48 protein-coding genes, 1 tRNA gene, 3 rRNA genes and 1 other annotated feature (3 of these 53 running past the window's edge) are annotated in these 57,671 nt (G+C 56.1%); of the genes, 35 read left to right on the top strand and 17 right to left on the bottom strand.

Annotated elements, in window-relative coordinates; genetic code table 11:
* Positions 1 to 32, bottom strand: a sequence feature (Phe leader region) (it extends 94 nt beyond the left edge of the window).
* The 3 genes from ES815_RS23835 to bamD form a co-directional block, all read right to left on the bottom strand.
* Positions 1 to 31, bottom strand: the 5' portion of a protein-coding gene (locus ES815_RS23835) for a hypothetical protein (protein WP_193767862.1). 17 nt of this gene lie to the left of the window's left edge; only the first 31 of its 48 coding nucleotides appear in the window; it begins with the start codon at positions 29 to 31; the stop codon falls past the left edge of the window. Its footprint overlaps the feature before it by 48 nt.
* Before the next feature lie 110 nt (positions 33 to 142).
* Positions 143 to 490 (bottom strand): ribosome-associated translation inhibitor RaiA, encoded by a 348-nt coding sequence (gene raiA, locus ES815_RS04235; protein ID WP_142486756.1) that lies wholly within the window; start codon positions 488 to 490, stop codon positions 143 to 145.
* Between the two features lie 271 nt (positions 491 to 761).
* Positions 762 to 1,499, bottom strand: coding sequence for an outer membrane protein assembly factor BamD (gene bamD / locus ES815_RS04230; protein ID WP_142486755.1), 738 nt, complete (start codon positions 1,497 to 1,499; stop codon positions 762 to 764).
* A 130-nt stretch (positions 1,500 to 1,629) separates the two neighbouring features.
* Between bamD and rluD the strand changes: the two genes are divergently transcribed.
* From rluD to ES815_RS04180, 9 genes are all read left to right on the top strand, one after another.
* A complete protein-coding gene (rluD, locus tag ES815_RS04220; protein WP_142486754.1) occupies positions 1,630 to 2,610 on the top strand; it encodes a 23S rRNA pseudouridine(1911/1915/1917) synthase RluD in 981 nt (326 codons plus the stop codon).
* A complete protein-coding gene (gene yfiH, locus ES815_RS04215; protein WP_142486753.1) occupies positions 2,607 to 3,338 on the top strand; it encodes a purine nucleoside phosphorylase YfiH in 732 nt (243 codons plus the stop codon). The genes rluD and yfiH overlap by 4 nt, the downstream gene beginning before the upstream one ends.
* A 129-nt stretch (positions 3,339 to 3,467) precedes the next feature.
* Positions 3,468 to 6,041, top strand: coding sequence for an ATP-dependent chaperone ClpB (gene clpB / locus ES815_RS04210; RefSeq protein WP_142486752.1), 2,574 nt, complete (start codon positions 3,468 to 3,470; stop codon positions 6,039 to 6,041).
* Between the two features lie 431 nt (positions 6,042 to 6,472).
* Positions 6,473 to 8,014 (top strand): 16S ribosomal RNA (locus ES815_RS04205).
* An 87-nt stretch (positions 8,015 to 8,101) separates the two neighbouring features.
* Positions 8,102 to 8,176, top strand: a tRNA-Glu gene (locus ES815_RS04200).
* Positions 8,177 to 8,396: 220 nt separating this feature from the next.
* A 23S ribosomal RNA gene (locus tag ES815_RS04195) occupies positions 8,397 to 11,302 on the top strand.
* A gap of 91 nt (positions 11,303 to 11,393) precedes the next feature.
* Positions 11,394 to 11,509 (top strand): 5S ribosomal RNA (rrf, locus tag ES815_RS04190).
* Together the 16S, 23S and 5S rRNA genes with 1 tRNA gene alongside form the textbook arrangement of a ribosomal RNA operon.
* Positions 11,510 to 11,626: 117 nt before the next feature.
* Entirely contained in the window at positions 11,627 to 12,082 is a 456-nt protein-coding gene (locus tag ES815_RS04185; RefSeq protein ID WP_142486751.1) for a DUF4385 domain-containing protein, read from the top strand.
* Positions 12,083 to 12,234: 152 nt separating this feature from the next.
* Positions 12,235 to 13,542 carry an MFS transporter gene (locus ES815_RS04180; protein ID WP_142486750.1) on the top strand — a complete coding sequence of 436 codons (1,308 nt, stop codon included), beginning with the start codon at positions 12,235 to 12,237 and terminating at the stop codon, positions 13,540 to 13,542.
* Here ES815_RS04180 and ES815_RS04175 read toward each other — a convergent pair.
* The 5 genes from ES815_RS04175 to trxC all read right to left on the bottom strand — a co-directional run bounded on the left by ES815_RS04175 (position 13,539) and on the right by trxC (position 19,260).
* The gene (locus ES815_RS04175; protein WP_409518829.1) at positions 13,539 to 13,844 is read right to left on the bottom strand and encodes a YfiM family lipoprotein; all 306 of its coding nucleotides are present in this window, start codon (positions 13,842 to 13,844) and stop codon (positions 13,539 to 13,541) included. The two genes, ES815_RS04180 and ES815_RS04175, sit on opposite strands and share 4 nt — an antisense overlap.
* A 61-nt stretch (positions 13,845 to 13,905) precedes the next feature.
* Positions 13,906 to 15,261: a CDP-diacylglycerol--serine O-phosphatidyltransferase gene (gene pssA, locus ES815_RS04170; protein ID WP_142486749.1), complete on the bottom strand. Its 1,356-nt coding sequence runs from the start codon at positions 15,259 to 15,261 to the stop codon at positions 13,906 to 13,908.
* A 110-nt stretch (positions 15,262 to 15,371) separates the two neighbouring features.
* Complete coding sequence (locus ES815_RS04165) at positions 15,372 to 18,035, bottom strand: bifunctional acetate--CoA ligase family protein/GNAT family N-acetyltransferase (protein ID WP_142486748.1); 2,664 nt, start codon at positions 18,033 to 18,035, stop codon at positions 15,372 to 15,374.
* 35 nt (positions 18,036 to 18,070) lie between these two features.
* A complete protein-coding gene (gene tapT / locus ES815_RS04160; RefSeq protein ID WP_142486747.1) occupies positions 18,071 to 18,769 on the bottom strand; it encodes a tRNA-uridine aminocarboxypropyltransferase in 699 nt (232 codons plus the stop codon).
* 71 nt (positions 18,770 to 18,840) lie between these two features.
* Complete coding sequence (trxC, locus tag ES815_RS04155; RefSeq protein ID WP_142486746.1) at positions 18,841 to 19,260, bottom strand: thioredoxin TrxC; 420 nt, start codon at positions 19,258 to 19,260, stop codon at positions 18,841 to 18,843.
* Between the two features lie 207 nt (positions 19,261 to 19,467).
* Here trxC and ES815_RS04150 point away from each other — a divergent pair, with 207 nt between their 5' ends.
* On the top strand, positions 19,468 to 20,553 hold the full coding sequence (locus ES815_RS04150; RefSeq protein WP_142486745.1) for a tRNA/rRNA methyltransferase: 1,086 nt from the start codon (positions 19,468 to 19,470) through the stop codon (positions 20,551 to 20,553).
* A gap of 89 nt (positions 20,554 to 20,642) precedes the next feature.
* Here ES815_RS04150 and ung read toward each other — a convergent pair whose 3' ends face one another.
* Positions 20,643 to 21,332, bottom strand: a complete 690-nt coding sequence (ung, locus tag ES815_RS04145) for a uracil-DNA glycosylase (RefSeq protein WP_142486744.1) — start codon at positions 21,330 to 21,332, stop codon at positions 20,643 to 20,645.
* A 313-nt stretch (positions 21,333 to 21,645) separates the two neighbouring features.
* Between ung and grcA the strand changes: the two genes are divergently transcribed.
* Positions 21,646 to 22,029 (top strand): autonomous glycyl radical cofactor GrcA, encoded by a 384-nt coding sequence (grcA, locus tag ES815_RS04140; RefSeq protein ID WP_103180763.1) that lies wholly within the window; start codon positions 21,646 to 21,648, stop codon positions 22,027 to 22,029.
* A gap of 51 nt (positions 22,030 to 22,080) precedes the next feature.
* Here grcA and srmB read toward each other — a convergent pair whose 3' ends face one another.
* Positions 22,081 to 23,409: an ATP-dependent RNA helicase SrmB gene (gene srmB / locus ES815_RS04135; RefSeq protein ID WP_142486743.1), complete on the bottom strand. Its 1,329-nt coding sequence runs from the start codon at positions 23,407 to 23,409 to the stop codon at positions 22,081 to 22,083.
* A 132-nt stretch (positions 23,410 to 23,541) separates the two neighbouring features.
* Here srmB and trmN point away from each other — a divergent pair, with 132 nt between their 5' ends.
* Positions 23,542 to 24,279 (top strand): tRNA(1)(Val) (adenine(37)-N(6))-methyltransferase TrmN, encoded by a 738-nt coding sequence (gene trmN, locus ES815_RS04130; protein ID WP_142486742.1) that lies wholly within the window; start codon positions 23,542 to 23,544, stop codon positions 24,277 to 24,279.
* Here trmN and nadB read toward each other — a convergent pair.
* Positions 24,264 to 25,883: an L-aspartate oxidase gene (gene nadB / locus ES815_RS04125; RefSeq protein ID WP_142486741.1), complete on the bottom strand. Its 1,620-nt coding sequence runs from the start codon at positions 25,881 to 25,883 to the stop codon at positions 24,264 to 24,266. The two genes, trmN and nadB, sit on opposite strands and share 16 nt — an antisense overlap.
* A gap of 358 nt (positions 25,884 to 26,241) precedes the next feature.
* Between nadB and rseD the strand changes: the two genes are divergently transcribed.
* From rseD to acpS, 12 genes are all read left to right on the top strand, one after another.
* On the top strand, positions 26,242 to 26,310 hold the full coding sequence (gene rseD, locus ES815_RS24115; protein ID WP_231313890.1) for a rpoE leader peptide RseD: 69 nt from the start codon (positions 26,242 to 26,244) through the stop codon (positions 26,308 to 26,310).
* The gene (gene rpoE, locus ES815_RS04110; RefSeq protein ID WP_032613187.1) at positions 26,307 to 26,882 is read left to right on the top strand and encodes an RNA polymerase sigma factor RpoE; all 576 of its coding nucleotides are present in this window, start codon (positions 26,307 to 26,309) and stop codon (positions 26,880 to 26,882) included. Before rseD ends, rpoE begins: the two co-directional genes overlap by 4 nt.
* A 31-nt stretch (positions 26,883 to 26,913) precedes the next feature.
* The gene (rseA, locus tag ES815_RS04105; RefSeq protein WP_142486739.1) at positions 26,914 to 27,564 is read left to right on the top strand and encodes an anti-sigma-E factor RseA; all 651 of its coding nucleotides are present in this window, start codon (positions 26,914 to 26,916) and stop codon (positions 27,562 to 27,564) included.
* On the top strand, positions 27,564 to 28,517 hold the full coding sequence (gene rseB / locus ES815_RS04100; RefSeq protein ID WP_142486738.1) for a sigma-E factor regulatory protein RseB: 954 nt from the start codon (positions 27,564 to 27,566) through the stop codon (positions 28,515 to 28,517). The genes rseA and rseB overlap by 1 nt, the downstream gene beginning before the upstream one ends.
* Entirely contained in the window at positions 28,514 to 28,990 is a 477-nt protein-coding gene (rseC, locus tag ES815_RS04095) for a SoxR-reducing system protein RseC (protein ID WP_142486737.1), read from the top strand. Before rseB ends, rseC begins: the two co-directional genes overlap by 4 nt.
* 184 nt (positions 28,991 to 29,174) lie before the next feature.
* Positions 29,175 to 30,974, top strand: coding sequence for a translation elongation factor 4 (lepA, locus tag ES815_RS04090; RefSeq protein ID WP_032613179.1), 1,800 nt, complete (start codon positions 29,175 to 29,177; stop codon positions 30,972 to 30,974).
* 17 nt (positions 30,975 to 30,991) lie between these two features.
* Positions 30,992 to 31,966 carry a signal peptidase I gene (gene lepB / locus ES815_RS04085; protein ID WP_142486736.1) on the top strand — a complete coding sequence of 325 codons (975 nt, stop codon included), beginning with the start codon at positions 30,992 to 30,994 and terminating at the stop codon, positions 31,964 to 31,966.
* A 223-nt stretch (positions 31,967 to 32,189) separates the two neighbouring features.
* Positions 32,190 to 32,870 carry a ribonuclease III gene (rnc, locus tag ES815_RS04080; RefSeq protein ID WP_032613175.1) on the top strand — a complete coding sequence of 227 codons (681 nt, stop codon included), beginning with the start codon at positions 32,190 to 32,192 and terminating at the stop codon, positions 32,868 to 32,870.
* Positions 32,867 to 33,772: a GTPase Era gene (gene era, locus ES815_RS04075; protein ID WP_142486735.1), complete on the top strand. Its 906-nt coding sequence runs from the start codon at positions 32,867 to 32,869 to the stop codon at positions 33,770 to 33,772. Before rnc ends, era begins: the two co-directional genes overlap by 4 nt.
* A gap of 11 nt (positions 33,773 to 33,783) precedes the next feature.
* A complete protein-coding gene (gene recO, locus ES815_RS04070) occupies positions 33,784 to 34,491 on the top strand; it encodes a DNA repair protein RecO (protein WP_142486734.1) in 708 nt (235 codons plus the stop codon).
* Positions 34,492 to 34,522: 31 nt separating this feature from the next.
* Positions 34,523 to 35,254 carry a pyridoxine 5'-phosphate synthase gene (gene pdxJ, locus ES815_RS04065; RefSeq protein ID WP_142486733.1) on the top strand — a complete coding sequence of 244 codons (732 nt, stop codon included), beginning with the start codon at positions 34,523 to 34,525 and terminating at the stop codon, positions 35,252 to 35,254.
* The gene (gene acpS / locus ES815_RS04060; RefSeq protein ID WP_142486732.1) at positions 35,254 to 35,634 is read left to right on the top strand and encodes a holo-ACP synthase; all 381 of its coding nucleotides are present in this window, start codon (positions 35,254 to 35,256) and stop codon (positions 35,632 to 35,634) included. Before pdxJ ends, acpS begins: the two co-directional genes overlap by 1 nt.
* On the opposite strand, the gene ES815_RS04055 is transcribed toward acpS, so the two are convergent.
* Together ES815_RS04055 and ES815_RS04050 are read right to left on the bottom strand one after the other, a co-directional pair.
* Positions 35,631 to 35,891 (bottom strand): YfhL family 4Fe-4S dicluster ferredoxin, encoded by a 261-nt coding sequence (locus tag ES815_RS04055; RefSeq protein ID WP_106994567.1) that lies wholly within the window; start codon positions 35,889 to 35,891, stop codon positions 35,631 to 35,633. The two genes, acpS and ES815_RS04055, sit on opposite strands and share 4 nt — an antisense overlap.
* Before the next feature lie 60 nt (positions 35,892 to 35,951).
* A complete protein-coding gene (locus ES815_RS04050; protein ID WP_142486731.1) occupies positions 35,952 to 36,800 on the bottom strand; it encodes a MurR/RpiR family transcriptional regulator in 849 nt (282 codons plus the stop codon).
* Between the two features lie 118 nt (positions 36,801 to 36,918).
* Between ES815_RS04050 and murQ the strand changes: the two genes are divergently transcribed.
* From murQ to tadA, 4 genes are read left to right on the top strand one after another with little or no spacing between them, the layout of a single operon-like run.
* Positions 36,919 to 37,812, top strand: a complete 894-nt coding sequence (murQ, locus tag ES815_RS04045) for an N-acetylmuramic acid 6-phosphate etherase (protein WP_142486730.1) — start codon at positions 36,919 to 36,921, stop codon at positions 37,810 to 37,812.
* An 11-nt stretch (positions 37,813 to 37,823) separates the two neighbouring features.
* Positions 37,824 to 39,176, top strand: coding sequence for a PTS transporter subunit EIIC (locus tag ES815_RS04040; RefSeq protein WP_142486729.1), 1,353 nt, complete (start codon positions 37,824 to 37,826; stop codon positions 39,174 to 39,176).
* Between the two features lie 3 nt (positions 39,177 to 39,179).
* Positions 39,180 to 39,815, top strand: coding sequence for a phosphatidylglycerophosphatase C (gene yfhb / locus ES815_RS04035; RefSeq protein WP_142486728.1), 636 nt, complete (start codon positions 39,180 to 39,182; stop codon positions 39,813 to 39,815).
* Between the two features lie 30 nt (positions 39,816 to 39,845).
* Positions 39,846 to 40,385, top strand: coding sequence for a tRNA adenosine(34) deaminase TadA (tadA, locus tag ES815_RS04030; protein WP_142486727.1), 540 nt, complete (start codon positions 39,846 to 39,848; stop codon positions 40,383 to 40,385).
* Here the strand turns inward: tadA and mltF are convergent.
* Positions 40,267 to 41,823, bottom strand: coding sequence for a membrane-bound lytic murein transglycosylase MltF (mltF, locus tag ES815_RS04025; protein WP_142486726.1), 1,557 nt, complete (start codon positions 41,821 to 41,823; stop codon positions 40,267 to 40,269). The two genes, tadA and mltF, sit on opposite strands and share 119 nt — an antisense overlap.
* Positions 41,824 to 42,091: 268 nt before the next feature.
* Here mltF and purL point away from each other — a divergent pair, with 268 nt between their 5' ends.
* From purL to glnB, 5 genes are all read left to right on the top strand, one after another.
* A complete protein-coding gene (gene purL, locus ES815_RS04020; RefSeq protein WP_142486725.1) occupies positions 42,092 to 45,979 on the top strand; it encodes a phosphoribosylformylglycinamidine synthase in 3,888 nt (1,295 codons plus the stop codon).
* Between the two features lie 577 nt (positions 45,980 to 46,556).
* Positions 46,557 to 47,990 (top strand): two component system sensor histidine kinase QseE/GlrK, encoded by a 1,434-nt coding sequence (gene qseE, locus ES815_RS04015; protein ID WP_185902381.1) that lies wholly within the window; start codon positions 46,557 to 46,559, stop codon positions 47,988 to 47,990.
* Positions 47,987 to 48,745, top strand: a complete 759-nt coding sequence (qseG, locus tag ES815_RS04010; protein WP_142486723.1) for a two-component system QseEF-associated lipoprotein QseG — start codon at positions 47,987 to 47,989, stop codon at positions 48,743 to 48,745. The genes qseE and qseG overlap by 4 nt, the downstream gene beginning before the upstream one ends.
* Complete coding sequence (gene glrR / locus ES815_RS04005) at positions 48,742 to 50,079, top strand: two-component system response regulator GlrR (RefSeq protein ID WP_142486722.1); 1,338 nt, start codon at positions 48,742 to 48,744, stop codon at positions 50,077 to 50,079. Before qseG ends, glrR begins: the two co-directional genes overlap by 4 nt.
* 79 nt (positions 50,080 to 50,158) lie before the next feature.
* Positions 50,159 to 50,497, top strand: coding sequence for a nitrogen regulatory protein P-II (glnB, locus tag ES815_RS04000; protein ID WP_039029746.1), 339 nt, complete (start codon positions 50,159 to 50,161; stop codon positions 50,495 to 50,497).
* An 87-nt stretch (positions 50,498 to 50,584) separates the two neighbouring features.
* Here the strand turns inward: glnB and hmpA are convergent, their stop codons facing one another.
* Positions 50,585 to 51,775 (bottom strand): NO-inducible flavohemoprotein, encoded by a 1,191-nt coding sequence (gene hmpA / locus ES815_RS03995; RefSeq protein WP_142486721.1) that lies wholly within the window; start codon positions 51,773 to 51,775, stop codon positions 50,585 to 50,587.
* 305 nt (positions 51,776 to 52,080) lie between these two features.
* On the opposite strand from hmpA, the gene glyA reads away from it, so the two are divergent.
* On the top strand, positions 52,081 to 53,334 hold the full coding sequence (glyA, locus tag ES815_RS03990; protein WP_142486720.1) for a serine hydroxymethyltransferase: 1,254 nt from the start codon (positions 52,081 to 52,083) through the stop codon (positions 53,332 to 53,334).
* Between the two features lie 48 nt (positions 53,335 to 53,382).
* On the opposite strand, the gene ES815_RS03985 is transcribed toward glyA, so the two are convergent.
* Together ES815_RS03985 and ES815_RS03980 are read right to left on the bottom strand one after the other, a co-directional pair.
* Positions 53,383 to 53,805: a DoxX family protein gene (locus tag ES815_RS03985; RefSeq protein ID WP_142486719.1), complete on the bottom strand. Its 423-nt coding sequence runs from the start codon at positions 53,803 to 53,805 to the stop codon at positions 53,383 to 53,385.
* Positions 53,806 to 53,931: 126 nt separating this feature from the next.
* Positions 53,932 to 55,128, bottom strand: a complete 1,197-nt coding sequence (locus ES815_RS03980) for an ROK family transcriptional regulator (protein ID WP_142486718.1) — start codon at positions 55,126 to 55,128, stop codon at positions 53,932 to 53,934.
* Between the two features lie 115 nt (positions 55,129 to 55,243).
* On the opposite strand from ES815_RS03980, the gene ES815_RS03975 reads away from it, so the two are divergent.
* Positions 55,244 to 57,671: the 5' portion of a DUF5107 domain-containing protein gene (locus tag ES815_RS03975; protein ID WP_142486717.1), read on the top strand. The gene runs 848 nt beyond the window's last position; only the first 2,428 of its 3,276 coding nucleotides appear in the window; it begins with the start codon at positions 55,244 to 55,246; its stop codon lies beyond the right edge, outside the window.

Below are 57,671 nucleotides of genomic sequence, written 5' to 3'. Positions count from 1 at the left end.
AGAATGCGAAGAAAAACGGCTTAACGGTCATGAATGATTCCTTCAGAAGACAGACTTAAAGTACCCGTACTGTTTTCACCCTGTCAATAAAAAACAAAAAACGCGCCCGAAGGCGCGTTGGCGATAGACTCAATGTAAAGGATTATTCATCTTCAGCTTCAACTTCTTCTGCGAAGCTAGCGTCTTTCACCGATGTTGTGGCGCGACGGGCTTCACCTTTGTGTTGCACTTTATTGAGCTGCCGTTCCAGCTTGTTAATCAAATCGTTGATTGCGGTGTACATATCCTCATGTTTCGCGCTGGCGACCAGGTGGCCGTTTGGAGTATTGATAGTTGCGTCAGCGATGAAACCCTGTGGCTCCTTAGAGAGAATGATATGCGGGTTAATCAAGTGTGTTTGCCATTTATCCAGTTTGGCGAGACGGTCTGCGACGTGCTGGCGGATTGCCGGAGTAATTTCCATTTGTTTACTGGTAATGTTCATTGTCATAAATTTTACCTCTTGTCTTTCCCGTCTTGGTGATTCCAGCATACCGTTCTCAATGTCAATTTGTGTGATCTAAATCACATTTTAATGTCCATTTTTGTCAACGGATTCTTTTTGTGAGGCAGGACAGGAAGAAGTAACTTTTACCTTGTCCCCGGAAGAAATTACGGCCATAGTTGATAGGATTGGTGCGGGCTAAACCGCTTCAGCTTAGTCCGAGAACGGATAAAAAAACGGCAGCCCTGAGGCTGCCGTTTTGCATCTTACTGAAGGATCAGGAGCTGCTGCTGTTAGCGGCGATGATCTTCGCGACTTTGTCAGCCTGGGAGTTCATCTGCAGTTCACGATAAGCATTTTCCATCAGCTTCAGGCCATCACGCGTTGCCTGAGTATCAGGGTAATCACGCAGCATGCCTTCAACACGGTTCACTACGGCAACGTATGCGCCACGGCGGGTATAGTATTCCGCAACAGAGTATTCGTATTTCGCCAGACGGTCTTTCAGGAACACCAGACGTTTGCTGGCATCCGTCACGTACTGGCTGTTCGGATAGCCGCGTACCAGTTTGGAGAAGTCATTGAACGCATCGCGGGCGTGCTGAGGATCGCGGTCAGAACGGTCAACCCCAAAGAAGCCCTGCAGAGCACTGTCATCCAGCGCCATGTTGGTCAGGCCGCGCATATACATGACGTAATCAATATTGGGATGAGTCGGGTTCAGACGCATGAAGCGATCAATCGTCGCCTGGGCCAGTGGCAGATCGGCATTTTTATAGTAGGCGTAGATCAGATCCAACTGTACCTGCTGGGAATACGGGCCAAATGGATAACGATTATCCAGCGCTTCCAGTTGCGTTATCGCCTGTTTCCAGTTACCGTCCTGCAGCTTTTGCTGAGCAGTCGCATAGATTTCATTCGGCGGATTGTCAGGGACCTGTTCATTCGAACCGGAGCAGCCCACCAAAGCCAGGCTCAACGTGGCCGCTGCCACCAGATATTTCATGCGCGTCATGACGTTTTGACTTTCCTCAAATGTTTGTCCGGGAGAATCTCTTTCCTGCTCCCGATTAAGACCAGCTACAATAGCACACTATATTAAACGGCAAAGCCGTAAAACCCAACGTTAAACGAAGAAGCAGTCTATGGCACAACGAGTAGAACTCACCGCAACAGTCTCCGAAAAACAGCTCGGACAACGCTTAGATCAGGCTTTGGCCGAAATGTTCCCTGATTATTCGCGTTCACGTATAAAAGAATGGATTCTTGACCAGCGCGTGCTGGTAAACGGCAAGATCTGGGACAAGCCAAAAGAGAAAGTGTTGGGTGGGGAAGCGGTCGCCATCAATGCTGACATCGAAGAAGAAGTCCGTTTCGAACCTCAGGATATCCCCCTGAATATCGTCTACGAAGATGACGACATTCTGGTGATCAACAAGCCACGTGACTTTGTTGTACACCCTGGCGCAGGCAACCCTGATGGCACAGTGCTGAATGCGCTGCTGCACTATTATCCGCCAATCGCTGACGTCCCGCGTGCCGGGATTGTTCACCGTCTGGATAAAGACACCACCGGCCTGATGGTCGTTGCAAAGACCATTCCGGCGCAAACGCGTCTGGTTGAGTCACTGCAGCTGCGTGAAATTACCCGTGAGTACGAAGCAGTCGCGATTGGTCATATGACCTCTGGCGGCACGGTAGAACAGCCTATCAGCCGCCATCCAACCAAGCGTACCCATATGTCCGTTCATCCGATGGGCAAACCGGCGGTCACGCACTATCGCATCATGGAACATTTCCGCATTCATACGCGCCTGCGTCTGCGTCTGGAAACCGGCCGTACTCACCAGATCCGTGTGCATATGTCGCACATCACCCATCCGCTGGTGGGCGATCAGCTGTACGGTGGTCGTCCGCGCCCACCGAAAGGGGCCTCCGAGGAGTTTATCGCGATGCTGCGTAAATTCGACCGCCAGGCTCTGCATGCGACCATGCTGCGTCTCTATCATCCGATCACCGGCATTGAGATGGAGTGGCATGCGCCAATCCCACAGGACATGGTGGATCTTATCGACGCCATGCGCGCCGATTTTGAAGAGCATAAGGACGACGTGGACTGGTTATGACCAAACTGATTGTCCCGGAGTGGCCAGCGCCAGAAGGCGTAGCGGCCTGCAGTTCCACCCGCATAGGTGGCGTGAGTGAGGGAGCCTGGGAGTCATTAAACCTGGGCGCGCACTGTGGCGATAATCTCAATCATGTGGAAGAGAATCGTAAGCGGTTGTTTGCAGCAGGCCAGTTGCCGTCGAAACCGGTCTGGCTTGAGCAGGTTCATGGTACGGCTGTTCTCGGTCTTACCGGCGAACCCTATGCCTCGAAACGCGCCGATGCCTCTTACAGCAATACTCCGGGTACAGTCTGCGCCGTTATGACCGCCGACTGCCTGCCGGTGCTTTTCTGCAACCGTGCAGGCACCGAAGTGGCTGCCGCCCATGCGGGCTGGCGTGGATTGTGTGCCGGCGTGCTGGAAGAGACCGTTGCCTGTTTTGCTGACAGCGCGGATAACATTCTCGCCTGGCTCGGCCCGGCGATTGGCCCGCAGGCCTTTGAAGTGGGTCCGGAAGTTCGTGAGGCCTTTATGGCGCATGACCCGCAGGCGGAGAGTGCTTTTTGTCCGGCGGGGGAGAAGTACATGGCGGATATTTATCAGCTTGCCCGTCAACGCCTGACCCATCTCGGTATCAGCCAGATCTATGGCGGCGATCGCTGCACTTTCACCGAAAAGGGTGATTTCTTTTCCTATCGCCGCGACAAGACGACCGGGCGTATGGCAAGTTTCATTTGGCTGATATAACCTATAGAATCAAGACGATCCGGTACGCGCCGTTTTCTTTTCGCATAATTCAGGTCATTCACCTTGAATAATTGAGGGATGACCTCATTTAATCTCCAGTAGCAATTTTGACCTGTTATGGGAGGAGTTATGCGTCTGGATCGTCTTACTAATAAATTCCAGCTTGCTCTCGCTGATGCCCAGTCACTCGCACTGGGGCACGACAACCAATTTATCGAACCTCTTCATCTCATGAGCGCCTTACTGAATCAGGAAGGGGGATCGGTTCGTCCTTTACTCACGTCTGCCGGCGTTAATGCGGGCCAGTTACGTACCGCCATCGATCAGGCATTAAGCCGTTTACCCCAGGTAGAGGGCACGGGCGGGGATGTACAACCGTCCCAGGATCTGGTTCGCGTATTAAACCTTTGTGACAAACTGGCGCAGAAACGCGGCGACAACTTTATTTCGTCAGAGCTCTTTGTTCTGGCGGCGCTTGAATCACGCGGCACCTTGACTGACCTGCTGAAAACGGCCGGCGCAACTACCGCCAACGTGACGCAGGCGATTGCACAGATGCGCGGAGGGGAAAACGTGAACGACCAGGGTGCTGAAGACCAGCGTCAGGCATTGAAGAAATATACGGTCGACCTGACCGAGCGCGCCGAGCAGGGCAAGCTTGACCCGGTCATTGGCCGTGACGAAGAGATCCGCCGTACGATTCAGGTCCTGCAGCGCCGGACCAAAAATAACCCTGTACTGATCGGTGAGCCGGGTGTCGGTAAAACCGCCATTGTTGAAGGGCTGGCGCAGCGCATCGTTAATGGTGAAGTCCCGGAAGGTTTGAAAGGCCGTCGCGTGCTCGCGCTGGATATGGGCGCGCTGGTGGCGGGGGCAAAATACAGGGGCGAATTCGAAGAGCGCTTAAAAGGCGTACTCAACGACCTGGCGAAACAGGAAGGCAACGTCATTCTGTTTATTGACGAGCTGCACACCATGGTCGGTGCCGGTAAAGCGGACGGCGCCATGGATGCCGGGAACATGCTGAAACCAGCGCTGGCACGCGGTGAGCTGCACTGTGTCGGGGCCACCACGCTCGATGAGTATCGTCAGTACATTGAAAAAGATGCCGCACTGGAACGCCGCTTCCAGAAAGTGTTTGTGGCTGAACCGACAGTGGAAGACACCATCGCCATTCTGCGTGGTCTGAAAGAACGCTATGAGCTGCATCACCACGTGCAGATCACCGATCCGGCCATCGTGGCGGCAGCGACCTTGTCACATCGTTATATTGCTGACCGACAGCTACCGGACAAAGCGATCGACCTTATTGACGAAGCCGCTTCCAGCATTCGTATGCAGATTGACTCGAAACCGGAAGAGCTGGACAGGCTCGATCGGCGAATCATTCAGCTCAAGCTTGAACAGCAGGCGCTGAAGAAAGAGTCTGATGAGGCGAGTAAGAAGCGCCTGGATATGCTTAATGAAGAGCTGGAAGACAAAGAGCGTCAATATTCTGGCTTAGAAGAGGAGTGGAAGGCGGAGAAAGCCTCCCTTTCCGGTACTCAGACGATTAAAGCCGAGCTTGAGCAGGCGAAGATTGCCATCGAGCAGGCACGTCGCGTGGGCGATCTGGCGCAGATGTCTGAGCTCCAGTACGGCAAAATTCCGGAGCTGGAAAAACAGCTGGCGGCGGCGACCCAGCTGGAAGGCAAAACCATGCGTCTGTTACGTAATAAAGTGACGGAAACAGAAATCGCCGACGTGCTGGCGCGCTGGACCGGTATTCCGGTCGCCAGAATGATGGAGAGCGAGCGCGACAAGTTACTGCGTATGGAGGAAGACCTTCACCATCGGGTTATTGGCCAGGATGAAGCGGTGGAAGCGGTATCGAACGCCATTCGCCGTAGCCGTGCGGGTTTGTCCGATCCTAACCGTCCGATTGGCTCCTTCCTGTTCCTCGGGCCGACCGGGGTAGGTAAGACGGAGCTTTGTAAGGCGCTGGCAAACTTCATGTTCGACAGTGATGATGCAATGGTGCGCATTGACATGTCCGAGTTTATGGAAAAACATTCCGTGTCGCGTCTCGTAGGGGCACCTCCGGGCTATGTTGGTTATGAAGAGGGCGGGTATCTGACAGAAGCGGTTCGCCGTCGTCCGTATTCCGTTATCCTGCTGGATGAAGTTGAAAAGGCGCATCCGGATGTGTTCAACATCCTGCTGCAGGTGCTGGATGATGGTCGCCTGACGGACGGGCAGGGGAGAACGGTCGATTTCCGTAATACGGTCGTCATTATGACCTCGAACCTCGGTTCCGATCTGATTCAGGAACGCTTTGGTGAGCTGGATTATGGTCATATGAAGGATCTGGTGCTGGGCGTGGTGAGCCACAGCTTCCGTCCTGAGTTCATCAACCGTATCGATGAAGTGGTGGTCTTCCATCCGCTGGGTGAGAAACACATTGCCTCGATTGCCCGTATTCAGCTGCAACGTTTGTATAAACGTCTGGAAGAGCGTGGATATGAAATGCAGATTGCGGATGACGCGCTGCAGCTGCTGAGTGCGAACGGGTACGATCCGGTGTACGGCGCTCGTCCTTTAAAACGCGCTATTCAGCAACAGATAGAAAACCCGCTGGCTCAGCAAATCCTTTCCGGGAAGCTAATCCCGGGCAAAACGATACAGCTGGTGAAAAAAGACGACCAGATTGTGGCAGTGCAGTAAGTCACAAAAAGGCAAAAACGAGCCCCCAGGGGCTCGTTTTTGTTTAAAAACCAGGCAAGAATAGAGGTCTGGATACAGAATTGCCTGGAAAGTGAGCGGTCAGTAAATAATTTTCACTTTATACTTGCCAGCCCAGAAGAACTGCCTATAATGCGCCTCCACTGACACGGAACAACGGCAAACAAGCCGCCGGGTCAGCAGAGAAAAGCGTGAAATTATCGCTTGACTCTGAAGCGGGAAAGCGTAGTATGCACAACCCGCGCCGCAGCGAAAAACGAAGCGGCACTGCTCTTTAACAATTTATCAGACAATCTGTGTGGGCACTCAAAGTGACATGGATTCTTAACGTCGCAAGACGATAAATGAATACCAAAGTCTCTGAGTGAACATACGTAATTCATTACGAAGTTTAATTCACGAGCATCAAACTTAAATTGAAGAGTTTGATCATGGCTCAGATTGAACGCTGGCGGCAGGCCTAACACATGCAAGTCGAGCGGCAGCGGGAAGTAGCTTGCTACTTTGCCGGCGAGCGGCGGACGGGTGAGTAATGTCTGGGAAACTGCCTGATGGAGGGGGATAACTACTGGAAACGGTAGCTAATACCGCATAACGTCGCAAGACCAAAGAGGGGGACCTTCGGGCCTCTTGCCATCAGATGTGCCCAGATGGGATTAGCTAGTAGGTGGGGTAACGGCTCACCTAGGCGACGATCCCTAGCTGGTCTGAGAGGATGACCAGCCACACTGGAACTGAGACACGGTCCAGACTCCTACGGGAGGCAGCAGTGGGGAATATTGCACAATGGGCGCAAGCCTGATGCAGCCATGCCGCGTGTATGAAGAAGGCCTTCGGGTTGTAAAGTACTTTCAGCGAGGAGGAAGGCGGTGAGGTTAATAACCTCATCGATTGACGTTACTCGCAGAAGAAGCACCGGCTAACTCCGTGCCAGCAGCCGCGGTAATACGGAGGGTGCAAGCGTTAATCGGAATTACTGGGCGTAAAGCGCACGCAGGCGGTCTGTCAAGTCGGATGTGAAATCCCCGGGCTCAACCTGGGAACTGCATTCGAAACTGGCAGGCTAGAGTCTTGTAGAGGGGGGTAGAATTCCAGGTGTAGCGGTGAAATGCGTAGAGATCTGGAGGAATACCGGTGGCGAAGGCGGCCCCCTGGACAAAGACTGACGCTCAGGTGCGAAAGCGTGGGGAGCAAACAGGATTAGATACCCTGGTAGTCCACGCCGTAAACGATGTCGACTTGGAGGTTGTTCCCTTGAGGAGTGGCTTCCGGAGCTAACGCGTTAAGTCGACCGCCTGGGGAGTACGGCCGCAAGGTTAAAACTCAAATGAATTGACGGGGGCCCGCACAAGCGGTGGAGCATGTGGTTTAATTCGATGCAACGCGAAGAACCTTACCTACTCTTGACATCCAGAGAACTTAGCAGAGATGCTTTGGTGCCTTCGGGAACTCTGAGACAGGTGCTGCATGGCTGTCGTCAGCTCGTGTTGTGAAATGTTGGGTTAAGTCCCGCAACGAGCGCAACCCTTATCCTTTGTTGCCAGCGGTTAGGCCGGGAACTCAAAGGAGACTGCCAGTGATAAACTGGAGGAAGGTGGGGATGACGTCAAGTCATCATGGCCCTTACGAGTAGGGCTACACACGTGCTACAATGGCGCATACAAAGAGAAGCGACCTCGCGAGAGCAAGCGGACCTCATAAAGTGCGTCGTAGTCCGGATTGGAGTCTGCAACTCGACTCCATGAAGTCGGAATCGCTAGTAATCGTAGATCAGAATGCTACGGTGAATACGTTCCCGGGCCTTGTACACACCGCCCGTCACACCATGGGAGTGGGTTGCAAAAGAAGTAGGTAGCTTAACCTTCGGGAGGGCGCTTACCACTTTGTGATTCATGACTGGGGTGAAGTCGTAACAAGGTAACCGTAGGGGAACCTGCGGTTGGATCACCTCCTTACCTTAAAGAACCTGCCTTTGCAGTGCTCACACAGATTGTCTGATGAAAAGTAACGAGCAAGACGGCTGCGAAGTCGCGACACATCGTGTCCCCTTCGTCTAGCGGTTAGGACTCCGCCCTTTCACGGCGGCAACAGGGGTTCGAATCCCCTAGGGGACGCCACTTGCTGGGTGTGAGTGAAAGGCACAACCAATCAGTATCTCAAAACTAACTCTCTGAGTTACGTTTGAGATATTTGCTCTTTAAAAATCTGGATCAAGCTGAAAATTGAAACGACACGCCGTGTCTGTTCTCCGTAATAAGAGCAGATAAGCGGTGTGTCAGAGTCTCTCAAATTTTCGCAAGTCGATGATGAATCGAAAGAAACATCTTCGGGTTGTGAGGTTAAGCGACCAAGCGTACACGGTGGATGCCTAGGCAGTCAGAGGCGATGAAGGACGTGCTAATCTGCGATAAGCGTCGGTAAGGTGATATGAACCGTTATAACCGACGATTTCCGAATGGGGAAACCCAGTGTGTTTCGACACACTATCGTTAAGTGAATACATAGCTTAACGAAGCGAACCAGGGGAACTGAAACATCTAAGTACCCTGAGGAAAAGAAATCAACCGAGATTCCCCCAGTAGCGGCGAGCGAACGGGGAGCAGCCCAGAACCTGAATCAGCGTATGTATTAGTGGAAGCGTCTGGAAAGTCGCAGGGTACAGGGTGATACTCCCGTACACAAAAATACATGCACTGTGAGTTCGAAGAGTAGGGCGGGACACGTGGTATCCTGTCTGAATATGGGGGGACCATCCTCCAAGGCTAAATACTCCTGACTGACCGATAGTGAACCAGTACCGTGAGGGAAAGGCGAAAAGAACCCCGGCGAGGGGAGTGAAAAAGAACCTGAAACCGTGTACGTACAAGCAGTGGGAGCACCCTTGTGGTGTGACTGCGTACCTTTTGTATAATGGGTCAGCGACTTATATTCTGTAGCAAGGTTAACCGTATAGGGGAGCCGAAGGGAAACCGAGTCTTAACTGGGCGTTAAGTTGCAGGGTATAGACCCGAAACCCGGTGATCTAGCCATGGGCAGGTTGAAGGTTGGGTAACACTAACTGGAGGACCGAACCGACTAATGTTGAAAAATTAGCGGATGACCTGTGGCTGGGGGTGAAAGGCCAATCAAACCGGGAGATAGCTGGTTCTCCCCGAAAGCTATTTAGGTAGCGCCTCGTGAATTCATCTCCGGGGGTAGAGCACTGTTTCGGCTAGGGGGCCATCCCGGCTTACCAACCCGATGCAAACTGCGAATACCGGAGAATGTTATCACGGGAGACACACGGCGGGTGCTAACGTCCGTCGTGAAGAGGGAAACAACCCAGACCGCCAGCTAAGGTCCCAAAGTCATGGTTAAGTGGGAAACGATGTGGGAAGGCACAGACAGCCAGGATGTTGGCTTAGAAGCAGCCATCATTTAAAGAAAGCGTAATAGCTCACTGGTCGAGTCGGCCTGCGCGGAAGATGTAACGGGGCTAAACCATGCACCGAAGCTGCGGCAGCGACACTATGTGTTGTTGGGTAGGGGAGCGTTCTGTAAGCCGTCGAAGGTGTGCTGTGAGGCATGCTGGAGGTATCAGAAGTGCGAATGCTGACATAAGTAACGATAAAGCGGGTGAAAAACCCGCTCGCCGGAAGACCAAGGGTTCCTGTCCAACGTTAATCGGGGCAGGGTGAGTCGACCCCTAAGGCGAGGCCGAAAGGCGTAGTCGATGGGAAACAGGTTAATATTCCTGTACTCGGTGTTACTGCGAAGGGGGGACGGAGAAGGCTATGTTGGCCGGGCGACGGTTGTCCCGGTTTAAGCATGTAGGCGGAGGTTCCAGGTAAATCCGGAGCCTTACTAACGCTGAGGTGTGATGACGAGGCACTACGGTGCTGAAGCAACAAATGCCCTGCTTCCAGGAAAAGCCTCTAAGCATCAGGTAACATCAAATCGTACCCCAAACCGACACAGGTGGTCAGGTAGAGAATACCAAGGCGCTTGAGAGAACTCGGGTGAAGGAACTAGGCAAAATGGTGCCGTAACTTCGGGAGAAGGCACGCTGATATGTAGGTGAAGCCCCTGCGGGTGGAGCTGAAATCAGTCGAAGATACCAGCTGGCTGCAACTGTTTATTAAAAACACAGCACTGTGCAAACACGAAAGTGGACGTATACGGTGTGACGCCTGCCCGGTGCCGGAAGGTTAATTGATGGGGTTAGCGGCAACGCGAAGCTCTTGATCGAAGCCCCGGTAAACGGCGGCCGTAACTATAACGGTCCTAAGGTAGCGAAATTCCTTGTCGGGTAAGTTCCGACCTGCACGAATGGCGTAATGATGGCCAGGCTGTCTCCACCCGAGACTCAGTGAAATTGAAATCGCTGTGAAGATGCAGTGTACCCGCGGCAAGACGGAAAGACCCCGTGAACCTTTACTATAGCTTGACACTGAACACTGGTCCTTGATGTGTAGGATAGGTGGGAGGCTTTGAAGCGTGGACGCCAGTCTGCGTGGAGCCATCCTTGAAATACCACCCTTTAATGGCTGGTGTTCTAACGTAGACCCGTAATCCGGGTTGCGGACAGTGTCTGGTGGGTAGTTTGACTGGGGCGGTCTCCTCCTAAAGAGTAACGGAGGAGCACGAAGGTTAGCTAATCCTGGTCGGACATCAGGAGGTTAGTGCAATGGCATAAGCTAGCTTGACTGCGAGAGTGACGGCTCGAGCAGGTGCGAAAGCAGGTCATAGTGATCCGGTGGTTCTGTATGGAAGGGCCATCGCTCAACGGATAAAAGGTACTCCGGGGATAACAGGCTGATACCGCCCAAGAGTTCATATCGACGGCGGTGTTTGGCACCTCGATGTCGGCTCATCACATCCTGGGGCTGAAGTAGGTCCCAAGGGTACGGCTGTTCGCCGTTTAAAGTGGTACGCGAGCTGGGTTTAGAACGTCGTGAGACAGTTCGGTCCCTATCTGCCGTGGGCGCTGGAGAATTGAGGGGGGCTGCTCCTAGTACGAGAGGACCGGAGTGGACGCATCACTGGTGTTCGGGTTGTCATGCCAATGGCACTGCCCGGTAGCTAAATGCGGAAGAGATAAGTGCTGAAAGCATCTAAGCACGAAACTTGCCCCGAGATGAGTTCTCCCTGAGCCTTTAAGGCTCCTGAAGGAACGTTGAAGACGACGACGTTGATAGGTCGGGTGTGTAAGCGCAGCGATGCGTTGAGCTAACCGATACTAATGAACCGTGAGGCTTAACCTTACAACGCCGAAGCTGTTTCGGCGGATTTGAGAGATTTTCAGCTGATACAGATTATTCACTGCGCCTGCGGGTGGGGTGACAACAGAATTTGCCTGGCGGCTGTAGCGCGGTGGTCCCACCTGACCCCATGCCGAACTCAGAAGTGAAACGCCGTAGCGCCGATGGTAGTGTGGGGTCTCCCCATGCGAGAGTAGGGAACTGCCAGGCATTAATTAAAGAAACCCCGTACCGCAAGGTACGGGGTTTTTTGCTTTTCCCTCGGTCCGGGCAAAATCAACAATCTCTGGCTAAAATAACAAGATACGCATTGTCAGCGAGGTTATTTTGCCGAACCCCCCCTTTAACTACGACCAGGATTTTGCCAACACCAACTTTCGTGACCACCCCGAACTTTATCAGGTAGGACGGGGAGAGCAGGGTGTTCTGCTGGTTGAACCTTACAAAAGCGAAATTCTGCCCCACTGGCGATACAAAAATGCTGAAGTTGCGACCAAATCTGCTCAGGAGATTTACGCGCTGTTTGAGCAGTACCGTCAGCAAAACGATTTTGTGGGTATGGATATGGCGAGAAAATTTATTCAGATGGGATATACCCGCGCCAGGCGCTACGCCAACCACAAAGGCGGGAAAAAGTACGATGATGAACGCAATGTTCGTCCGTTAGATCACGATCCTGTTAAAGCCGAAGCGGCAAAAATCTTTAAAGGATGGTGGGATAAAATTCGCGCCGACGAAGATTATTTGCAAAGAAAACAAGCGCATCAAAAAAAGTGGGGATAATGATATAACTCGCGGTAGCGCCCGTTTTATGATTTGTCTCACAAAATGAAATGAAACATAAAAGAAACAATTTTTTTACCTAACGTTAAATTTTAAATCTGGTTTTACTGGAATGGGTGCAATGGCCCGCAATGTAAGACAGGGGATTTAAAATGACAGAAACCGTAGCAAGTACAGATACGGATAGTAAAAAAGCAGCAGACGGCGATACTCGCCGCAGGATCTGGGCAATTGTCGGCGCCTCTTCAGGTAATCTGGTTGAGTGGTTCGACTTTTACGTTTACTCGTTTTGCTCACTCTATTTTGCCCATATCTTCTTCCCATCCGGCAACACTACTACTCAACTGCTGCAAACCGCAGGTGTCTTCGCCGCTGGCTTTTTAATGCGTCCGATTGGCGGCTGGCTGTTTGGCCGCATTGCCGATCGAAAAGGGCGAAAAGCCTCCATGCTGATCTCCGTCTGCATGATGTGTTTCGGCTCTTTGGTAATCGCATGTCTGCCCGGCTATGACGCGATTGGCACATGGGCACCGGCCTTACTGTTGCTGGCGCGTTTGTTCCAGGGGCTCTCAGTCGGTGGAGAATATGGCACAAGCGCGACCTATATGAGTGAAGTTGCAGTGGAAGGGCGTAAAGGCTTTTATGCCTCATTTCAGTACGTGACGCTGATAGGCGGTCAGCTGTTGGCTATCCTGGCGGTGGTGATCCTGCAGCAGGTATTGAGTGATGAAGATCTCCGTGCATGGGGATGGCGTATTCCTTTTGCGCTCGGCGCGGTACTTGCCGTGGTGGCGTTGTGGTTACGCCGCCAGCTGGATGAAACCTCCCGAAAAGAGGTGAGAGCGTTAAAAGAGGCAGGTTCATTTAAAGGTTTGTGGCGTAACCGAAAGGCATTTTTGATGGTGCTCGGCTTTACAGCAGGGGGGTCACTCACCTTCTATACCTTCACGACCTACATGCAGAAGTATCTGGTTAATACCACAGGTATGCATGCTAACGTAGCGAGTATGGTCATGACGGTGGCGCTATTTATCTTTATGCTCATTCAGCCCATCATCGGCGCGCTGTCGGATAAAATCGGACGGCGTAGCTCTATGCTGATTTTTGGCGGGTTGTCGACGTTGTGCACTGTGCCCATTCTCACGGCACTTCAGCATGTCTCCTCTCCTTATGCCGCTTTTGCTCTGGTGATGGTAGCGCTGGTCATTGCCAGTTTTTACACCTCTATCAGCGGCATTCTTAAGGCAGAGATGTTTCCGGCGCAGGTACGTGCATTGGGCGTTGGGTTGTCTTATGCGGTGGCTAATGCCCTGTTTGGCGGCTCAGCGGAGTACGTCGCGCTGTCACTAAAATCGGCAGGCAGTGAGACGGTCTTCTTCTGGTACGTCACGCTGATGGGCGCGCTGGCATTTATTGTCTCGTTGATGCTGCACCGAAAAGGGAAAGGGGTCCGCCTTTAGTGCTCTGCCAGTTGCCACAGGGTATAGCCGGTCGTAGCCCCGGCGATATCCCAGGCAAAATCTTTCCAGCTCCAGCCGCTCCCCGCCGGGCGGCTGTCCCACAGCTCCTTCGATGCTCCCAGGCTTACCGAAAACATCAGGCCGTATGCCGCGCTGCGATCGCGACTAAAACCCTGGCGTTGAGCGTATTCATTGCCCGCCGCCGATAGCATCGCCGAGGCTAAAAAGTGTTGCGCTTTATCCTGACCAGACCAGCTATCCTGAGCCATATGGCTGCAGCCAGACAGTACCAGACAGCCCATTAACAGGAAATAACGCACAACGACCTCCATAAAAAAGCCCCGTCGAGGACAGGGCTGAAGATTACAAAATGCGGCTAATCAGGCGATCGATTCGGATCCTGCGCAGGCGGCGGATCAACTTTCTGACCTTGACCGGGTAATCAGCAATGCTCTGCAGATCGCGGTAGTGGTTAACCACAGTGGTGTGGGTGCGGATCAGCTCCAGCTCGCGATCGCGCTGAGCGGCCAGCTCGTGACGAGGGTCGTGGATCAGAATGGCATTCTCCAGATCCAGTCGCCATGCGCGCGGGTTGAGGTTATTCCCCGTCAGCAGCATCCACTCATCATCAACCCACATCCCTTTCAGGTGATAGCTGTTGTCTTCATCTTTCCAGAGACGCACCACCAGCTGATCGGTATTTACATAATACTGCAGGCGACTGAGGAAGCGGCGAAGGTTGATCTCATACAGATAAGGCAGGGCGCCGATAATCTTAAACGGCTGATCTTCCGGGATGAAGAAATCGTTCGCGGTTTTATCGCCGACGATAATCTCAACCTTTTTACCGTCGCGTAAAAGCTGAATGATATTACGCACCAGCACGGCCGGCAGGTTGAAGTACGGCGTACAGATGGTCAGCTTATGCTCGGTGCACGGCATAAGATGGAAGATGGTTTTGTTGAGCAGGCTGGATTTGCCCAGACCCACCAGCGGGGTCACCGCAAGCTGTTCGTTATCTGCATCGCCCTGGAAATGGAACATGGCATCGCGCAGTTCCTGACGGAAAAGGCGAATATCATTTTTAATCTCCGGGCTTTTTGGACGATGAGGATCGTCAAGGCGATTCACGCCGCGACCGTGCACCAGATGCTGATCCACCCACTCGAACATAACGTCTGCCATGCGGGCATTACGCACCAGGTGATAGCGATCGTAACGGTATTTATCGAGCTGATGCAGATAGACATCATTCAGGCTCGCGCCGCTATACAGCACGCTGTCATCAATAATGAAGCCTTTGAAATGGAGGACACCGAGTGCTTCGCGGGTGTTAACCGGAACACCATAAACCGCGACTTCTACGCCAGGGTTCTCCTGCGCCATGCGGCAATACCAGTCGGCATTGGTGTTGGATGCGGCCGCACCAATACGGCCGCGCTGGGCGCGGTGCCAGTCAACCAGGATGCGTACATCCAGTTCCGGGCGCTGACGTTTGGCCTCGTATACCGCACGTAAAATGGCGCTGCCGCCTTCATCCTGTTCCAGATAAAGCGCGATAATGCAGATACGATGCGTTGCGCTGGCAATTTTTTCCAGTAGCGTCTCCCGAAAATCGGCGGGAGCATAAAAGAACTCTACATCATCAACTGACTGAGAAATCTTCGGTAGTTGAGCAAGGTGTTGTTGATGTTTATTACGCTTAAATTTGGACAACATCACAGTGCGTTTCTTCTCTGTTCATTGAAGGATTATATGGACTATGCAGACAACAGAAGCGGGCAATCATACCATCAGTGCCGTTTAATGTGGTCAACATTTCCAGTACCTTACTCTTGTTTACCTGCCGACATCAGCGCCAGCGTCAACCCGACAATGCCGTCTTCCAGCTGAACATCAACGGTAAAGCCTAATTTTCGCGCCAGGGCGATCATGCCACGGTTGTTGGGCATAGTAATCCCATTGAGGCGGATAAGTCCGTGATCGCGCGTATAACCGATCAGCTTTTCCATTAACCGTCTTCCTAACCCCAGGCCTTTTAGATCGGAGCGAACCAGCACCGCAAACTCCGCATCGACGTTATCGGGATCGGAGATCGCACGCGTGACGCCAAGGATCTCATCGCCCTCATCCGTGCGGCGGACGGCAACAAAAGCCATTTCCCGATCGTAGTCGATCTGCGTCATATTGGCTAAATCTTCGTGGGTAAATTCGTTGATTTCACTAAAGTAGCGGTAGTACAGATCTTCTTTTGTTACCTGATCGATAAAGCGCTGCAACTGGGGTTCATCTTCCGGAAGGATGGGGCGAAACAGCGACTGCTCGCCGTTTTTCATCTCCACCCACTCTTCAAGCTGATGGGGATAAGGGCGGATCGCGAGACGGCTTTCGCGATCGCCGGTAAAGGCAGCCACATCCATTGTCACATCCAGCGCCGTCAGCTCGCTGCCGGATGCCAGCAGAGGATGAATATCCAGACGCTGGATTTCCGGGCTGTCGACAATCAGGTTCGATACCTGGACCAGGAACTGGCTCAGGGCGGCGATATCCAGTGGTCGCAGGGCGCTGCGCCCGCGGATCTTCTTACTCTTGATCGCCTGGATCACGAGATAACGTGCGAGGTTCATGTTCAGGGGAGGCAGGGCCACCACTGCCTGATCTTCAGGGCGCCACTCCACGCCCCCTTCACCCAGCATGATCAGCGGGCCGAAGACCGGATCGTGTTCGACCACAACCCGTAACTCCTGCGCCCCCGCGCGGTTGGCCATGCTTTGCACCAGCAGGCCGTGAATGCGCGCCTGGGGCCAGGTCATTTTGACGCGATCGATAATCGCTTCCGCCGCCTGCTGCACTTCCGCCGCGGTGCGCAGGTACAGCATTACCCCCTGAACTTCTGACTTATGCGGGATATCGGGGGAGCGCAGTTTCAGCGCCACCGGATAACCAATCTGCTCGGCGATATGTACCGCTTCCGCGCTGTCGCTGGCGATCCAGGTCGGCAGGGTATGCATGCCGAAGGCATTCAGGATCGGCTGCACCTCATGGGTATCCAGCGAGCGCGCGCCCTCATCAATAGCGCGATGCAGCAGGGCCCGGGCATGTCCGGTATTGGCCGTCAGATTACCGGGGAGCGCCGGTGTTTCCCGCAGCTGTTTCTGGTTACGCCGGTACTCCACCATATGCATAAAGGCGGTGATTGTGCCTTCCGGGGTGCGGTATGTCGGCAAACCTGCCTCGCTGAACAGGCGCCGCGCCTCCTGCGAAGAAAACTCCCCGCACCAGTTAGTCAGAAGCGACACGTATTTCCCCCGCGGATGCTTTTTCACGGCCTCAATCAGCGAACGGGCGCTTTCGCTACCCGGTGCCGCGGCGCTCGGAGAGTGAATGACCATCAGGGCATCAAAATCCTGGCTTTCCAGCAGGATGTTGAGGGCGCTGATATAGCGATCGCTGCTGGCATCATCGCGCAAATCAAGGGGATTACCCGGCTCCACGCCAGGCGGTAGCGCATCACGCAGGCGCTGAAGCGTCTCTTCACTGAGCGCGGCCAGCTTCCCGTTGCGCAGCCAGAGTTCGTCCAGAGCCAGCGCGGCCGGGGCGGCGCCGTTGCTGATGATCATCAGCCGCTCACCCCGCAGCGGGCGCATATGGCTCAACGTTTCGACAGCGGAAAAGAGTTCGTGGGTGTCCTGAACGCGCAGTAAACCGGCGCGCTGGATGGCGGCATCCCATGCCGGATCCATCCCGGAATGCGAGTGCAAAAGACGCTGGGCGGCAGGGCTGCGTCCGCTTTTGATCACCAGAATCGGTTTATTACGCGAGGCGCTACGGGCCGCCGACACAAAGCGTCGCGCGTCGCTGAGATGTTCAAGATAGAGCAGAATAGCGCTGGTTTTGGTGTCACGCGCCAGGAAATCCAGCAGCTCGTCGACATCGATGTCCAGCCCATCACCCAGCGCGATAAAGTAGGAGAACCCCATCTCGCGCTGCTGGGCCCAGTCGAGGATCGTATTGGAGACCGCTGCCGACTGGGAGATAAAGGCCAGTTTGCCTTTACGTATCGGAACGGGAGAGAAACTGGCGTTCAGCCCCTGCCAGGGTGCCAGCAGGCCAAGGCTGTTTGGCCCCAGCAGCCGCATCTGGTATCGCGCCGCGCAGGCCAGCAGCTCTGCCTGTTGTTCCGGCGGCGAGGAGAGAATAATGCAGGTTTTACAGCCTTTTTTCCCCAGCGCCTCAAGTAGGGCAATATTGCGTCGGGCGTGAGTACACAACACCGCGAGATCGGGGATAAAGGGCAGACTGTCCACGTCTGGCCAGGCCAGGACGCCCAGCACCGCTTTATAAGCAGGTGTTACCGGCAGGATCGGGCCGTTAAAACCGCCTGCGAGCAGGTTTCGCATCATCAGGTAACCGGCGCGTTCGGGTTTCATCGACGCGCCAATCACGGCGATGGATTTAGGGCGGAGTAAGGCTTCTAACCCGCGCTGGCTCATACAAGTCTCCTGAAAAGGCGAGTGACCTGATGATTTTAAACGCTTTCCGGCTCCGCTGCTGTGATGCTTCCCTTATGAATGGTTTTTCCGGCCAGATAGCGTTCGCGAAAACGAGTGAAGTGATCGCCCAGCGCGCTTGCCGCCTGAACATCTCCCGCCAGATCCAGCAGGGCAATCGCCACTTCGGCGGTGCAGTACTGGCCTTCCGCGTGGGCTTCGCGGAGGCGGTAAGCGGAAACGCGCGACAAATCGACGGAGATAACCGGCAGGGCATCCAGGTAAGGACTCTTGCGAAACATTTTGCGCGCCTCGGTCCAGGTGCCATCCAGCATGATAAACAGCGGCGGCTTACCGGATGGTGGGGCGGCAAGAACCGGACGGGTATCTCCCGCATAGGAGGCAGGGAATACCACCATCGGTTGATAGTCGGGGCTGGCGACCAGATCGAGCAGCGCCTGCGGTGGCTCAGTGCGTGACCACTGGAAGGCGGCGGTATCCGGTAAAATATCGGCAATCAGCCGCCCGGTATTACTGGGTTTCATCGGTTCGGTATCAAACATCACCAGACAGAAACGGCTATGGGCATGGCTGGGGGCCAGGGTCGCGCACAGGCACTGCTTAAGCGGCAGCAGGCAGCGCTGACAGCGACGAATACGGTTACCACGGGCAAGAAAGGGGCGGGTCGCACGCGCCAGGCGTTCGGCGCGCAATTGCAGTACGGCGTTATCAGTCATGGGGGAGTGCGCAGAAAAAACGCCATTCTCGCAGAGGGGAGAACGGGGCACAAGTTACATGCCCCGGAATATCAGAGGGATTCGTTCAGCCAGCTGTCAAACGGAGCTTTTGGAACGGCACCGTTCAGCATATCGACAACTTCACCATTCTTGAAAATCATGATGGTCGGGATACTGCGGATGCGGAAGCGGGCGCTTAGCTCGCGTTCGGCCTCAGTGTTCACTTTCACGAAACGCATTTTACCGCTACGCTCTTCTGCGACATCTTCAAAGATCGGCGCAAAGTTACGGCACGGACCGCACCACGGCGCCCAGAAATCGACCACTACCGGCAGATCGTCCTTCAGCAGTTTATCCAGAGTTGCGCCGGTAGCATTAATGACATCACCATCGAACAATTCATGACCGCAGCGTCCGCATTTTGCTCCATCATCAATTCGATCATCCGGAATGCGGTTAAGAGCCTGGCAGTTGGCACATACGGTATTCATAACTAACCTCAGGTAGAGCAGGGGGGACAAAGCGGCACTATGCCGGTTATGTTTCCAATATGTTACATATTATCAACGACCCTGTTTGAAACGACAATGCGTTTTATTCAATGAGAACAATAGTCACAGGCTTTTATACGAAGTAATGGCTATGCGCGGGTACATCGGGTAATCTGCGCGCTTCGCGCAGCGCTGGTGGAGAAAAGCATGAACGACGAACTGAAAAACAAAAGCGGCAAGGTCAAAGTGATGTATGTCCGCAGTGATGATGACTCTGATAAACGCACCGAAAATCCGCGTACCGGAAAAGGTGGCGGGCGTCCAGGGCCATCTCGTGCAGACGGTGGCCGTCGCCCCGCCCGCGATGAGAGAAACAGCCGCGGTGATGACCGCAAACGTGACGACCGTAAGCGTGACGATTTCAAACGCGACGATTTTAACCGCGACGCTTCCCCGTGGCGCACCGTTTCCCGCGCGCCGGGCGATGAGTCAAAGGCTCCGGTCGATCACGGCAGCATGGCCGGTAAAACGGTTATTGATCCAGCAGTGATCCGTCGTCAGCGCGCGGAAGAGACCCGCGTCTACGGTGAGAACGCCTGTCAGGCCCTGTTCCAGAGCCGCCCTGATTGCATCGTTCGCGCCTGGTTTATCCAGAGCGTTACGCCGCGTTTCAAAGAAGCGCTGCGCTGGATGGCGGCTAACCGCAAAGCCTACCACGTTGTAGACGATGCTGAGATCACCAAAGCCTCTGGCACCGAACACCACGGCGGCGTTTGCTTCCTGATTAAGAAACGTAACGGGACTACCGTTAAGCAGTGGGTTAGCCAGGCGGGTGAAGATGACTGCGTACTGGCCCTGGAAGACGTGGGTAACCCGCACAACCTCGGCGCGATGATGCGCAGCTGCGCCCATTTCGGCGTGAAAGGGGTACTGTTGCAGGATGCGGCTCTGCTGGAGTCCGGTGCGGCAATCCGTACGGCGGAAGGCGGCGCAGAGCACATTCAGCCGATCACCGGCGACAGCGTCCTGGAAGCGATTGAGCAGTTCCGTAAAGCGGGCTACGCCATTGTAACCACCTCCAGCCACAAGGGCACCACGCCGCTATTTAAAGCGACACTGCCGCGTAAAATGGTGCTGGTGTTGGGTCAGGAGCGTGATGGTCTGACCGATGCGGCACTGTCGAGCGCCGATCTGAGCGTCTCAATCGATGGCACCGGCAACGTAGAAAGCCTCAACGTATCCGTTGCGACCGGCGTTCTGCTGGCGGAGTGGTGGCGTCAGAACAAAGCGTAATCCCGCTTTGCCTGTAGGCCGGGTAAGGCGCAGCCGCCACCCGGCAATATGCCCGGTGGCGCTACGCTTACCGGGCCTACATATCTTATCTACTCACTTTCAGCCGGTAACTCTGGCATCCAGTCAATCGGCGTTTCGCCCTGTTTCTCCAGCCACTCATTCGCCAGCACGAAATGATTGCAGCCAAAAAAGCCGCGATGCGCTGACAGCGGTGACGGGTGCGGTGCTTTCAGCACATGATGGCGCTGGGTATCAATGATCGCCCCTTTCTTCTGCGCGTGCGAGCCCCACAGTAAAAACACCACCCCTTCCCGATGCTGGTTAATCAGGCTGATAACTTTATCCGTAAAGGTCTCCCAGCCGAGGCTGGCATGGGAGTGCGCCTGTCCGGCTCGAACCGTCAGCACGGTGTTCAGCAGCAGGACCCCCTGACGCGCCCAGCTTTCCAGATAGCCATGTGCAGGCCGGGTAAAGCCAGGTACCGAGGCTTCCAGCTCCTTATACATATTCAGCAGGGAAGGAGGGGTCGCAACGCCCGGACGCACGGAAAAGGCCAGACCGTGCGCCTGACCCGGCCCGTGATAGGGATCCTGGCCCAGGATCACCACTTTGACATCGGCCAGTTCAGTAAAACGAAAGGCGTTAAAGACGTCTTTCTGTGGCGGATAGATGGTGACGCCATCCTGACGTTCGGCGGCTACCGTGTTCAGGGTATTGACGAAGTAGGGCTGTTTTTTCTCATCGGCCAGTACATCGTGCCAGGTTAAAGGTGTTGTCATCTCGCTCTCCTGCGAATTTTCTCTGCCTCTAGCTTAACTGCTTATTACGAGGGAGCAAAATTGCCGGGGGAAAAAGGTCATCTAATTGAAAAATATTTAAAAATTGCGAGATTTTTTGAAGTCTGCTTTTGAGGAAAATTGATATAAAACAATAATCTCCCTCTATCACCATTTTGCTGGTGTGGTTTTTATTGATTTAAGTCAATGAATAGCGGGGGTTTGACTGATATATATACACTTAAGCAACAATGGTTTTACCAATTGCCCTAAACAATGGGCGACACCCAATAGTGTAGTTTAAGGGAGGCATCACATGATTACTGGTATCCAGATTACTAAAGCTGCAAACGACGACCTGCTGAACTCTTTCTGGCTGCTGGACAGCGAAAAAGGCGAAGCGCGCTGCGTATGTGCAAAAGCAGGCTTTGCTGAAGACGAAGTTGTCCAGGTTAATGCACTGGGTGAATTCGAATATCGCGAAATCCCAATGGAAATCAAACCGGAAGTCCGTGTGGAAGGCGGTCAGCATCTGAACGTTAACGTACTGCGTCGCGAAACGCTGGAAGATGCCGTCAAGCACCCGGAAAAATATCCGCAGCTGACCATCCGCGTTTCTGGCTATGCCGTTCGTTTCAACTCACTGACTGCAGAACAGCAGCGTGACGTTATTGCGCGTACCTTTACTGCCAGCCTGTAATCGTAGTCAGTACGCAGATAATAAAACGCCGGGTTAACCCCGGCGTTTTTTTTACTCTTCTTTCTGTGAAGCCGGTGCGCTTCCGCTCGGCTTACGGCGCTTGCCCACGTTTTTGGAATCACGGTGGCGTTCCTTAACGCGCGGTTTCTCTTTTTCTTTCGCTTTTTTCTCTGCGCGTTTGGCGAGCACTTTCTTGGACGGTTTACCCGTCATTTTTTCACTCGGTGGACGTGTAGTCGGGCGCAGTTCATCAATCACGCGCGCTTTCACCGGCTCGTCGATGTAGCGGCCCACTTTCTGCAGCAGCAGATAGTCATGCGCCTCTACCAGAGAGATCGCCGTGCCTTTAAGGCCGGCACGTCCGGTACGACCGATACGGTGGAGGTAGACATCCCCGCTGCGCGGCATGTCGAAGTTAATCACATGGCTCACTTCAGGAATATCGATACCACGCGCTGCCACGTCGGTAGCAACCAGCACGTTTACGCGACCTTCGGTCAGGCGTTTAATCCCTTCGGTACGTTTAACCTGCGCCATCTCGCCTTCGAGATAACAGTTGTTAATCCCTGCGGCACGGAGTTGTTCAGCCAGCTCATGCACACGCTCGCGTTTACGTACAAAGACGATGGTACGCGTCGTATCATCTTGTTTTAACAGGTGCTTAAGTAATTCGAGTTTATGCTCGTAGTTATCGGCACGATAATACCACTGGTGAATTTTTTTGCGCTCGCGCGTGGACGGCGTGGCAGAGACCTCTGCCGGATCGTCAAGCAGACGCTCAGCGAAGTCCTTAATGGCATCGCCTTCAAGCGTCGCGGAAAACAGCATTGTCTGTTTGCGCCAGCGTGTTTCGCCCGCGATATGTTCAATATCCTGCGCGAAGCCCAGTTCCAGCATGCGGTCCGCTTCATCCAGAATCAGCGTTTCAACAGCACGACAGTCAAAGTTTTCTTCTTTGATGTACTGCATTAATCGCCCGGTCGTGGCGACCACGATATCCTGGTTCTCGCTGAACACTTCGGCGTGGTTCATGTAGGCTACGCCACCGGTGATTGTCGCAATATCCAGATGGGTATTGGCAGCCAGTTCACGCGCATGCTCCGCAACCTGAACGGCTAACTCACGTGTCGGGGTCAGAATAAGGATGCGCGGCGGCCCGGATTTCTTACGTGGGAAATCAATAAGGTGCTGCAAGACGGGCAGCAGGTACGCCGCTGTTTTACCGGTGCCTGTCGGCGCTGAACCGAGTACGTCGCGGCCTTCTAACGCAGGCGGAATGGCTGCCGCCTGGATGGCAGTCGGGCGTGTGAAGCCTTTATTCTGGAGTGCTTCCAGAAGGCTTTCGTCGAGTTCAAGTTCGGAAAAAGTCGTTACAGTCATGTTCTACCTCTGTGTGGGGCGCTGATTATAGACGTTATGGCTGCGATCTTCATCTGTTTGTGTGGATATCCCTTTTCCCTCGTTGCGCTTTCACCTATGCTACTCCCGTTTCATTTTGAAGGTTGCTCTGACATGTCTCAACTCAAAGCGCAGCTGCGCCGCGATGGTTTTACCTTTAAGCAGTTCTTTGTCGCTCACGATCGCTGTGCGATGAAAGTCGGCACTGATGGCATTTTACTGGGGGCATGGGCACCGGTTGCAGGCGTTAAACGTATCCTCGACATTGGCAGCGGCAGCGGGTTATTAGCCCTGATGCTGGCCCAGCGTACCGGGGAATCTGTCACCCTGGATGCGGTGGAGCTGGATCCGCAGGCGGCCGAACAGGCGGCGGAAAACGTGGCTGAATCACCCTGGGCTTCTCGTATTACTCTCCATTGTGCGGATGTTCTCACCTGGGCGCCAGAGCAAACGGCTCGCTATGACTTAATTGTCAGCAATCCTCCCTATTATGAACCCGGCGTCGGATGCGCAACGCCCGAGCGCGAGCAAGCACGTTCAACCGGCTCGCTCGATCACAGCGCACTGTTAGCCTGTGCGGCAGCGTTGATCACCGAAGAGGGTTTTTTCTGCGTGGTATTACCGGAAAGCGCGGGCAGTGCGCTTATCAATAACGCACTGGAGATGGGCTGGTATTTACGTCTGCGCACCGATATTGCTGACACGGACGGCAGGCTTCCGCACCGGGTGCTGGTGGCGCTGTCGCCGAAAGAAGGGGAGTGCTTCAGCGACAGGATGGTGATCCGTGGGCCGGATCAGCGTTATTCCGAGGATTACACGGCGCTGACCCATCCGTTCTATCTGTTTATGTGAGTCAGCGGAGAGAGCACCGACGGCCCGGAGTGCTCAAGTTGTTCCGGGTAGTCGAGCGTATAGTGCAGCCCGCGGCTCTCTTTACGCATCATGGCGCAGCGCACAATCAGCTCGGCTACCTGAACCAGATTACGTAACTCCAGCAGGTTGTTCGAGACGCGGAAGTGGGCGTAATACTCGTCAATCTCCTGCTGTAGCATGGTAATGCGGCGCAGGGCGCGCTCCAGCCGCTTGGTGGTGCGCACAATCCCAACGTAATCCCACATAAAGAGGCGCAGCTCGTGCCAGTTATGCTGGATCACCACCAGCTCATCCGGGTTTTCCACGCGGCTCTCATCCCAGGCAGGCAGGTTTTCTGCCTGGCGGGCATAAGGCATGCGTTTGGTAATATCTTCCGCTGCCGACCAGCCGTAAACCAGACACTCCAGCAGGGAGTTCGAAGCCATACGGTTGGCGCCATGCAGGCCGGTATAGCTCACCTCTCCGATGGCATACAGGCCGTCGACATCGGTCCGGCCATGATCGTCCACCATCACCCCGCCGCAGGTATAGTGCGCTGCGGGCACTACAGGCATCGGCTCTTTAGTGATATCGATGCCTAGCCCCAACAGTTTTTCATAGATGGTCGGGAAGTGCTGGCGCACAAATTCTGCCGGTTTGTGGCTGATATCCAGATACATGCAGTCCACGCCCAGGCGCTTCATTTCATGATCGATAGCGCGGGCCACGACATCGCGCGGAGCCAGTTCGCCGCGCTCGTCGAAGTCCGGCATAAAGCGCGTGCCGTCCGGGCGTTTCAGGTGTGCACCTTCACCGCGCAGGGCTTCGGTCAGTAAAAAATTGCGCGCCTGAGGATGGAACAGGGCGGTGGGGTGGAACTGGTTAAATTCCAGGTTGGCCACGCGACAGCCCGCACGCCAGGCCATGGCAATCCCGTCGCCTGAGGAGATATCCGGGTTGGTGGTGTACTGATACACCTTGGAGGCACCGCCTGTTGCCAGCACCACGGATTTGGCCCGGCAGGTTTCAACCGTCTCTTTATTCCGGTTCCAGACCCAGGCACCCACAACGCGGCGCGTGCCAGGCAGGCCAATCTTGTCGGAAATGATCAGGTCCACCGCATTGCTGCGTTCCAGCACCTGGATATTCGGATGGTTCAACGCCTGGCTGACCAGCGTCGTTTCCACCTCTTTACCGGTGGCATCCGCAGCGTGCAGGATGCGGCGATGACTATGCCCGCCTTCCCGCGTCAGGTGATAGCTCTCTTCACCGTTGGCCTGCACATGCGTATCAAACAACACACCCTGATCGATAAGCCACTGTACGCAGTGGCGAGCATTACTGGCGACAAACTCCGCGGCGTGTTTATCCACGATACCGCCACCGGCAATCAGGGTATCTTCTACATGCGAGTCGATACTGTCCGTTTCATCAAACACAGCGGCAATCCCGCCCTGTGCATAGAAGGTTGAGCCTTCGCTGATGGGACCTTTGCTGAGGACAATCACTTTCTGGTGTGGGGCGAGTCGCAGCGCCAGTGAAAGGCCGGCGGCACCGCTACCGATAATCAGTACGTCACAGGAGAGTTCAGAAATTGCGTTCATGATGTGTGTTTAATTTACTAAACAGTGTTTGGCCAGCATAGCACCCGAATGCGATGAATCGCACGTTTTTTTTGCGGCTTGTTGCAATGACTAAACAGCCGGCGTGGCGGAGAAGAAACATAAAAAGGGCGAAAATATTTTGCGAAGCAGGTCGTTAGCTTCAGATTTTGTGGTGAAATAAAGCCCGTCTTGCGGTACCCTGCAAGCGGTAAAATGCCAATTCTTATCAGAAACTGGGTGCGTTTCAGTATCAGACTTATAATGATAGAAAATGAACAGTCTGCGACGCGATTAACAAAAACAAAGGCGTGACGGAACTTTTTGAAAAAAAGACCCTCAAAGCAACTGCTTGCTCACAGTGCAGTGTTTGGAGTGGCGTTTCGATAACGCGTGGATTTTAGGTTTGGGGAGACATTACCTCGGATGAGCGAGCAGTTAACGGACCAGATTCTGGTTGAACGGGTCCAGAAGGGAGATCAGAAAGCCTTTAACTTACTGGTGGTGCGCTACCAGCATAAAGTGGCGAGTCTGGTGTCCCGCTATGTACCGTCAGGGGATGTTCCTGATGTGGTGCAGGAGTCTTTTATCAAGGCCTATCGCGCGCTGGAATCTTTCCGGGGAGATAGTGCTTTTTATACCTGGCTGTATCGTATTGCTGTCAATACTGCCAAGAACTACCTCGTCGCTCAGGGGCGTCGTCCGCCTTCAAGCGATGTTGACGCAATCGACGCCGAAAATTTTGAAAGCGGCGGTGCGTTAAAAGAAATTTCGAACCCTGAGAACTTAATGTTGTCAGAAGAACTGAGACAAATAGTTTTTCGCACCATCGAGTCGCTCCCGGAAGATTTACGCATGGCAATTACGTTACGGGAGTTAGATGGCCTGAGCTATGAAGAGATAGCCGCTATCATGGATTGCCCGGTCGGTACGGTTCGCTCACGAATTTTTCGTGCGCGAGAAGCTATTGATAATAAAGTTCAACCGCTAATCAGGCGTTGACGATAGCGGGATACTGGAAAAGGTATTAGGCATGCAGAAAGAACAACTTTCCGCTTTAATGGATGGTGAAACGCTGGACAGTGAGATGCTCAACGAGCTCTCTCGCTCTCCCGAGATGCAAAAAACCTGGGAGAGTTATCATCTCATCCGCGATACCTTGCGCGGCGATACCGGCGAGCTCCTCCATTTTGATATCTCATCTCGCGTAATGGCTGCCATCGAGAATGAACCTGTTTCTCAGGCCACTCCGCTGATTCCTGAAGCCCAACCGGCGCCGCACCTGTGGCAGAAGATGCCTTTCTGGAAAAAAGTGCGTCCCTGGGCGAGTCAACTGACGCAAATGGGCGTCGCTGCTTGCGTATCGCTTGCAGTTATTGTTGGCGTCCAGCACTATAACACCCAATCTGAAGTCAACCAGCAACCAGAAGCGCCAGTGTTCAATACGCTGCCGATGATGGGCAAAGCCAGCCCGGTAAGCCTGGGTATTCCTTCTGATGCATCGGCAGGCGCCGGTCAGCAGCAGCAGGTACAAGAGCAACGCCGTCGTATCAATGCGATGTTGCAGGACTACGAATTGCAGCGTCGTCTGCATTCCGAACAGCTTCAGTTTGAGCAGGCGCAAACCCAGCAGGCTGCTGTGCAAGTGCCCGGAAACCAAACTTTAGGAACGCAATCGCAGTAATGAAGCAACTTTGGTGCGCCATGTCTCTGATGGCGGGTAGCCTGTTGTTCACTGTCAACGCCTCGGCTGATGTATCGTCCGGGGCGTTGTTACAGCAAATGAACCAGGCCAGCCAGTCACTCAACTACGAGCTGGCTTTTATCAGTATCAATAAGCAGGGTGTAGAGTCGTTACGCTATCGCCATGCCCGTCTTGATAAACAGCCGCTTGCCCAGCTTTTGCAGATGGATGGTCCGCGCCGCGAAGTCGTGCAGCGTGGCAATGAAATCAGCTACTTTGAGCCGGGTCTTGAACCCTTTACGCTGAACGGCGATTACATCGTTGATTCGCTGCCTTCGCTCATCTATACCGACTTCAAACGGCTTGCGCCTTACTATGACTTTATCTCCGTAGGGCGTACCCGCATCGCCGACCGGCTCTGTGAAGTGCTGCGCGTGGTCGCAAGAGACGGGACGCGTTACAGCTATATCGTCTGGATGGATGCGGAGACCAAGCTGCCTATGCGGGTCGATCTGCTCGATCGTGATGGCGAGACGCTGGAACAGTTCCGGGTGATCTCCTTTACCATTGACGATCAGGTCGGCAACAGCATGCAGAATCTGGCAAAAGCTAACCTGCCGCCGCTGCTCTCTGTACCGGCGGGCGATCCTGTCAGCTTCAACTGGGCGCCAAACTGGATCCCGCAGGGCTTCAGCGAAGTCTCCAGCAGCCGCCGCCAGCTACCGACGATTGATACCCCGGTCGAATCCCGACTTTATTCCGACGGTTTGTTTAGCTTCTCGGTTAACATCAACCGTGCAACGCCGGTGAGCGCCGATCAGATGCTGCGTACCGGACGCCGGACCGTGAGTACCACCGTGCGTGATAGCGCCGAGATCACCGTCGTGGGCGAACTGCCGCCGCAAACGGCTAAACGCATCGCAGACAGCATTAAATTCAGGGCCGGACAATGATCAAAGAGTGGGCAACTGTCGTTTCATGGCAGGAGGGCGTTGCGCTGGTTAGCTGTGACGTAAAAGCGTCCTGTAACAGCTGCGCCTCCCGCGCCGGTTGCGGAAGCCGGGTGCTTAACAAACTCGGGCCGCAGACGTCGCATACCATCAGCGTCCCCAGTGCAGAGCCGCTGGTGACAGGACAAAAAGTCGAGTTAGGGATCGCTGAAGGGAGCTTGTTGGGCTCGGCGATGCTGGTCTATCTCTCCCCGCTGGTGGGGCTGTTTGCTCTGGGCGGTGTATTCCAGGTGCTGTTCGGCACCGATCTGGCCGCGATGTGCGGCGCAGCCCTGGGTGGCGTGGGTGGCTTTTTACTGGCCCGCGGCTTTTCATCGAGGCTTGCCGTTCGCGAGGAGTGGCAGCCCGTTATTCTCAGCGTCGGGTTGCCCCCCGATGAGCTTCGCGTTGAAATGCTCTCTTCTGAAGCCCGGTGATGTCACCGGGCTTTGCTTTATTTACATCTCATAAAAGAAAACGCTGAATCTTCACGCTAAGCTTGCTGGAAGAGCATTTCCCGGTTAAGGAGATGTAGTGTAGAATGCTGCGTTTTCGCACTGAAAAACGTCAGGCTAAGAACAGCGGCCTCCAGGAATTCGTAAGGCATAATTATTTAACTATATGAAGAACATACGTAACTTTTCGATCATTGCTCACATTGACCACGGTAAGTCGACGCTGTCTGACCGTATTATCCAGATTTGCGGTGGCCTGTCTGATCGTGAAATGGCAGCCCAGGTTCTGGACTCCATGGACCTGGAACGCGAACGCGGTATCACTATTAAAGCGCAGAGCGTGACGCTCGACTATAAAGCGTCTGATGGTGAAACCTACCAACTTAACTTTATCGACACCCCAGGCCACGTAGACTTCTCCTATGAAGTTTCCCGTTCGCTGGCCGCCTGTGAAGGCGCGCTGCTGGTGGTTGATGCCGGGCAGGGTGTAGAAGCCCAGACGCTGGCCAACTGCTATACCGCGATGGAAATGGATCTCGAAGTGGTGCCGGTACTGAACAAAATCGACCTGCCAGCCGCCGATCCTGAGCGCGTAGCGGAAGAGATTGAAGATATCGTCGGTATCGACGCGACGGACGCAGTGCGCTGCTCCGCCAAAACCGGCGTAGGTGTAACCGACGTGCTGGAACGTCTGGTGCGTGACATTCCGGCCCCGGAAGGTGACGCTGATGCGCCGCTGCAGGCGCTGATCATCGACTCCTGGTTCGATAACTATCTCGGCGTTGTCTCGCTGGTGCGTATTAAAAACGGCACCATGCGTAAAGGCGACAAGATTAAAGTGATGAGCACCGGACAGGTCTATAACGCCGACCGTCTGGGGATCTTCACGCCAAAACAGGTTGACCGTACCGAGCTGAAATGCGGCGAAGTAGGCTGGCTGGTTTGTGCCATCAAAGACATCCTCGGCGCGCCGGTTGGCGATACTCTGACCCAGGCACGTAACCCGGCAGATAAAGCGCTGCCAGGCTTCAAAAAGGTGAAACCGCAGGTTTACGCGGGTCTGTTCCCGGTCAGCTCCGATGATTACGAGAACTTCCGTGACGCGCTCGGCAAGCTGAGCCTCAACGATGCTTCCCTGTTCTATGAGCCAGAAAGCTCAACTGCGCTGGGCTTCGGCTTCCGCTGTGGCTTCCTCGGCCTGCTGCACATGGAGATCATTCAGGAGCGTCTGGAGCGTGAATACGATCTGGATCTGATCACCACTGCACCGACGGTAGTTTACGAAGTTGAGACCACCTCGAAAGAGGTTATCTACGTCGACAGCCCGTCCAAGCTCCCGCCGCTGAACAATATTCATGAGCTGCGTGAGCCGATTGCAGAGTGTCACATGCTGCTGCCGCAGGAGTTCCTGGGTAACGTCATCACGCTGTGCATCGAAAAACGCGGCGTGCAGACCAACATGGTTTATCACGGTAACCAGGTTGCGCTGACTTATGAAATCCCGATGGCGGAAGTGGTGCTCGACTTCTTCGACCGCCTGAAGTCAACCTCCCGCGGCTATGCGTCGCTGGACTACAACTTCAAACGCTTCCAGGCCTCCAACATGGTTCGTGTGGACGTGCTGATCAACAGCGAGCGCGTCGATGCGCTGGCGCTGATCACCCACAACGACAATGCTCCGTATCGCGGTCGCGAACTGGTCGAGAAGATGAAAGAGCTCATCCCTCGCCAGCAGTTCGATATTGCGATTCAGGCGGCCATTGGCAACCACATCATCGCCCGTTCGACGGTGAAACAGTTGCGTAAAAACGTTCTGGCAAAATGCTATGGCGGCGACGTCAGCCGTAAGAAAAAGCTGCTCCAGAAGCAGAAAGAAGGTAAGAAGCGTATGAAGCAGGTCGGTAACGTCGAGCTGCCGCAGGAAGCGTTCCTCGCCATTCTGCACGTGGGTAAAGACGGAAAATAATCCTATAAGGAGTTGGCATGGCGAACATGTTTGCCCTGATCCTGGTGATTGCCACCCTGGTGACGGGGCTGTTGTGGTGTCTGGATAAGTTTATCTTTGCCCCGAAACGTCACGAACGTCAGGCCGCCGCACAGGCTGCCACGGGCGACCAGTTGGATGCGAAAACCCTGAAAAAAGTCAGCCCGAAGCCGGGCTGGCTGGAAACGGGCGCTTCGGTCTTTCCGGTGCTGGCGATTGTGCTGGTGGTGCGTTCGTTTATCTATGAACCTTTCCAGATCCCATCCGGTTCGATGATGCCAACGCTGCTGATCGGTGATTTTATTCTGGTGGAGAAGTTTGCTTACGGCATTAAAGATCCGATCTACCAGAAAACGCTGATCGAAACCGGTCATCCAAAACGTGGCGATATCGTGGTGTTTAAATATCCGGACGATCCGCGTCTGGATTACATCAAACGCACCGTTGGCGTACCGGGCGATAAGGTAACCTATAACCCGGTCTCCAAAGAGGTGACGGTTCAGCCTGGATGCAGTTCCGGTACGGCCTGCGGAAGTGCGCTGGCGGTAACCTATTCCGGCGTTGAGCCAAGCGACTTTGTGCAGACCTTTGCCCGTCGTAACGGCGGCGAAGCCACCAGCGGATTCTTCCAGCTGCCGAAAGGCGAGACCAAAGAGAACGGTATTCGTCTGAACGAGCGCAAAGAGACGCTGGGGGATGTTACGCACCGTATCCTGACCGTCTCCATCGCTCAGGATCAACTGGGGATGTACTATCAGCAGCAGGGGCAGCAGTTGGCAACCTGGATTGTGCCGCCGGGACACTACTTCATGATGGGTGATAACCGCGACAACAGCGCGGACAGCCGTTACTGGGGCTTTGTGCCGGAAGCGAATCTGGTTGGCAAAGCGACCACTATCTGGATGAGCTTTGAGAAACAGGAAGGCGAGTGGCCGACCGGCGTACGGTTAAATCGTATTGGCGGCATCCATTAATTCCTGATAAATGAGCACGTAGTCTCTTTAATCAGAGGCTACGTGAATTATTTAAGGGATAAATCTCTTCTGACTAACGACAACCCCTGTCGTTGCGTATAGAATATTCCCCCGAAGTTTAAGGTTGGCGCTGATTCAGTGCCACGGCACACGAAACCGCGTTGGCTTTCTCAGGACGGTTTCGTGTGCTGCATTTTTGACGCATTTATTCTATTGGTATCGCATGAACCCCATCGTAATTAATCGGCTTCAACGGAAGCTGGGCTACACTTTTCAGCATCAGGAGTTGTTGCAACAGGCATTAACCCATCGCAGTGCCAGCAGCAAACACAATGAGCGACTCGAATTTCTGGGCGACTCCATTTTAAGTTTTGTTATTGCGAATGCGCTTTATCACCGTTTCCCGCGCGTGGACGAAGGTGATATGAGCCGCATGCGCGCAACGCTGGTACGTGGCAATACGCTTGCCGAAATTGCCCGTGAATTTGAACTGGGTGAGTGCCTGCGACTCGGGCCTGGGGAACTGAAAAGCGGCGGCTTCCGTCGTGAATCTATTCTCGCGGATACCGTCGAAGCGTTAATCGGTGGCGTTTTCCTCGACAGCGATATCCAGACGGTTGAGCAGCTGATCCTGAACTGGTATCAGTCGCGTCTGGATGAAATCAGCCCGGGTGATAAACAGAAAGATCCAAAAACCCGTTTGCAGGAGTACCTGCAGGGTCGCCATCTGCCGCTGCCATCCTATCTGGTGGTACAGGTTCGTGGCGAAGCACACGATCAGGAATTTACCATCCATTGCCAGGTCAGTGGCCTGAGTGAACCGGTGGTTGGCACAGGTTCAAGCCGTCGCAAGGCGGAACAGGCTGCCGCCGAACAGGCGTTAAAAATGCTGGAGCTGGAATGAGCGAAGAAAAGAGTTACTGCGGTTTTATTGCCATCGTCGGACGTCCGAACGTTGGCAAATCGACCCTGCTGAATAATCTGCTGGGTCAGAAGATTTCCATCACCTCCCGTAAGGCGCAGACCACTCGTCACCGCATCGTCGGTATCCATACCGAAGGGGCGTATCAGGCTATTTATGTCGATACCCCGGGTCTGCATATGGAAGAGAAACGCGCCATTAACCGCCTGATGAACAAGGCGGCGAGCAGCTCTATCGGTGACGTTGAGCTGGTGATTTTCGTTGTCGAAGGCACCCGCTGGACTGCCGACGACGAGATGGTGCTGAACAAGCTGCGCGACGGCAAAGTGCCGGTGATCCTCGCGGTCAACAAAGTTGATAACGTGCAGGAAAAAGCCGATCTGCTGCCGCATCTGCAGTGGCTGGGTAGCCAGATGAACTTCCTCGATATCGTCCCGCTCTCTGCCGAGACCGGTCTGAACGTGGATACCATCGCGGGCATCGTGCGTAAGCATCTGCCGGAAGCGATTCATCACTTCCCGGAAGATTACATCACTGACCGTTCTCAGCGCTTTATGGCGTCTGAAATCATCCGTGAGAAGCTGATGCGTTTCCTCGGCGCTGAACTGCCGTACTCCGTGACCGTGGAAATCGAGCGTTTCCAGACCAACGAGCGCGGCGGATATGACATCAACGGGCTGATCCTCGTTGAGCGCGAAGGGCAGAAGAAGATGGTGATTGGCAATAAAGGCGCCAAAATCAAAACCATCGGTATTGAAGCCCGTAAGGACATGCAGGAGATGTTTGAAGCTCCGGTTCACCTGGAACTGTGGGTGAAAGTGAAATCTGGCTGGGCCGATGACGAACGCGCGCTGCGCAGTCTTGGTTACGGCGACGACGTATAAGTCACTAAAACGTGGATGGATGGCAAAGAGCCTTTGTCCTTCACAGCCGTCCGTGGAGCGAAACCAGCCTGATGCTGGACGTCTTCACGGAAGAGTCAGGCCGCGTGCGCCTTGTTGCCAAAGGCGCACGTTCCAAACGTTCTAACCTGAAGGGCGCTCTGCAACCCTTCACACCGCTGCTGGTGCGCTTTAGCGGACGTGGGGAAGTAAAAACCCTGCGCAATGCCGAAGCCGTCTCTCTGGCGCTCCCCCTCTCTGGTATTACGCTGTACAGCGGTCTGTATGTGAACGAGCTCATCACGCGCGTTCTTGAACATGAGACCCGCTTCTCTGAACTCTTTTTCGACTATCTGCACTGTCTCCAGGCGCTGGCAGGCGCAACCGGCTCGCCGGAACCGGCGCTGCGTCGCTTTGAGCTGGCGTTGCTCGGGCATCTGGGATACGGCGTCGATTTTCTGCACTGTGCGGGCAGCGGCGAGCCCGTCGAAGACTCCATGACCTACCGCTATCGCGAAGAGAAGGGCTTTATCGCCAGCATTGTCATCGACAACAGCACCTTCACCGGGCGGGATCTGCGGGCGCTGGCGGAACGTGAGTTTCCCGACGTCAGCACCCTGCGGGCGGCAAAACGCTTTACCCGCATTGCGCTCAAGCCTTATCTTGGTGGCAAGCCCCTAAAGAGCCGCGAATTATTCCGGCAGTTTATGCCGAAACGTTAGACCACAGAACAAAAGAAATCCGAGGATTGTCATGGCTGAATTACTGTTAGGCATCAACATCGACCACATTGCTACCCTGCGCAACGCGCGCGGTACGGCATATCCTGATCCGGTTCAGGCGGCATTCATCGCCGAGCAGGCGGGGGCCGATGGCATTACCGTGCATTTGCGCGAAGATCGCCGTCATATCACCGATCGTGACGTTCGTGTCCTGCGTCAGACCCTGGACACCCGCATGAATCTGGAGATGGCCGTCACCGAAGAGATGCTGGCGATCGCCGTTGAGACCAAACCGCACTTCTGCTGTCTGGTACCGGAAAAGCGTCAGGAAGTGACCACCGAGGGTGGGCTGGACGTGGCCGGTCAGCTGGATAAGATGCGTGACGCCTGCAAACGCCTGGCGGACGCCGGGATCCTGGTGTCGCTGTTTATCGATGCCGATGAAGCGCAGATCAAAGCCGCAGCCGACGTGGGCGCGCCGTACATCGAGATCCACACCGGCTGCTATGCCGATGCTGAAGACGATGCCACCCGGGCGAAAGAGCTGGATCGCATCGCCAAAGCGGCCACCTATGCGGCAGGTCTGGGTCTCAAGGTTAATGCCGGCCACGGCCTGACCTACCATAACGTTAAAGCCATTGCCGCCATCCCGGAGATGCATGAGCTGAACATCGGCCATGCGATTATCGGTCGCGCGGTGATGAGCGGCCTGAAAGAGGCGGTGGCAGAGATGAAGCGGCTGATGCAGGAAGCCCGCAAGTAATGGCCATCCTCGGCTTAGGCACGGATATCGTCGAGATTGACCGTATCGAAGCGGTGATTGCCCGTAGCGGCGATCGCCTTGCCCGCCGGGTGCTCAGCGATAACGAATGGGCCATCTGGGAGACGCACCAGCAGCCGGTGCGTTTTCTTGCCAAACGTTTTGCGGTGAAGGAGGCTGCGGCGAAAGCCTTCGGCACCGGGATCCGCAACGGTCTGGCCTTTAATCAGTTCGAAGTGTTTAACGATGAGCTGGGCAAACCGCGCCTCAGGCTATGGGGCGAGGCGTTAAAGCTGGCGGAAAAGCTGGGCGTGGCGCATATACACGTGACGCTGGCCGATGAACGTCATTACGCCTGCGCCACGGTGATTATCGAAAGTTAAATCTTATCCGCGTGGTGCATCAGGACAAACTTGTCCCACAGCTGCTCTTCGGATTCTGAATGTGCCGGATCCTTCAGGATGGTATTGGGGATCGGGCACACCTTCTGGCAGGTTGGCGTCTCGTAATGGCCAATGCATTCGGTGCAGCGGTCGCTGTTAATCTCATAAATGCTGTCCCCCATCGAAATCGCCTGGTTCGGGCATTCAGGTTCGCACATATCGCAATTGATGCATTTTTTGGTGATTAACAGCGCCATCAGGAAATTCTCAGAAACAACACAAACAGGGCGGGCATTATACGCTCGGTCATTCCCTGCTCAAACCAGTTTTTTTACCAGCGCCTCACTGTGGCGGATGCGTTCCGGAGCCCGCTCCAGATCCTGCTGAACCAGCGCCATAAACAGCAGGTCGGTCAGCATCATCTGCGCGCTGGTGGAGGAGATGGCCGCGCTGCGGGTGGCCTGCTCTTCGGCAATGGTGTACAGACAGCGGGTGGCCCGCTGTTGCAGGGCATTGGGGGTAAAGCCAGTGATAGCCAGAATTTTCCCGCCCACGCGCAGGGCTTCATCGGCGGCCAGGTTAATCTCCCGGCGCTCGCCGGTATAGGAGATAGCCAGCAGCAGATCGTCAGGTGCCATCGCCTGCACGGTAGCCAGCAGGGCGTGCATATCCTGTTCGACAATGGCGATCAGGCCGATCTTGTTCAGCTTCCAGCCAAAGTTACGTGCCACCAGGCCTGAAGCTCCGATCCCGGTGAGGATCACCCGCCGTGCCGCGTGCAGCATGGCAACGCTTTCCAGCAGTTTCTCTTCGCTGTTGACGTCCAGCGTGGCGTGCATCGCTGCGACGTTCTCCTTGATCAGCTTTTCCCCCACCAGACGCATCGGATCGTCGCCGCGGATCTGGTTGTGCACCGGCATGGATTGCGGATTCGGGTTGCTGGCCAGGGCTTCGCTCAGCGCCAGTTTTAGCGCCGGAAAGCCTTTAAAACCAATTTTTTGCGCGAACTTAACCACGCTGGACTGGCTCACGCCCGCCTCGCTTGCCAGCTGCTGGGAGCTGAGATGGCGGGCACGATCGGGTTGGGTGAGTAAAAAGTCCGCCAGTTTTTTATCGCTCTGGGCAAAGCCGGCGTAGCGCTGGCGGATTCGAATTAAACAGTTCATAAGGACTCCTGGCGAAATGTGATGACTGCAGCAAATGCGAATTCTGCTCGCCTGAATGAATTTTATATTCCATTATAATGCGACTATTATGAATTAAAAATTCTTGAGGCACAAAAAAATGAATCTCGGCTCACTGGTATCAGAATCCCGCAATCCACAAACCCTGGATCTCGACGCGCTCTCCACGCTTGACCTGGTTAATCGCTTTAACCAACAGGATACGCTGGTCGCGCAGGCAGTGAAAGAGACATTGCCCGAGGTGGCAAAAGCCGTGGATGCGGCAGCCGACGCGCTGAAGGCGGGCGGGCGCATCATCTACATGGGGGCGGGCACCAGCGGGCGTCTTGGGGTACTGGACGCCTCAGAATGTCCGCCGACCTTTGGCGTGCCGCATGGCCTTGTCATCGGCCTGATTGCCGGGGGGCCGGGGGCGCTGCTGAAGGCGGTGGAAGGGGCAGAGGACAGTAAGGAGCTCGGTGAAGAGGATCTCAAAGCCCTCAACCTGACCGCGCAGGATCTGGTGGTCGGGCTGGCGGCCTCCGGACGCACGCCGTACGTGATTGGCGGCCTCGAGTATGCGAACCAGACCGGCTGCACCACCGTGGCGATCTCCTGTAATCCGGGCTCACCCATTGCCCAGGTTGCCACCATCGCCATCTCGCCGGTTGTCGGCCCGGAGGCGCTGACCGGCTCCACTCGTCTGAAATCCGGCACTGCGCAAAAGCTGGTGCTGAACATGATCTCCACTGGCGCGATGGTGAAGTTTGGCAAGGTCTACCAGAACCTGATGGTGGACATGAAAGCCACCAACGTGAAGCTTATCGACCGGGCCTGCCGCATGGTGGTGGAAGCCACCGGTACCACGCGGGAAGAGGCGGAAGAGGTCTTGAAACAGACCGGATATGACGTCAAACCGGCCATTCTGATGATCTTAAGCGGGCTGGATGCCGCGGCGGCGCGCGCCAGACTCGACGCGCATCAGGGATTCTTACGTGCGGCATTAGAGAACTAAAAGAGGCGTACATGGAAAAAACAGCAGCCCTCGCCAGCGATATCCTTGCGGGTATTGGCGGGGAGAACAATATCCGGCGTCTGGAAAACTGCATGACGCGGGTGCGGGTGGAAGTTCAGGATGATGACAAGCTCGATCTGGCGCGGCTGAAAAAACTGCCCGGGGTCAGCGGCTATGTGAAGCAGGGGGAGCAGCATCAGCTGATCGTCGGCCCCGGCAAGGCTGCGCAGGTGGTGGATACCATGCGTTCGCTGATGGGCGGGGCGGTGATGGATGACGCCGAGCGCACCAAAGCCCAGGTGAAGGCCAAATACAAAGCCCCGATGAGCGACGCATTGCGCCAGCTGGCCAACGTCTTTATTCCGCTGATCCCGGCCTTTATTGCCTCGGGGCTGATCACCGGGATCATCAATATCCTGAAACGCCCGGACATTGTCGGTGACTTCGCGACCCACTATCCCAATCTGCTGGGGATCCTCGGCATTTTCGGCAGCGCGGTCTTTGCCATCATGAACATTCTGGTGGGGGTTAACACCGCCAAAGTGTTCGGCGGCTCGCTGGCAATGGGCGGGGTGATGGCGGGGATCCTCTCCAGCCCACAGCTGGCGCAGATCACCCTGTTTGGTGAAGCGCTGCAGCCGGGGCGGGGCGGGGTGATCGCCGTGCTGCTGGTGGTGGTGTTGATGTGCTGGATCGAGAAACGGCTGCGCAATATCCTGCCGGGCTCGCTGGAGCTGATCTTCAATCCGCTGCTGACCACCTTAATCACCGGCAGCGTGGCGATTATCGCCCTGCAGCCGCTGGGGGGCGTGATCTCCGAATCCATCGCCCACGGTGCCTCCTGGGCTATCGATCGCGGAGGATTCCTGGTAGGCGGGGTTCTCTCGGGCACCTTCCTGCCGCTGGTATTGACCGGCTTACATCAGGGCCTGGTGCCGATCCACGTTGAGCTGGTGCAGGCCCATGGTTACAACGCGCTGTTGCCTATTCTGGCGATGGCCGGTGTCGGACAGATCGGCGCGGCGATTGCGGTGCTGATGAAAACCCGTAATGAACGCCTGAAAAAGGTCATCAAAGGGGCGCTGCCGGTCGGGCTGCTGGGGATCGGTGAACCGCTGATCTTCGGCGTCACCCTGCCGCTGGGCAAGCCGTTTATCGGCGCCTGTCTTGGCGGCGCGGTCGGCGGGGCGCTCATCAGTTACTGGAAAGTGGCAACCGTTATCACCTTTGGTATTTCCGGATTACCGCTGGCATTAACCATCGTGACCGGAAAAGTCATGCTCTATCTGTTAGGCTATCTGGTAGCGGTGATCGCCGGGTTCCTGTTTACCTGGCTGTTAGGGTTCAACGATCCAGAGGAGTAAGGTTTGGTCAATCACGAGCGTCGCGTAGTCTTTTTCGATCTGGACGGAACGCTGCATCAGCAGGATATGTTCGGCACCTTTATGCGCTATTTGCTGCGCCGACAGCCCCTGAATGCCCTGCTCGTGTTACCCCTGCTTCCCATCATCGGCGGCGCGTTGCTGATTAAAGGCCGCGCCGCCCGCTGGCCGATGAGCCTGCTGCTGTGGGGCTGCACCTTCGGTCACAGCGAAGCGCGGCTCAAACAGCTGGAGAAAGAGTTTGTCACCTGGTTTCGCGGGCATGTCACCGCCTTCCCGGTGGTGCAGGAGCGGCTCACCAACTACCTCAACGCCAACGATGCTGACATCTGGCTGATCACCGGCTCGCCGCAGCCGCTGGTCGAGCAGGTCTATTTCGATACCCCCTGGCTGCCGCGCGTCAACCTGATTGCCACTCAGATGGGGCGCGCGTACGGTGGCTGGGTGCTGACCATGCGCTGCCTCGGCCACGAGAAGGTGGTGCAGCTGGAGAAAAAAATCGGCACCCCGCTGCGGCTCTACAGCGGCTACAGCGACAGCAAGCAGGACAACCCCCTCCTTTACTTCTGCCAGCACCGCTGGCGCGTCACGCCCCTTGGTGAACTTCAGCAACTGGAATGATTTTGTGATTATGCATAGCGGGTGTGTATAATGCGCCCGCTTTTCAGACTGGAGTATGCTGCGTTGTCCGACCTTGAACTCAATCATGAATACTGGATGCGCCATGCGCTCCAGCTTGCCAAACGCGCCTGGGAAGAGGGTGAAGTCCCGGTGGGCGCCGTGCTGGTCCACAATAACCAGGTGATTGGCGAAGGCTGGAACCGCCCGATTGGGCGTCACGACCCGACTGCCCATGCCGAAATCATGGCCCTGCGCCAGGGCGGACTGGTACTGCAAAACTACCGCCTGCTGGACACCACGCTCTACGTTACCCTCGAACCCTGCGTCATGTGCTCCGGTGCCATGATCCACAGCCGGATCGGCACGGTGGTGTTTGGTGCGCGGGATGAAAAAACCGGGGCGGCAGGTTCGCTGCTGGACGTGCTCAGACATCCCGGCATGAACCATCAGGTCAATGTGTTGGGAGGGGTGCTGGCACCAGCGTGTTCGGAGATACTAAGTGAGTTCTTTCGAATGCGGCGTCAGCAGAAAAAGAGACAAAAGGCAGAATTGAAGTTATCGGGCGAGTAAGCTCATCCGGCGATACTACCGGATAACTTTGCGCCAGCTGCTGTGCCGCCTGCGCCTCTCTCTCTTTCTCCATCAGATACCCCACCAGGCTTATCTGGTATTTGCGGATATTCTCCACGTAGGCGTACGCCTCGTGGCCGCGCGCATAGCCATAGGTTAACTTGCTGTAATACGGCTTCTGACTCAGCAGCGGCAGGCGCTGTTTGACGTCAGACCAGCTGTCGGGATTGCCTTTGGTTTTTGCCGTCAGGGCGCGGGCATCAATCATATGGGCGTATCCCATGTTGTAGGCCGCCAGCGCAAACCAGATCCGTTCCTCTTCCGGCACCGTCTCCGGCACCTTAGCCATCATATCCTGCAGATAACGTGCGCCACCGCTGATGCTCTGCTCGGCATCGGTGCGGTCGGTCAGGCCCAGGCTCTGGGCGGTGTTTTTGGTCAGCATCATCAGGCCGCGCACGCCGGTTGGTGAGGTAGCCTGTGCGTCCCAGTGCGACTCCTGATACGAGATAGCGGCCAGCAGACGCCAGTCAATCTCCTGCGCATATTTCTCAAACAGCGGCTTCAGATCCGGCAGCACGTTATCCACGGCGCGCAGGAAGCTGCGGGTATCGACATAGTCAAAGTCATCCCCGTGGCCGAGGTATTTCTCCTCCAGTCGCGCAAGGGTGCCGTCCTCATTCATCCCGTTGAAGAAATCGAGCATCGCGGCAGAGAGCGTCTGGTCGGCATCAAGGGGGCTGAACCAGGTGACGGGCTGCTCGTCAGTGACGTCCAGCGCCACCGCCAGCTCCGGGTGGACACGCTGGAACAGGCTAATGGCCACCGAATCAGCGATGGTGTAAGGCAGTTTGCCGTCGGTGACCTGCTCCAGCAGCGCCGTGGTGCCCTGCTTCTCATCCACCGTCCAGTTGAGGTTAGGGTACTTCTTCTCTTTCAGCGCCCGCAGGTCGTCGATTACCACATGCCCCGGTGCGACGGTGAGCTGTTCTGCTGTCAGACCGGCAAGGGTGCGCGGGCGCAGGCTGCCCACGCGATAGACCAGCTGCTGTGAGACAGAGTAATAGGTGGGGCCCGGCTGATAGTTCTTGCTACGTTCGCTGTTATAGACCAGCCCGGCGGCCAGCAAATCGGCATCGCCATTATCCAGGTCGTCAAACAGCTGACTGATGTTCTGGCGTACGGTCACTTTGAGCTTTACGCCCAGGTAGTCTGCAAAGTGCTGCGCCAGTTCGTAATCCAGGCCAATCACTTTATTGTTGATCGCGCTATAGGTCAGCGGTGAGGACAAGGTACTGACGCGCAGCTCCCCCCGCGCCTGAATAGCGGCGATGCGGTTTTCGGCTTTGCTGAACCAGGGGATTGAAGGCCACAGGGCCGCTGCCAGCAGCAAGGTCACTATGCCGATGAACAGATAATTAATCTTTAATTTTTTCAATAAGTTGATTCTATGTGCTGTGTATTGTTCTGGTTTATGTGGGCCATAGTAAAAACAAGTATTACCAAAGATTTCGCGGCATTTTGCGCAAAGTAACGCCACTTGGCAACTTATTAGCGGGAGCTGCAACATCTCCTGCTAAATGACAACGTCGATTTTATTACGACGCAAACGGTTTCGTCGGCGCGCAGGATCCACTATAATGGCGCCCGTTTTCCCCCCTTGCGCACACTGTAAGCGCCTCCGGCGCTTCGAAGACGAGAGACTTATGATGGAAATTCTGCGTGGTTCGCCTGCACTGTCTGCCTTCCGTATCAACAAACTGCTGGCACGTTTTCAGGCGGCCGACCTTCCGGTAAGCAATATTTACGCTGAGTATGTCCATTTTGCTGACCTGAATGCTCCCTTAACGGCAGAGGATTTAGTCCGGCTTGAGCGCCTGCTGAAGTACGGCCCAAGCCTGAGCAGCCATACCCCGAACGGTAAACTTCTGCTGGTTACGCCTCGTCCGGGCACCATCTCCCCCTGGTCTTCTAAAGCAACCGACATCGCCCGCAACTGTGGTCTGAGCCAGATTGATCGTCTGGAGCGCGGCGTGGCGTATTACGTTGAAGCCTCCACTCTGACCGACGCCCAGTGGGCCGTTGTGGCAAGCGAACTGCACGACCGCATGATGGAGAGCGTGTTTGCCTCTCTGGATGACGCACAGCAGCTCTTCTCCCACCATCAGCCTGCGCCAGTCCAGAGCGTGGGCCTGCTGGGTGAGGGCCGTCAGGCGCTGATTGACGCCAACCTGCGTCTGGGCCTGGCGCTTGCCGAAGATGAAATCGACTACCTGCAGGACGCGTTCGTTAAGCTGAACCGCAACCCGAACGACATCGAACTTTATATGTTCGCGCAGGCCAACTCCGAACACTGCCGCCATAAGATCTTCAACGCCGACTGGGTTATCGACGGCGAGCAGCAGCCGAAGTCGCTGTTCAAAATGATCAAAAACACCATGGAGAAAACCCCTGACCACGTGCTGTCTGCATACAAAGACAACGCCGCGGTAATGGAAGGTTCCGAGGTGGGCCGCTTCTTCGCCGATCGCGAAGCAGGGCGCTATGACTTCCACCAGGAGCCTGTGCATATCCTGATGAAAGTCGAAACGCATAACCACCCGACGGCGATCTCGCCATGGCCGGGTGCCGCAACCGGCTCCGGCGGCGAAATCCGTGACGAAGGTGCCACTGGACGCGGGGCTAAACCAAAAGCGGGGCTGGTGGGCTTCTCCGTCTCCAACCTGCGTATCCCGGGCTTTGAACAGCCGTGGGAAGAGGACTTCGGTAAGCCGGAGCGCATTGTTACCGCCCTGGACATCATGACCGACGGCCCGCTGGGCGGCGCGGCATTTAACAACGAATTTGGTCGTCCGGCCCTGAACGGTTATTTCCGTACCTACGAGGAGAAAGTGGACAGCCACAACGGCGAAGAGCTGCGCGGCTACCACAAACCGATCATGCTGGCGGGCGGGATCGGCAACATCCGCGCCGATCACGTGCAAAAAGGCGAGATCGTCGTCGGTGCTAAGCTGATCGTTCTGGGTGGCCCGGCGATGAACATCGGCCTGGGCGGCGGGGCGGCTTCGTCGATGGCCTCCGGTCAGTCTGATGCGGATCTCGATTTTGCCTCCGTACAGCGCGACAACCCGGAGATGGAACGTCGTTGCCAGGAGGTGATCGACCGCTGCTGGCAGCTGGGCGATGCCAACCCAATTCTCTTTATTCACGACGTGGGCGCGGGCGGTCTCTCCAACGCCATGCCGGAGCTGGTGAGCGATGGCAACCGCGGCGGCCGCTTCAACCTGCGCGATATCCTGAGCGATGAGCCAGGCATGAGCCCGCTGGAGATCTGGTGTAACGAATCCCAGGAGCGCTACGTGCTGGCCGTTGCTCCGGATCAGCTGCCGCTGTTCGATGAGCTGTGCCGCCGCGAACGTGCGCCGTACGCGGTGATCGGTGAAGCCACCGAAGAGATGCATCTCTCCTTAAGCGATACCCACTTTGACAACCAGCCGATCGATCTGCCGCTGGACGTGCTGCTGGGCAAAACGCCGAAGATGACCCGCGACGTACAGACCCGTAAAGCCAGCGGCAAAGCCCTCGACCTGCAGGGTGTGACCGTTGCCGAGGCGGTTAACCGCGTTCTGCATCTGCCGGCCGTGGCGGAAAAAACTTTCCTCGTCACCATCGGCGACCGCACCGTGACCGGCATGGTTGCCCGCGATCAGATGGTAGGTCCGTGGCAGGTGCCGGTGGCGAACTGCGCGGTAACCACCGCCAGCCTCGACAGCTACTACGGTGAAGCGATGGCCTTGGGCGAACGTTCCCCGGTTGCGCTGCTGGACTTCGCGGCCTCTGCCCGCCTGGCGGTGGGTGAAGCGCTGACCAACATCGCCGCCACCCAGATTGGCGATATCAAACGCATCAAGCTCTCCGCCAACTGGATGGCCGCAGCCGGTCACCCGGGCGAAGACGCCGGGCTGTATGAAGCGGTGAAAGCGGTGGGGGAAGAACTCTGCCCGGCGCTGGGCCTGACCATTCCGGTGGGCAAAGACTCCATGTCGATGAAAACCCGCTGGCAGGAAGGCAGCGAGCAGCGTGAGATGACCTCGCCGCTGTCGCTGGTGATCACCGCCTTCGCTCGCGTGGAAGATGTGCGTCACACCATCACCCCGCAGCTTTCCACCGAAGACAACGCCCTGCTGCTGATTGACCTGGGTAAAGGTCATAACGCGCTGGGTGCCACCGCGCTGGCACAGGTTTACCGCCAGCTGGGTGACAAGGCTGCTGACGTGCGCGACGTGGCGCAGCTGAAAGGGTTCTACGACGCCATTCAGGCGCTGGTAGCCCAACGTAAACTGCTGGCCTACCACGACCGTTCCGACGGCGGCCTGCTGGTTACCCTGGCCGAGATGGCCTTCACCGGCCACTGCGGCGTGGAAGCCAACATTGCCAGCCTGGGCGACGATCGTCTGGCGGCGCTGTTCAACGAAGAGCTGGGTGCTGTGATTCAGGTACGTGCGGCCGATCGCGAAGCGGTGGAAGCGCTGCTGGCCCAGCACGGTCTGGGCGACTGCGTACACTACCTGGGTAAAGCGGTGACCGGGGATCGCTTTGTTATCGAGGCCAACGGTCAGACCGTCTTTGCCGAAAGCCGCTCTACGCTGCGCATGTGGTGGGCAGAAACCACCTGGCAGATGCAGCGTCTGCGCGACAACCCGGCGTGTGCCGATCAGGAGCACGAGGCGAAAGCTAACGACCAGGATCCGGGCCTGAACGTGAAGCTGTCGTTCGACATCAATGAAGACATTGCCGCGCCGTATATCGCGAAGGGTGCCCGTCCGAAAGTCGCGGTTCTGCGCGAGCAGGGCGTGAACTCCCACGTGGAGATGGCGGCCGCCTTCCACCGTGCGGGCTTCGATGCCATCGACGTGCATATGAGCGACCTGCTGGCAGGCCGTACCGGTCTGGCCGATTTCCAGGCGCTGGTGGCGTGCGGCGGCTTCTCTTACGGTGACGTGTTGGGTGCGGGTGAGGGCTGGGCGAAATCCATCCTCTTTAACGACCGCGTTCGCGACGAGTTCGAAACCTTCTTCCACCGTCCGCAGACTCTGGCCCTGGGCGTCTGCAACGGCTGCCAGATGATGTCGAACCTGCGCGAGCTGATCCCGGGCAGTGAAGCCTGGCCGCGCTTTGTGCGTAACCAGTCCGATCGCTTCGAAGCGCGTTTCAGCCTGGTGGAAGTGACCCAGAGCCCTTCTCTGCTGCTGCAGGGCATGGTGGGTTCCCAAATGCCAATCGCGGTATCTCACGGTGAAGGGCAGGTGGAAGTACGTAACGCCGCGCATCTGGCGGAGCTGGAGAGCAAAGGTCTGGTGGCGCTGCGCTTTGTCGATAACTTCGGTAAAGTCACGCAAACCTACCCGGCGAACCCGAACGGTTCAGCCAATGGCATCACCGCAGTGACCAGCGAAAGCGGTCGCGTTACGGTGATGATGCCGCACCCTGAGCGCGTATTCCGTACCGTCAGCAACTCCTGGCACCCGGAGAACTGGGGCGAGGACAGCCCGTGGATGCGTATCTTCCGCAACGCGCGTAAGCAGTTGGGTTAAGAGATCGTTGTTGTGCCCGGTGGCGCTTCGCTTACCGGGCCTACAAAGCCGAGTGAGGTTTTGTAGGCCGGGCAAACGCAGTGCCGCCCGGCAATTCCCCGGTGTCGCAAATCTGCGACAATACTCATATATTGATGTCGTCAATTGGCGACATTTAACTTATTGATATTAATAGAGTCCCTAACAACCCTGTAAGGGTGTTGCTGATCGGCGACAGATAGCCTGAAAATCATCCCGCCCGCAACTACTGCTGATCCTTATAAAATTATATATAAATTAACAATTTAATATTTTTATTTGCATTATGGCACATCTGTTGCATAATAGTAGCCAGTGGCTCATTCACCCTCTTATGTCAGCCCCTTCGGGAAGCGCTACATAAACTTCGAATGACGCACAAAAAGGTGCCTGCCGTCCAACTGCTGATCATAGCTTTGCTTTATCAGGCCCGGGGCGAAACGTCGAGTTAGGCACCGCCTCATTCCATAACAAAGCCGGGTTTTTAACCCGGCTGTGTTGTATCTGAAGGGCTGTCCAGCTAGCATCCTCTTACCCCCTCGCAAAAAAGAGTAATGCGTTGAAACGCTGGTCTGTTTTCCCTCGCTCCTTGCGACAGTTAGTCATGATGGCATTCCTGCTGATCCTGCTGCCTTTGCTGGTCCTGGCATGGCAGGCATGGCAGAGCCTGAACGCCCTCAGCGCCCAGGCGGCGCTCACCAACCGTACCACCCTGATTGATGCCCGCCGCAGCGAGGCGATGACCAATGCCGCGCTGGAGATGGAGCGCAGCTACCGGCAGTATTGCGTGCTCGACGACAGGACGCTGGCAAACGTGTATCAAAATCAGCGTAAGCGCTACAGCGAAATGCTTGATGCCCATGCAGGGGTGTTGCCGGACGACAAGCTGTATCAGGCGTTGCGTCAGGATATCAATGCGCTGGCGCAGTTGCAGTGCCTCAACAGCGGCCCCGATGCGATGTCCGCCCTCCGGCTGGAGGCCTTCGCCAACGCCAATACCGAAATGGTCCAGGCGACCCGGGCGGTGATCTTCTCCCGCGGGCAGCAGCTCCAGCAGGAGATTGCCGAGCGCGGCCAGTTCTTTGGCTGGCAGGCGCTGGTGCTGTTTCTGGTTAGCCTGGTGCTGGTCCTGCTCTTCACCCGCATGATCATCGGCCCGGTCAAGGGCATTGAGCGGATGATCAACCGGCTGGGGGAGGGGCGCTCGCTGGGCAATACCGTGGTCTTTACCGGCCCGCGCGAGTTGCGCTCGGTCGGACAACGCATCATCTGGCTCTCCGAACGGCTGGCGTGGCTCGAATCCCAGCGTCATCAGTTTTTACGCCACATCTCCCATGAACTGAAAACCCCGCTCGCCAGCATGCGCGAGGGGACCGAGCTGCTGGCCGATGAGGTCGCCGGGCCGCTGACGCCTGAGCAAGGGGAAATTGTTGAGATCCTCGATGCCAGCAGCCGTAATCTGCAAAAGCTGATTGAGCAACTGCTCGACTACAACCGCAAACTGGCCGACGGGATACCCGAGCTGGAGCGGGTGGAGCTTGCACCGCTGGTGGATATGGTGCTATCCGCCCACAGCCTGCCTGCGCGGGCTAAAATGATGCATACTGAACTGGCGCTTTCGACGCCCGCCTGTTTAGCCGAACCTATGCTGCTGATGAGCGTGCTGGATAATCTTTATTCCAACGCGGTGCACTATGGCATTGAATCCGGTACCATTTATATTCGCAGTTTTACGCACGGCTCGCGTGTCTGTATCGATGTCGCCAACACCGGAAACCCGATCCCCGACGATGAAAAAACGATGATCTTCGAACCCTTTTTCCAGGGGAGCCAACAACGCAAAGGGGCGGTTAAGGGAAGCGGTCTGGGGCTGAGCATCGCCCGCGACTGCATTCGTCGTATGCAGGGAGAGCTTAATCTTGTCACTGACGACCGTACCGATGTCTGTTTTCGCATCGAACTGCCGCTTGAGTCGGAAAAATCACTGAAATGAATCTAAGTCTGGTGAGTATGTCACACGTCTTTTCCCGCGCCATTAACGCGGTATTTTCCGGCCACTTTATCCGCCTGAGCCTTCCCTGCCTGCTGCTGGCCGGATGCGTCACCCACGCGCCGACGCCAGCCATCAGCGACAAGCAGGATGAAAAATTGCCTGAACATCAGCTGGCGGACTTCCTTTCTACCGACTGCAATAATATCTGGCAGCTGCATGGTCAGGAAACCGACAGCAATCCGCTCTACTGGCTACGCGGCATGGACTGTGCGGATCGCCTCTCACCCGCCGCCGCGCGTGCAGAGGCGCGGACCTGGAGCGATGACACCTGGCAGGAGAGCTTTAAACGCGGGCTCCTGCTGGCAAATGCCAAAATTAACCCGGTGGAGCGGCGGGTATTGACCACCCGGCTGGATGCGCTGAGCCCGCAGATCCCCGCCCAGGTGCGCCCGCTCTATCAGCTATGGCGACACGGGCAGGTGCTGCAGCTGCAGCTGGCGGAGGAGCGTTCACGCTACGGCAAGTTACAGCAGACGACCGACGGTGAGCTGGATAACCTGCGCCAGCAGCAGCAATATTTACGCTCGCAGCTGGACACCACTACCCGGAAGCTGGAAAACCTGACCGATATTGAACGGCAACTCTCCACCCGTAAGCCGGTCAGCAACTATCTGCCGGATGCGCCAAAGAGTGCGATGCCGCCCGCTGACGGCGACGCGGCGGATACCCCGAAACAAGAGGACGGAAAGCCATGACAAGCCGAAAACCTGCGCATCTTTTGCTGGTGGATGACGACCCCGGCTTGCTGAAGCTGCTGGGCATGCGTCTGGTAAGCGAGGGCTACAGCGTGGTGACTGCCGAAAGCGGTCAGGAAGGGCTGAAGGTGCTGGGGCGCGAGAAGGTCGATCTGGTCATCAGCGATTTGCGGATGGATGAGATGGACGGCATGCAGCTGTTTACCGAGATCCAGAAGCTGCAACCCGGTATGCCGGTGATTATCCTCACTGCCCACGGCTCAATCCCGGATGCCGTGGCGGCCACCCAGCAGGGGGTCTTTAGCTTCCTCACCAAGCCGGTGGACAAAGACGCGCTCTATAAAGCGATCGACGATGCCCTGGAGCACGCCGCGCCGCCAGGCGATGAGACGTGGCGGGAGACGATTGTCACCCGCAGTCCGATCATGCTGCGGCTGCTGGAGCAGGCGCGGATGGTGGCGCAGTCCGACGTCAGCGTGCTGATTAACGGCCAGAGCGGCACCGGGAAAGAGATCCTCGCCCAGGCGATCCACAACGCCAGCCCGCGCGGCAAAAACGCCTTTATCGCCATCAACTGCGGGGCGCTGCCCGAGCAACTGCTGGAGTCGGAGCTGTTTGGGCACGCGCGCGGGGCCTTTACCGGCGCGGTCAGCAGCCGGGAAGGGCTCTTCCAGGCCGCAGAAGGCGGTACGCTGTTCCTCGATGAAATTGGCGATATGCCGGCACCGCTGCAGGTCAAACTGCTGCGCGTGCTGCAGGAGCGCAAGGTCAGGCCGCTCGGCAGCAACCGCGATATCGACATCAACGTGCGTATTATCTCCGCCACCCACCGGGATCTGCCCAAGGCGATGGCGCGCAACGAGTTTCGTGAAGACCTGTTCTATCGCCTCAACGTCGTCAACCTGAAGATCCCGGCGCTGGCGGAGCGGGCGGAAGATATTCCGCTGCTGGCGACGCAGCTGCTGCGCCAGTCCGCCGAGCGGCATAAGCCGTTTGTGCGGGCTTTCTCCACCGATGCCATGAAGCGGCTGATGACCGCCAGCTGGCCCGGTAACGTGCGCCAGCTGGTGAACGTGATTGAGCAGTGCGTGGCGCTCACCTCCTCGCCGGTGATCGGCGATGCGCTGGTGGACCAGGCTCTGGAGGGGGAAAATACCGCTCTGCCGACCTTCGTCGAGGCCCGCAATCAGTTTGAGCTCAACTATCTGCGTAAATTACTGCAGATCACCAAAGGTAACGTGACCCATGCGGCGCGCATGGCCGGACGTAACCGCACCGAGTTTTATAAGCTGCTGTCGCGCCATGAGCTGGAAGCAAACGATTTTAAAGAGTGATACCCTAAAATCCGCCTGAATATGATACTGTGAGCAACCGATTACGAGGCAGCTGACAGGCATAAGTTTAAGGACCACCATGAAAAAGATTGATGCGATTATTAAACCTTTCAAACTGGATGATGTACGCGAAGCGCTGGCGGAAGTCGGCATCACCGGCATGACGGTGACAGAGGTGAAAGGCTTTGGTCGTCAGAAGGGCCACACTGAACTGTACCGTGGCGCGGAATACATGGTTGATTTCCTGCCGAAGGTAAAAATTGAAATCGTGGTGTCGGACGACATCGTGGAGACCTGCGTGGATACCATTATCCGCACCGCGCAGACCGGCAAAATCGGTGACGGCAAGATCTTCGTCTTTGACGTGTCGCGCGTGATCCGTATCCGTACCGGCGAAGAAGACGACGCCGCGATTTAACGCAGCACTGCCCAATGAACCCGTAGGCCCGCGCAAGCGCAGCGCCGCCGGGCAAAAAAAAGCCCCTCGTGAGAGGGGCTTTTTGCATTACAGCACCTTATGCGGGCCGAAGCATTCGTAATGAATATTATCTTTATTTACGCCCAGCTCAAGGAGCTGGGCCGCGGCGTACTGCATAAAGGCTACCGGACCACAGACGTAGAACTGCATCTCCGGGGCGTGGAACTGCTCTTTATGCTGGCTTAACGCCATCAGACCTTCGCTGTCGAAGCGTGCTGCGGCACGGTCGTCATCCGAAGGCAGGCGATACCAGTTGTGGGCGGTAAAGTGCGGCAGACCGGCAGCCAGCGTTTTCACTTCATCAGAAAACGCATGTACTTCGCCATTCTCTGCGGCGTGGAACCAGTTAACCTGCGCCTGATGCTGCGATTTCGCCAGGGTATCCAGCATCGCCAGCATCGGGGTCTGACCGACACCGGCGGAGATCAGCGTCACCGGAGTATTGGCATCCACCGCCATAAAGAAATCGCCCGCTGGCGCGGCCAGATGCACCACATCACCGACGCTAGCTTCGTCGTGCAGCCATGTGGAGACCTGACCACCGTCCTCGCGTTTCACCGCAATGCGGTAGCCTTTTCCGTTTGGCTTACGGGTCAGGGAGTACTGGCGGATCTCCTGATGCGGGAAGCCTTCCGGCTTCAGCCACACGCCCAGGTACTGGCCCGGCTGGTAATCGGCCACCGGCTGGCCGTCCACCGGCTCAAATTCAAAGCTGGTAATCAGCGCGCTGCGCGGGGTTTTTTCCACGATACGGAACGCGCGGGTGCCTTCCCAGCCGCCGCTCTTGCTGGCGTTTTCGCTGTAGATCTGCGCTTCACGGTTGATAAAGACGTTAGCCAGCACGCCGTAGGCTTTGCCCCATGCGTCCAGCACTTCCTGACCCGGGCTGAACATCTCATCCAGGGTGGCCAGCAGATGGCTGCCAACAATGTTGTACTGCTCGGGTTTGATCTGGAAGCTGGTGTGTTTCTGGGCGATTTTTTCCACCGCTGGCAGCAGCGCCGGCAGGTTCTCGATGTTGCTGGCGTACGCGGCAATGGCGTTAAATAACGCTTCGCGCTGGTCGCCGTTGCGCTGGTTGCTCATGTTGAAAATCTCTTTGAGCTCCGGGTTGTGCGCGAACATGCGATCGTAAAAATGGGCGGTAAGTTTAGGACCGGTTTCGACCAGCAGGGGAATAGTGGCTTTAACGGTAGCGATGGTTTGAGCGTCTAACATAGCAGCTTCCTTCAAATGTTACTTTAATGATGTATTTTGGATGCATCTTATAAAAAATAACCCTGCGTTGTAAATGGTTCTTTGCAACTTGAATTAACTGCATCACAAACCTGAAAAGAAATCCACTTTACAGGGCGAGAGCGTTATTCCTCAAACCCTTGCGTGGCGGGCAGGTAAACGTTTGCGTAAAATCGTTTGTCAAGACCTGTTATCACTCTGCTAATCAGTTATACTGTTGCCCGTCGTCCAACTGGACTGCCTTTTTCAGGCAAAAATTTACTTGTTAGCTGAGTCAGGAGATGCGGATGTTAAAGCGTGAAATGAACATTGCCGATTATGATGCCGAACTGTGGCAGGCTATGGAGCAGGAAAAAGTACGTCAGGAAGAGCACATCGAACTGATCGCCTCCGAAAACTATACCAGCCCGCGCGTGATGCAGGCGCAGGGCTCTCAGCTGACCAACAAATACGCTGAAGGTTACCCGGGCAAGCGCTACTACGGCGGTTGCGAGTATGTGGATATCGTTGAGCAGCTGGCGATCGACCGTGCCAAAGAGCTGTTTGGCGCAGACTACGCTAACGTGCAGCCGCACTCCGGCTCTCAGGCTAACTTCGCGGTCTACACCGCGCTGCTGCAGCCGGGCGATACCGTTCTGGGTATGAACCTGGCGCAGGGCGGTCACCTGACTCACGGCTCCCCGGTTAACTTCTCCGGTAAACTGTACAACATCATCCCTTACGGTATTGATGAGTCCGGTAAAATTGACTATGAAGACATGGCGAAGCAGGCCAAAGAGCACAAGCCGAAGATGATCATCGGTGGCTTCTCCGCTTACTCCGGCGTAGTTGACTGGGCAAAAATGCGTGAAATCGCAGACAGCATCGGCGCATACCTGTTCGTCGACATGGCGCACGTTGCCGGTCTGATCGCCGCAGGCGTTTACCCGAACCCGGTGCCACACGCTCACGTGGTCACCACCACCACCCACAAAACCCTGGCGGGTCCACGCGGTGGCCTGATCCTGGCGAAGGGCGGTGACGAAGACCTGTATAAAAAACTGAACTCTGCCGTTTTCCCAAGCGCGCAGGGTGGCCCGCTGATGCACGTGATCGCGGCGAAAGCCGTGGCGCTGAAAGAAGCGATGGAGCCTGAGTTCAAAGTTTACCAGCAGCAGGTTGCCAAAAACGCCAAAGCGATGGTGGAAGTGTTCCTGAACCGTGGCTACAAAGTGGTCTCCGGCGGGACTGAAAACCACCTGTTCCTGCTGGATCTGGTTGATAAAAACCTGACCGGTAAAGAAGCTGACGCTGCCCTGGGCCGCGCCAACATCACCGTCAACAAAAACAGCGTACCAAACGATCCGAAGAGCCCGTTCGTGACCTCCGGTATCCGTATCGGTTCCCCGGCTGTGACTCGCCGCGGCTTCAAAGAAGCGGAAGTGAAAGAGCTGGCTGGCTGGATGTGTGACGTGCTGGACAACATCAATGACGAAGCCGTTATCGAACGCGTGAAAGCCAAAGTACTGGATATCTGTGCGCGCTTCCCGGTTTACGCATAAGTCTGCTTCGCAGAACAAAAAGGCCGCGTATGCGGCCTTTTTTTATGGCTAACGGCGGTCGATGGAGATAGCGCCCGGCCCGGCCACCGCCAGCAGCAGAAACCCGCCGGCGATACTAATGTTTTTGAAGAAGTTAATCATATTGGGCATCACCGCGTCGCCGCTCATATCCCAGTAGTGGTGACCAATCACCGCCGTACCCAGGGTATAAAAGACAAACAGTACCGCCAGCGGACGGGTAAAAAAGCCGAGCACGATCAGGATCGCGGCGGGGACTTCCATGATCACCGCCACAATGGCTGCAAGCATCGGCATCGGGGCGCCCAGCTTCGCCATATATTGCACCGTGCCGTCGAAACCGAACATTTTTGGCACACCGAATATGATGAACAGCAGGATAAGGGCGATACGGGCGATCAGCAGGATCAGCGCCCGGGACTGACCAAAATCGAAATACCGTAGTGTGTTCATGGCAGGCTCGTTGTGGGTGGGATTTATCTTAAAGCTAATACACAAAATGCCGGCCCGCCATTCAGGTTTTCTTCATAATTCAGGCATGAGGGTGATGTAAATTTGCCTGACTCCGGCATGTTCCCGTTAGCCTGCCGCAAGCGTCTCCTCCACAAACAGATAGCCGATGCCGATAATCTGCTGTTGACGGGTTAAGCCGCCAAAGGCGATTTCCGTTTGCCGGTTACGCACTGCATCCCCCTGATCGAAAGGGGTATAGCCAATCTGACGATTAATGGTCTGTAGCCAGCGTTCGCCAAAGGCGCAGCTGCGGCCATAAAACCAGATTTGATTGATGTTGAGGATGTTGAGCAGGTTGTAGAGCGTCAACCCGATGGCGTTGGCGGCCTCGTCTGCCCAGCGCTGAATATTGGCATCCCCCTGACACCAGGCGTCAAGCAGCTGCAGGCTGGTGAGGGTGTCCGGGTCGAGACTCAGGGAGCCGGGCTGGGATTTCAGCCACAGTCGCGCCTGTTTTTTGAGGGCCGACAGGGAGGCGACCGTCTCCAGGCAGCCGTATCGCCCGCAGGCGCAGGCCACGCCGTCGCGATCGAAAATGGTGTGGCCAATCTGCCCGCTGCCGTTCAGCGTCCCGCGATAGACCTGGCCGTTAATAACGAACGAGGAGCCGATGCCGTAATCGACGTTAATCACGCAAAAATCGTCGCGGTTGGCCGGGTTTTGCCATTTTTCCGCCAGGGCCAGCATCACGCAGTCGTTATCCACCATTACCGTGATGCCCAGCTTCTCTTCCAGCAGATACTTAATTTCGATCGGTTTTTTCCAGGGTGCCTGGGGCATTATCTGCGAAACCCCGGTGGCGGTGTCCACCTGGCCGTGGATCCCGAGCGCCAGATTAATCCGCTGCCCCGGCCATCGTTTGCGCTGCTGCTGCCACAGGCTTTCGATGGCCTGCAACAGCGCCTCTGGCGTGCGGGCGTTGACGTCTGTCCAGAGAAAGTCACCCAGTGGTGACATGCATCCGTCGATCAGCTGGCTCTCAATGCTGGTGGGGCTGACATTCATGCAGAGTATCAGTGGGCCCATATCGGGGATCTGATAATGGCCGCTGTTCATCCCACGGGTGCTGAGGTTTTCAGTGGAATGCTGCAGCTTTTTGTCGGCGACCAGCTCATCGAGAATTTTACTGACGGCGGGGATCGACAGCCCGGTGTGCTGGGCCAGCTGCGATTTACTCAGGCGCTTGTAGCGCCAGATAAGCGCCATGATCGTGCGGCGGTTATGCTGCCTCACCCGCTGGTTGTTGAGACCGGCTATCTGCATTTCACTAAACTCCGTTAATAGTATTGCGTGAGCATTACGCAATCCGCGCGCTGAATTCCCCTCTACACTGCCATCTTATCGCTTTTTACTGTTATTTGTTTACTGGAGAGTGAATATGTCTGGAGCAGTGAAGGTCTGGCGGGAGACCGTGGCATTACCGACGTGGACCACCGGCGCAGAAGATACCAACCCGATGTTCCTCGAGAAACGCGTGTACCAGGGTTCCTCCGGCGCGGTTTATCCCTACGGCGTGACCGATACCCTGACCGGGATCCGCGAAATGCGCGATTACCAGGCAGTGTGGATGGAAAACGACTTCATCCGCATTATGCTGCTGCCGGAGCTGGGCGGACGTATTCATCGTGCGTATGACAAAGTCCAGCAGCGTGATTTCGTCTACTACAACGAAGTGGTAAAACCAGCGCTGGTGGGCCTGCTGGGGCCATGGATCTCCGGTGGGATCGAATTTAACTGGCCGCAGCACCATCGCCCGACCACCTTTATGCCGGTCGACGTAACCATCCAGACCCAGGAGAGCGGGGCGCAGACCGTCTGGCTGGGCGAGGCCGAGCCGATGCGCGGCCTGCAGGTCATGACCGGTTTTACGCTCTACCCGGACCGGGCGTTGATTGAGATCACTGGCAAAGTCTTCAACGGCAACGCCACGCCGCGCCACTTCCTGTGGTGGGCCAACCCGGCGGTGAAGGGTGGGGACGATCATCAGAGCGTCTTCCCGCCGGACGTCACTGCGGTGTTTGACCACGGTAAGCGCGCGGTCTCGGCCTTCCCGATTGCCACCGGCACCTACTATAAGGTCGATTATTCCGCGGGTGTGGATATCTCGCGCTACAAAAACGTACCGGTCCCGACCTCTTACATGGCGGAAAAATCGGACTACGACTTTGTCGGCGCATACCATCACGGCGAGCGGGGCGGCCTGCTGCACGTCGCCGACCACCACGTCTCCCCCGGGAAAAAACAGTGGTCCTGGGGCCATGACGATTTCGGTCGCGCCTGGGATCGTAATCTGACCGATGAAAACGGCCCCTATATCGAGCTGATGACCGGCGTCTTCACCGACAACCAGCCTGATTTCACTTGGCTTGCACCTTATGAAGAGAAAATCTTCGTGCAGAACTTCCTGCCCTACAGCGAGCTGGGGCAGGTGCACAACGCCAGCACGCAGCTGGCGCTGAAGCTGGAACGCCGTGAGCAGCAGCTGCACCTCGGCCTTTACGCCATCGCTCCGCTTCAGAGCGTGCGCCTGGAACTGACCGCAGACGGTAAGCCGGTGTGGGAGACGGAGCTGACCCTGATGCCGGGCGAAAGCTGGCAGCAGGCGCTGGCAGATGAGTGGCCGCAGCGCTTAACCCTGAGCGTAAAAGACAACCTGGGCCGCACCCTGCTGCATTACCAGGAGCATATCGCCGAAGAGACCCCGCTGCCGGACCCGGCCACCGCGCCCGCCATGCCGGAAGCGATCGGTAACAGCGATGAACTCTATTTTATTGGTCAGCATCTGGAGCAGTACAACCACGCCAGCCGCTATGCGGAAGATTACTACCGCCGCGCGCTGGAGCTGGATGCCCACGACTATCGCAACAACGTGGCGCTGGGCACCCTGGCACTCAACCGCGCCGACTGGGCGCTGGCGCAGCGCTGCGCCGAAGCCGCGCTGGTCCGCGCGCATAAGTTGAATAAGAACCCGCGCGATGGCGAAGCCAGCCAGCTGCTGGCGACGGCACTGGAGCGTCAGGGGGATGACGATGCCGCCTGGGATCACTACTACAAAGCCTCCTGGAGTGGAAACTGCCGCGATGCCGCGTTCTGGTCGCTGGCACGGCTGGCGATAAAGCGCGGGAATTATGCTGACGCGCTGGAAAAAGTCGACATCAGCCTCGGGATCAATGCCAGTAACAATCTGGCGATGGGACTCAAAGCCCTCGCTCTGGCAGAGGTTGAGGGTGAACAAGCGGCGCAGGCGTATATCGATCGCTGCCTGCAAACCCATCCCCTGAGCTACGCCCTGCACTATGCCCGTTGGGCTATTAGCCGGGATGAAGCTTCGCGTGATCAGCTGTTACAGGTCACCGGCCGTCGCGGGGCCAATGCCTGTCTGCTGGCGGGGTGGTTGATCTCAATGGGTATGCGCGACGCGGCCCGCGACATGCTGGCTCTGCTCGATAGCCAGGAGACCTTGCCTCAGCTCTGGCTGGCGGCGCTAAGCGACGAACCCGCCACGCGCGCCCGCTACATTGCCGCCGCGCGCCGCTGTGAGGCCAACCGGGTACGTTTCCCGAACGCGCTGGATGAAGTGCAGATGCTGCAAACCCTGCAGGATGATCCGTTCGCCCGCTATCTGCTGGGCTGCTTCTGGTACAGCAAGCGCCGTTACGACGAGGCGGTGTTGTGCTGGCAAACCACCCTCGAGCAGGAGCCGCAGTTTGCCCCGGCGCACCGCCTGCTGGGTATCTACGCCTGGAACAAAGAGCACAGCCTGGCGCGGGCCGAGCAGCATCTTCAGCGCGCCGTGGAGCTGGAGC

The organism is Leclercia adecarboxylata, from assembly GCF_006874705.1.
In the GTDB taxonomy this organism is placed as follows: Bacteria; Pseudomonadota; Gammaproteobacteria; order Enterobacterales; family Enterobacteriaceae; genus Enterobacter; species Enterobacter adecarboxylatus_C.
Note: the sequence above shows the minus strand (reverse complement) of the source record. Positions and strands in the feature narration are given on the sequence as shown.

Excerpts from the sequence above, each read along its gene's own strand:
- srmB (WP_142486743.1), bottom strand. The coding sequence starts at position 23,409 with ATGACTGTAACGACTTTTTCCGAACTTGAACTCGACGAAAGCCTTCTG.
- glyA (WP_142486720.1), top strand. The coding sequence starts at position 52,081 with ATGTTAAAGCGTGAAATGAACATTGCCGATTATGATGCCGAACTGTGG.
- rseC (WP_142486737.1), top strand. The coding sequence starts at position 28,514 with ATGATCAAAGAGTGGGCAACTGTCGTTTCATGGCAGGAGGGCGTTGCG.
- acpS (WP_142486732.1), top strand. The coding sequence starts at position 35,254 with ATGGCCATCCTCGGCTTAGGCACGGATATCGTCGAGATTGACCGTATC.
- qseG (WP_142486723.1), top strand. The coding sequence starts at position 47,987 with ATGAATCTAAGTCTGGTGAGTATGTCACACGTCTTTTCCCGCGCCATT.
- ES815_RS04175 (WP_409518829.1), bottom strand. The coding sequence starts at position 13,844 with ATGGGCTGTCTGGTACTGTCTGGCTGCAGCCATATGGCTCAGGATAGC.
- raiA (WP_142486756.1), bottom strand. The coding sequence starts at position 490 with ATGACAATGAACATTACCAGTAAACAAATGGAAATTACTCCGGCAATC.
- ES815_RS04050 (WP_142486731.1), bottom strand. The coding sequence starts at position 36,800 with ATGAACTGTTTAATTCGAATCCGCCAGCGCTACGCCGGCTTTGCCCAG.
- lepA (WP_032613179.1), top strand. The coding sequence starts at position 29,175 with ATGAAGAACATACGTAACTTTTCGATCATTGCTCACATTGACCACGGT.
- ES815_RS04150 (WP_142486745.1), top strand. The coding sequence starts at position 19,468 with ATGAACGACGAACTGAAAAACAAAAGCGGCAAGGTCAAAGTGATGTAT.
- lepB (WP_142486736.1), top strand. The coding sequence starts at position 30,992 with ATGGCGAACATGTTTGCCCTGATCCTGGTGATTGCCACCCTGGTGACG.
- rseA (WP_142486739.1), top strand. The coding sequence starts at position 26,914 with ATGCAGAAAGAACAACTTTCCGCTTTAATGGATGGTGAAACGCTGGAC.
- murQ (WP_142486730.1), top strand. The coding sequence starts at position 36,919 with ATGAATCTCGGCTCACTGGTATCAGAATCCCGCAATCCACAAACCCTG.
- glnB (WP_039029746.1), top strand. The coding sequence starts at position 50,159 with ATGAAAAAGATTGATGCGATTATTAAACCTTTCAAACTGGATGATGTA.
- ES815_RS04180 (WP_142486750.1), top strand. The coding sequence starts at position 12,235 with ATGACAGAAACCGTAGCAAGTACAGATACGGATAGTAAAAAAGCAGCA.
- ung (WP_142486744.1), bottom strand. The coding sequence starts at position 21,332 with ATGACAACACCTTTAACCTGGCACGATGTACTGGCCGATGAGAAAAAA.
- trxC (WP_142486746.1), bottom strand. The coding sequence starts at position 19,260 with ATGAATACCGTATGTGCCAACTGCCAGGCTCTTAACCGCATTCCGGAT.
- ES815_RS04055 (WP_106994567.1), bottom strand. The coding sequence starts at position 35,891 with ATGGCGCTGTTAATCACCAAAAAATGCATCAATTGCGATATGTGCGAA.
- yfiH (WP_142486753.1), top strand. The coding sequence starts at position 2,607 with ATGACCAAACTGATTGTCCCGGAGTGGCCAGCGCCAGAAGGCGTAGCG.
- rnc (WP_032613175.1), top strand. The coding sequence starts at position 32,190 with ATGAACCCCATCGTAATTAATCGGCTTCAACGGAAGCTGGGCTACACT.
- ES815_RS04165 (WP_142486748.1), bottom strand. The coding sequence starts at position 18,035 with ATGAGCCAGCGCGGGTTAGAAGCCTTACTCCGCCCTAAATCCATCGCC.
- ES815_RS03980 (WP_142486718.1), bottom strand. The coding sequence starts at position 55,128 with ATGCAGATAGCCGGTCTCAACAACCAGCGGGTGAGGCAGCATAACCGC.
- tadA (WP_142486727.1), top strand. The coding sequence starts at position 39,846 with ATGCGCCCGCTTTTCAGACTGGAGTATGCTGCGTTGTCCGACCTTGAA.
- pssA (WP_142486749.1), bottom strand. The coding sequence starts at position 15,261 with ATGTTGTCCAAATTTAAGCGTAATAAACATCAACAACACCTTGCTCAA.
- rpoE (WP_032613187.1), top strand. The coding sequence starts at position 26,307 with ATGAGCGAGCAGTTAACGGACCAGATTCTGGTTGAACGGGTCCAGAAG.
- hmpA (WP_142486721.1), bottom strand. The coding sequence starts at position 51,775 with ATGTTAGACGCTCAAACCATCGCTACCGTTAAAGCCACTATTCCCCTG.
- era (WP_142486735.1), top strand. The coding sequence starts at position 32,867 with ATGAGCGAAGAAAAGAGTTACTGCGGTTTTATTGCCATCGTCGGACGT.
- rseB (WP_142486738.1), top strand. The coding sequence starts at position 27,564 with ATGAAGCAACTTTGGTGCGCCATGTCTCTGATGGCGGGTAGCCTGTTG.
- tapT (WP_142486747.1), bottom strand. The coding sequence starts at position 18,769 with ATGACTGATAACGCCGTACTGCAATTGCGCGCCGAACGCCTGGCGCGT.
- pdxJ (WP_142486733.1), top strand. The coding sequence starts at position 34,523 with ATGGCTGAATTACTGTTAGGCATCAACATCGACCACATTGCTACCCTG.
- grcA (WP_103180763.1), top strand. The coding sequence starts at position 21,646 with ATGATTACTGGTATCCAGATTACTAAAGCTGCAAACGACGACCTGCTG.
- purL (WP_142486725.1), top strand. The coding sequence starts at position 42,092 with ATGATGGAAATTCTGCGTGGTTCGCCTGCACTGTCTGCCTTCCGTATC.
- nadB (WP_142486741.1), bottom strand. The coding sequence starts at position 25,883 with ATGAACGCAATTTCTGAACTCTCCTGTGACGTACTGATTATCGGTAGC.
- ES815_RS03985 (WP_142486719.1), bottom strand. The coding sequence starts at position 53,805 with ATGAACACACTACGGTATTTCGATTTTGGTCAGTCCCGGGCGCTGATC.
- clpB (WP_142486752.1), top strand. The coding sequence starts at position 3,468 with ATGCGTCTGGATCGTCTTACTAATAAATTCCAGCTTGCTCTCGCTGAT.
- rluD (WP_142486754.1), top strand. The coding sequence starts at position 1,630 with ATGGCACAACGAGTAGAACTCACCGCAACAGTCTCCGAAAAACAGCTC.
- glrR (WP_142486722.1), top strand. The coding sequence starts at position 48,742 with ATGACAAGCCGAAAACCTGCGCATCTTTTGCTGGTGGATGACGACCCC.
- trmN (WP_142486742.1), top strand. The coding sequence starts at position 23,542 with ATGTCTCAACTCAAAGCGCAGCTGCGCCGCGATGGTTTTACCTTTAAG.
- bamD (WP_142486755.1), bottom strand. The coding sequence starts at position 1,499 with ATGACGCGCATGAAATATCTGGTGGCAGCGGCCACGTTGAGCCTGGCT.
- ES815_RS04040 (WP_142486729.1), top strand. The coding sequence starts at position 37,824 with ATGGAAAAAACAGCAGCCCTCGCCAGCGATATCCTTGCGGGTATTGGC.